This window comes from Paraperlucidibaca wandonensis, from assembly GCF_042677145.1.
Lineage (GTDB): Bacteria > Pseudomonadota > Gammaproteobacteria > Pseudomonadales > Moraxellaceae > Perlucidibaca > Perlucidibaca wandonensis.
Genome location: NZ_JBHTIT010000001.1, coordinates 749270 through 804403, shown reverse-complemented (window position 1 = coordinate 804403; position 55134 = coordinate 749270). Strand labels below are relative to the sequence as shown.

Annotated in this window: 65 protein-coding genes (2 of these 65 only partly in view); 23 read left to right on the top strand and 42 right to left on the bottom strand. The window is 52.2% G+C overall.

The window, feature by feature from the left end; genetic code table 11:
* From aspS to ACFQ0F_RS03675, 16 genes are all read left to right on the top strand, one after another.
* Window positions 1-1454, top strand: partial view of an aspartate--tRNA ligase gene (aspS, locus tag ACFQ0F_RS03750; RefSeq protein ID WP_379069289.1) — the 3' portion only. It extends 376 nt beyond the left edge of the window; only the last 1454 of its 1830 coding nucleotides appear in the window; the start codon falls outside the window, past its left edge; its stop codon occupies window positions 1452-1454.
* 10 nt (window positions 1455-1464) lie between these two features.
* The gene (locus ACFQ0F_RS03745; RefSeq protein WP_340674627.1) at window positions 1465-2214 is read left to right on the top strand and encodes a YebC/PmpR family DNA-binding transcriptional regulator; all 750 of its coding nucleotides are present in this window, start codon (window positions 1465-1467) and stop codon (window positions 2212-2214) included.
* Window positions 2215-2221: 7 nt separating this feature from the next.
* Complete coding sequence (ruvC, locus tag ACFQ0F_RS03740) at window positions 2222-2740, top strand: crossover junction endodeoxyribonuclease RuvC (RefSeq protein ID WP_340674626.1); 519 nt, start codon at window positions 2222-2224, stop codon at window positions 2738-2740.
* A 73-nt stretch (window positions 2741-2813) separates the two neighbouring features.
* Window positions 2814-3434, top strand: coding sequence for a Holliday junction branch migration protein RuvA (gene ruvA / locus ACFQ0F_RS03735; RefSeq protein ID WP_379069285.1), 621 nt, complete (start codon window positions 2814-2816; stop codon window positions 3432-3434).
* On the top strand, window positions 3431-4450 hold the full coding sequence (gene ruvB / locus ACFQ0F_RS03730; RefSeq protein ID WP_379069282.1) for a Holliday junction branch migration DNA helicase RuvB: 1020 nt from the start codon (window positions 3431-3433) through the stop codon (window positions 4448-4450). The genes ruvA and ruvB overlap by 4 nt, the downstream gene beginning before the upstream one ends.
* Window positions 4443-4856 carry a tol-pal system-associated acyl-CoA thioesterase gene (gene ybgC / locus ACFQ0F_RS03725; protein WP_340674623.1) on the top strand — a complete coding sequence of 138 codons (414 nt, stop codon included), beginning with the start codon at window positions 4443-4445 and terminating at the stop codon, window positions 4854-4856. Before ruvB ends, ybgC begins: the two co-directional genes overlap by 8 nt.
* Window positions 4853-5551: a protein TolQ gene (tolQ, locus tag ACFQ0F_RS03720; protein ID WP_449304924.1), complete on the top strand. Its 699-nt coding sequence runs from the start codon at window positions 4853-4855 to the stop codon at window positions 5549-5551. Before ybgC ends, tolQ begins: the two co-directional genes overlap by 4 nt.
* Window positions 5552-5553: 2 nt before the next feature.
* Window positions 5554-5997 carry a protein TolR gene (tolR, locus tag ACFQ0F_RS03715; protein ID WP_340674622.1) on the top strand — a complete coding sequence of 148 codons (444 nt, stop codon included), beginning with the start codon at window positions 5554-5556 and terminating at the stop codon, window positions 5995-5997.
* Window positions 5998-6085: 88 nt separating this feature from the next.
* Window positions 6086-6985, top strand: a complete 900-nt coding sequence (gene tolA / locus ACFQ0F_RS03710; protein WP_379069278.1) for a cell envelope integrity protein TolA — start codon at window positions 6086-6088, stop codon at window positions 6983-6985.
* Window positions 6986-6988: 3 nt separating this feature from the next.
* Entirely contained in the window at window positions 6989-8275 is a 1287-nt protein-coding gene (tolB, locus tag ACFQ0F_RS03705) for a Tol-Pal system beta propeller repeat protein TolB (protein WP_340674620.1), read from the top strand.
* A 139-nt stretch (window positions 8276-8414) separates the two neighbouring features.
* Window positions 8415-9050 carry a peptidoglycan-associated lipoprotein Pal gene (gene pal, locus ACFQ0F_RS03700; RefSeq protein WP_340674619.1) on the top strand — a complete coding sequence of 212 codons (636 nt, stop codon included), beginning with the start codon at window positions 8415-8417 and terminating at the stop codon, window positions 9048-9050.
* A 188-nt stretch (window positions 9051-9238) separates the two neighbouring features.
* Complete coding sequence (locus ACFQ0F_RS03695; protein ID WP_340674618.1) at window positions 9239-10012, top strand: YbgF trimerization domain-containing protein; 774 nt, start codon at window positions 9239-9241, stop codon at window positions 10010-10012.
* A 1-nt stretch (window position 10013) separates the two neighbouring features.
* Complete coding sequence (queE, locus tag ACFQ0F_RS03690; protein WP_340674617.1) at window positions 10014-10655, top strand: 7-carboxy-7-deazaguanine synthase QueE; 642 nt, start codon at window positions 10014-10016, stop codon at window positions 10653-10655.
* A 3-nt stretch (window positions 10656-10658) separates the two neighbouring features.
* Window positions 10659-11330 (top strand): 7-cyano-7-deazaguanine synthase QueC, encoded by a 672-nt coding sequence (gene queC, locus ACFQ0F_RS03685; RefSeq protein WP_340674616.1) that lies wholly within the window; start codon window positions 10659-10661, stop codon window positions 11328-11330.
* Window positions 11331-11355: 25 nt separating this feature from the next.
* The gene (locus ACFQ0F_RS03680; RefSeq protein ID WP_340674615.1) at window positions 11356-11898 is read left to right on the top strand and encodes a glycine cleavage system protein R; all 543 of its coding nucleotides are present in this window, start codon (window positions 11356-11358) and stop codon (window positions 11896-11898) included.
* A gap of 56 nt (window positions 11899-11954) precedes the next feature.
* Window positions 11955-12419, top strand: a complete 465-nt coding sequence (locus tag ACFQ0F_RS03675) for a peroxiredoxin (protein ID WP_340674614.1) — start codon at window positions 11955-11957, stop codon at window positions 12417-12419.
* On the opposite strand, the gene ACFQ0F_RS03670 is transcribed toward ACFQ0F_RS03675, so the two are convergent.
* Window positions 12420-12653 carry a sulfurtransferase TusA family protein gene (locus ACFQ0F_RS03670; RefSeq protein WP_340674613.1) on the bottom strand — a complete coding sequence of 78 codons (234 nt, stop codon included), beginning with the start codon at window positions 12651-12653 and terminating at the stop codon, window positions 12420-12422. It lies immediately after the preceding gene.
* A 78-nt stretch (window positions 12654-12731) separates the two neighbouring features.
* Here ACFQ0F_RS03670 and ACFQ0F_RS03665 point away from each other — a divergent pair, with 78 nt between their 5' ends.
* The gene (locus tag ACFQ0F_RS03665; protein ID WP_379069271.1) at window positions 12732-14222 is read left to right on the top strand and encodes a M48 family metalloprotease; all 1491 of its coding nucleotides are present in this window, start codon (window positions 12732-12734) and stop codon (window positions 14220-14222) included.
* 60 nt (window positions 14223-14282) lie between these two features.
* On the opposite strand, the gene nadA is transcribed toward ACFQ0F_RS03665, so the two are convergent.
* The 28 genes from nadA to flgB all read right to left on the bottom strand — a co-directional run bounded on the left by nadA (window position 14283) and on the right by flgB (window position 39422).
* Window positions 14283-15356, bottom strand: coding sequence for a quinolinate synthase NadA (gene nadA, locus ACFQ0F_RS03660; RefSeq protein ID WP_379069268.1), 1074 nt, complete (start codon window positions 15354-15356; stop codon window positions 14283-14285).
* 61 nt (window positions 15357-15417) lie between these two features.
* The gene (locus tag ACFQ0F_RS03655; protein ID WP_379069265.1) at window positions 15418-16344 is read right to left on the bottom strand and encodes a sterol desaturase family protein; all 927 of its coding nucleotides are present in this window, start codon (window positions 16342-16344) and stop codon (window positions 15418-15420) included.
* Between the two features lie 10 nt (window positions 16345-16354).
* Window positions 16355-17053, bottom strand: a complete 699-nt coding sequence (locus ACFQ0F_RS03650) for an NAD(P)H-dependent oxidoreductase (protein ID WP_340674609.1) — start codon at window positions 17051-17053, stop codon at window positions 16355-16357.
* Window positions 17054-17153: 100 nt separating this feature from the next.
* The gene (locus ACFQ0F_RS03645; RefSeq protein ID WP_379069261.1) at window positions 17154-18503 is read right to left on the bottom strand and encodes a flagellar hook-length control protein FliK; all 1350 of its coding nucleotides are present in this window, start codon (window positions 18501-18503) and stop codon (window positions 17154-17156) included.
* Window positions 18504-18524: 21 nt separating this feature from the next.
* Window positions 18525-18980: a flagellar export protein FliJ gene (gene fliJ / locus ACFQ0F_RS03640; protein ID WP_340674607.1), complete on the bottom strand. Its 456-nt coding sequence runs from the start codon at window positions 18978-18980 to the stop codon at window positions 18525-18527.
* Complete coding sequence (gene fliI / locus ACFQ0F_RS03635; RefSeq protein ID WP_340674606.1) at window positions 18977-20332, bottom strand: flagellar protein export ATPase FliI; 1356 nt, start codon at window positions 20330-20332, stop codon at window positions 18977-18979. Before fliI ends, fliJ begins: the two co-directional genes overlap by 4 nt.
* Window positions 20329-20958, bottom strand: a complete 630-nt coding sequence (locus ACFQ0F_RS03630; RefSeq protein ID WP_379069257.1) for a FliH/SctL family protein — start codon at window positions 20956-20958, stop codon at window positions 20329-20331. Before ACFQ0F_RS03630 ends, fliI begins: the two co-directional genes overlap by 4 nt.
* Window positions 20948-21943: a flagellar motor switch protein FliG gene (gene fliG, locus ACFQ0F_RS03625; RefSeq protein WP_340674604.1), complete on the bottom strand. Its 996-nt coding sequence runs from the start codon at window positions 21941-21943 to the stop codon at window positions 20948-20950. Before fliG ends, ACFQ0F_RS03630 begins: the two co-directional genes overlap by 11 nt.
* A gap of 17 nt (window positions 21944-21960) precedes the next feature.
* Entirely contained in the window at window positions 21961-23589 is a 1629-nt protein-coding gene (gene fliF / locus ACFQ0F_RS03620) for a flagellar basal-body MS-ring/collar protein FliF (protein WP_340674603.1), read from the bottom strand.
* Window positions 23586-23939: a flagellar hook-basal body complex protein FliE gene (fliE, locus tag ACFQ0F_RS03615; RefSeq protein WP_340674602.1), complete on the bottom strand. Its 354-nt coding sequence runs from the start codon at window positions 23937-23939 to the stop codon at window positions 23586-23588. The genes fliF and fliE overlap by 4 nt, the downstream gene beginning before the upstream one ends.
* Before the next feature lie 82 nt (window positions 23940-24021).
* Window positions 24022-25215 carry a sigma-54 interaction domain-containing protein gene (locus ACFQ0F_RS03610; protein WP_379069252.1) on the bottom strand — a complete coding sequence of 398 codons (1194 nt, stop codon included), beginning with the start codon at window positions 25213-25215 and terminating at the stop codon, window positions 24022-24024.
* A gap of 113 nt (window positions 25216-25328) precedes the next feature.
* On the bottom strand, window positions 25329-25886 hold the full coding sequence (locus tag ACFQ0F_RS03605) for a PilZ domain-containing protein (protein ID WP_379069248.1): 558 nt from the start codon (window positions 25884-25886) through the stop codon (window positions 25329-25331).
* Window positions 25887-25900: 14 nt separating this feature from the next.
* Window positions 25901-26248 (bottom strand): flagellar protein FliT, encoded by a 348-nt coding sequence (locus ACFQ0F_RS03600; RefSeq protein ID WP_340674599.1) that lies wholly within the window; start codon window positions 26246-26248, stop codon window positions 25901-25903.
* 2 nt (window positions 26249-26250) lie between these two features.
* Window positions 26251-26700 (bottom strand): flagellar export chaperone FliS, encoded by a 450-nt coding sequence (gene fliS, locus ACFQ0F_RS03595; protein WP_379069245.1) that lies wholly within the window; start codon window positions 26698-26700, stop codon window positions 26251-26253.
* A 92-nt stretch (window positions 26701-26792) separates the two neighbouring features.
* Window positions 26793-28211, bottom strand: a complete 1419-nt coding sequence (gene fliD / locus ACFQ0F_RS03590; RefSeq protein ID WP_379069242.1) for a flagellar filament capping protein FliD — start codon at window positions 28209-28211, stop codon at window positions 26793-26795.
* 110 nt (window positions 28212-28321) lie between these two features.
* Entirely contained in the window at window positions 28322-28681 is a 360-nt protein-coding gene (locus tag ACFQ0F_RS03585; RefSeq protein ID WP_379069239.1) for a flagellar protein FlaG, read from the bottom strand.
* Window positions 28682-28798: 117 nt separating this feature from the next.
* The gene (locus tag ACFQ0F_RS03580; protein ID WP_379069236.1) at window positions 28799-29947 is read right to left on the bottom strand and encodes a flagellin; all 1149 of its coding nucleotides are present in this window, start codon (window positions 29945-29947) and stop codon (window positions 28799-28801) included.
* A gap of 137 nt (window positions 29948-30084) precedes the next feature.
* Window positions 30085-31104 carry a flagellar hook-associated protein FlgL gene (gene flgL / locus ACFQ0F_RS03575; protein ID WP_379069233.1) on the bottom strand — a complete coding sequence of 340 codons (1020 nt, stop codon included), beginning with the start codon at window positions 31102-31104 and terminating at the stop codon, window positions 30085-30087.
* A 22-nt stretch (window positions 31105-31126) separates the two neighbouring features.
* Complete coding sequence (gene flgK, locus ACFQ0F_RS03570; protein WP_379069230.1) at window positions 31127-32761, bottom strand: flagellar hook-associated protein FlgK; 1635 nt, start codon at window positions 32759-32761, stop codon at window positions 31127-31129.
* Window positions 32758-33129 carry a rod-binding protein gene (locus tag ACFQ0F_RS03565; protein ID WP_340674592.1) on the bottom strand — a complete coding sequence of 124 codons (372 nt, stop codon included), beginning with the start codon at window positions 33127-33129 and terminating at the stop codon, window positions 32758-32760. The genes flgK and ACFQ0F_RS03565 overlap by 4 nt, the downstream gene beginning before the upstream one ends.
* A gap of 27 nt (window positions 33130-33156) precedes the next feature.
* Window positions 33157-34260: a flagellar basal body P-ring protein FlgI gene (locus ACFQ0F_RS03560; protein WP_340674591.1), complete on the bottom strand. Its 1104-nt coding sequence runs from the start codon at window positions 34258-34260 to the stop codon at window positions 33157-33159.
* 10 nt (window positions 34261-34270) lie between these two features.
* Window positions 34271-34954, bottom strand: a complete 684-nt coding sequence (gene flgH / locus ACFQ0F_RS03555) for a flagellar basal body L-ring protein FlgH (RefSeq protein ID WP_379069225.1) — start codon at window positions 34952-34954, stop codon at window positions 34271-34273.
* A 20-nt stretch (window positions 34955-34974) separates the two neighbouring features.
* Window positions 34975-35760 carry a flagellar basal-body rod protein FlgG gene (gene flgG, locus ACFQ0F_RS03550; RefSeq protein ID WP_340674589.1) on the bottom strand — a complete coding sequence of 262 codons (786 nt, stop codon included), beginning with the start codon at window positions 35758-35760 and terminating at the stop codon, window positions 34975-34977.
* 25 nt (window positions 35761-35785) lie between these two features.
* Window positions 35786-36529, bottom strand: coding sequence for a flagellar basal body rod protein FlgF (locus ACFQ0F_RS03545; RefSeq protein WP_379069222.1), 744 nt, complete (start codon window positions 36527-36529; stop codon window positions 35786-35788).
* 25 nt (window positions 36530-36554) lie between these two features.
* A complete protein-coding gene (gene flgE / locus ACFQ0F_RS03540; RefSeq protein WP_379069221.1) occupies window positions 36555-37784 on the bottom strand; it encodes a flagellar hook protein FlgE in 1230 nt (409 codons plus the stop codon).
* A 29-nt stretch (window positions 37785-37813) separates the two neighbouring features.
* Window positions 37814-38497: a flagellar hook assembly protein FlgD gene (locus ACFQ0F_RS03535; protein WP_379069219.1), complete on the bottom strand. Its 684-nt coding sequence runs from the start codon at window positions 38495-38497 to the stop codon at window positions 37814-37816.
* 14 nt (window positions 38498-38511) lie between these two features.
* Entirely contained in the window at window positions 38512-38940 is a 429-nt protein-coding gene (flgC, locus tag ACFQ0F_RS03530) for a flagellar basal body rod protein FlgC (protein WP_379069216.1), read from the bottom strand.
* Window positions 38941-38942: 2 nt separating this feature from the next.
* Window positions 38943-39422, bottom strand: a complete 480-nt coding sequence (gene flgB / locus ACFQ0F_RS03525) for a flagellar basal body rod protein FlgB (protein ID WP_340674584.1) — start codon at window positions 39420-39422, stop codon at window positions 38943-38945.
* 166 nt (window positions 39423-39588) lie between these two features.
* Between flgB and ACFQ0F_RS03520 the strand changes: the two genes are divergently transcribed.
* From ACFQ0F_RS03520 to ACFQ0F_RS03495, 6 genes are all read left to right on the top strand, one after another.
* Window positions 39589-40323, top strand: a complete 735-nt coding sequence (locus tag ACFQ0F_RS03520) for a sulfite exporter TauE/SafE family protein (RefSeq protein ID WP_379069213.1) — start codon at window positions 39589-39591, stop codon at window positions 40321-40323.
* A gap of 116 nt (window positions 40324-40439) precedes the next feature.
* On the top strand, window positions 40440-41162 hold the full coding sequence (gene flgA / locus ACFQ0F_RS03515) for a flagellar basal body P-ring formation chaperone FlgA (RefSeq protein WP_379069210.1): 723 nt from the start codon (window positions 40440-40442) through the stop codon (window positions 41160-41162).
* Between the two features lie 85 nt (window positions 41163-41247).
* Window positions 41248-41592, top strand: a complete 345-nt coding sequence (flgM, locus tag ACFQ0F_RS03510) for a flagellar biosynthesis anti-sigma factor FlgM (RefSeq protein WP_340674581.1) — start codon at window positions 41248-41250, stop codon at window positions 41590-41592.
* Between the two features lie 26 nt (window positions 41593-41618).
* Window positions 41619-42092, top strand: a complete 474-nt coding sequence (locus ACFQ0F_RS03505; RefSeq protein WP_340674580.1) for a flagella synthesis protein FlgN — start codon at window positions 41619-41621, stop codon at window positions 42090-42092.
* A 23-nt stretch (window positions 42093-42115) separates the two neighbouring features.
* Complete coding sequence (fliK, locus tag ACFQ0F_RS03500) at window positions 42116-43267, top strand: flagellar hook-length control protein FliK (protein WP_379069205.1); 1152 nt, start codon at window positions 42116-42118, stop codon at window positions 43265-43267.
* Entirely contained in the window at window positions 43264-43578 is a 315-nt protein-coding gene (locus ACFQ0F_RS03495; protein ID WP_379069202.1) for an EscU/YscU/HrcU family type III secretion system export apparatus switch protein, read from the top strand. The genes fliK and ACFQ0F_RS03495 overlap by 4 nt, the downstream gene beginning before the upstream one ends.
* A 7-nt stretch (window positions 43579-43585) precedes the next feature.
* Here ACFQ0F_RS03495 and motD read toward each other — a convergent pair whose 3' ends face one another.
* The 13 genes from motD to ACFQ0F_RS03430 form a co-directional block, all read right to left on the bottom strand.
* Window positions 43586-44440 carry a flagellar motor protein MotD gene (gene motD, locus ACFQ0F_RS03490; RefSeq protein ID WP_379069200.1) on the bottom strand — a complete coding sequence of 285 codons (855 nt, stop codon included), beginning with the start codon at window positions 44438-44440 and terminating at the stop codon, window positions 43586-43588.
* A complete protein-coding gene (locus ACFQ0F_RS03485; RefSeq protein ID WP_340674576.1) occupies window positions 44424-45209 on the bottom strand; it encodes a flagellar motor protein in 786 nt (261 codons plus the stop codon). Before ACFQ0F_RS03485 ends, motD begins: the two co-directional genes overlap by 17 nt.
* 27 nt (window positions 45210-45236) lie before the next feature.
* Window positions 45237-45968, bottom strand: coding sequence for an RNA polymerase sigma factor FliA (locus ACFQ0F_RS03480; protein WP_340674575.1), 732 nt, complete (start codon window positions 45966-45968; stop codon window positions 45237-45239).
* Complete coding sequence (locus tag ACFQ0F_RS03475; protein WP_340674574.1) at window positions 45968-46792, bottom strand: MinD/ParA family protein; 825 nt, start codon at window positions 46790-46792, stop codon at window positions 45968-45970. The genes ACFQ0F_RS03480 and ACFQ0F_RS03475 overlap by 1 nt, the downstream gene beginning before the upstream one ends.
* A gap of 64 nt (window positions 46793-46856) precedes the next feature.
* Window positions 46857-48383: a flagellar biosynthesis protein FlhF gene (locus ACFQ0F_RS03470; protein ID WP_340674573.1), complete on the bottom strand. Its 1527-nt coding sequence runs from the start codon at window positions 48381-48383 to the stop codon at window positions 46857-46859.
* 67 nt (window positions 48384-48450) lie between these two features.
* Complete coding sequence (flhA, locus tag ACFQ0F_RS03465; RefSeq protein WP_379069195.1) at window positions 48451-50556, bottom strand: flagellar biosynthesis protein FlhA; 2106 nt, start codon at window positions 50554-50556, stop codon at window positions 48451-48453.
* Entirely contained in the window at window positions 50519-51679 is a 1161-nt protein-coding gene (flhB, locus tag ACFQ0F_RS03460; protein WP_340674571.1) for a flagellar biosynthesis protein FlhB, read from the bottom strand. Before flhB ends, flhA begins: the two co-directional genes overlap by 38 nt.
* Window positions 51669-52475, bottom strand: coding sequence for a flagellar biosynthetic protein FliR (fliR, locus tag ACFQ0F_RS03455; protein ID WP_340674570.1), 807 nt, complete (start codon window positions 52473-52475; stop codon window positions 51669-51671). Before fliR ends, flhB begins: the two co-directional genes overlap by 11 nt.
* Before the next feature lie 4 nt (window positions 52476-52479).
* Window positions 52480-52749: a flagellar biosynthesis protein FliQ gene (gene fliQ / locus ACFQ0F_RS03450; RefSeq protein WP_340674569.1), complete on the bottom strand. Its 270-nt coding sequence runs from the start codon at window positions 52747-52749 to the stop codon at window positions 52480-52482.
* Window positions 52746-53525, bottom strand: coding sequence for a flagellar type III secretion system pore protein FliP (fliP, locus tag ACFQ0F_RS03445; protein ID WP_340674568.1), 780 nt, complete (start codon window positions 53523-53525; stop codon window positions 52746-52748). Before fliP ends, fliQ begins: the two co-directional genes overlap by 4 nt.
* A complete protein-coding gene (fliO, locus tag ACFQ0F_RS03440) occupies window positions 53522-53989 on the bottom strand; it encodes a flagellar biosynthetic protein FliO (protein WP_379069190.1) in 468 nt (155 codons plus the stop codon). The genes fliP and fliO overlap by 4 nt, the downstream gene beginning before the upstream one ends.
* A 20-nt stretch (window positions 53990-54009) precedes the next feature.
* Entirely contained in the window at window positions 54010-54363 is a 354-nt protein-coding gene (gene fliN / locus ACFQ0F_RS03435) for a flagellar motor switch protein FliN (protein ID WP_340674566.1), read from the bottom strand.
* A gap of 25 nt (window positions 54364-54388) precedes the next feature.
* Window positions 54389-55134, bottom strand: the 3' portion of a protein-coding gene (locus tag ACFQ0F_RS03430) for a flagellar motor switch protein FliM (protein WP_379069187.1). It continues 229 nt past the right edge of the window; 746 of the gene's 975 nt are visible here — the last part of the coding sequence; its start codon lies beyond the right edge, outside the window; its stop codon occupies window positions 54389-54391.

Genomic DNA, 55134 nt, shown 5'->3' with positions numbered 1-55134 from the left:
AATTCCGTTTTCTCGATATGCGTCGACCAGAAATGCTCGAGCGCATGCGTTTTCGCTCAAAGGTCACTACGCTAATTCGCAATTATTTAGATCGCCACGGCTTCTTAGATGTGGAGACGCCCATCCTGACTCGTGCCACACCAGAAGGCGCGCGTGATTACTTGGTGCCGTCACGGACACAGCCCGGTAGTTTTTTTGCGCTGCCGCAGTCACCACAGCTGTTTAAGCAGTTATTGATGGTTTCCGGCTTCGATCGCTATTACCAAATCGCTAAATGCTTCCGTGACGAAGATTTGCGCGCCGATCGTCAGCCAGAATTCACACAGATCGACATCGAAACCTCGTTCATGAACGACGAGCAAATCATGCAGATCACTGAGGATATGGCCGTTGAGCTGTTTGATCAGCTGCTCGGTGTGAAATTTGACGCCTTCCCGCGCATGACTTATGCCGATGCCATGCGCCGCTTTGGTTCAGACAAGCCCGACCTACGTAACCCTTTAGAGTTGGTCGATGTCGCTGATTTGATGGACAAGGTTGAGTTCAAAGTTTTCGCCGGCCCAGCGAAAGATCCTAAAGGCCGTATCGCCGCCCTGCGCGTACCTGGCGGCGCTGCTATGCCACGCAGCCAGATCGACGAATACACCAAATTTGTCGGCATTTATGGCGCCAAAGGTTTGGCATACATCAAGGTCAACGATGTCAGCAATATCCATAATGGCGAAGGCAGTGGCTTGCAATCGCCCATCGTTAAGTTCCTGCCCGATGACGCGTTAAAAGCCATCATCGAGCGTACTGGCGCTGGCAATGGCGACTTGATCTTCTTCGGCGCCGATAAAGCCCGTGTGGTCAATGACGCTCTCGGTGCATTACGCGTGAAAGTTGGCAACGATCAAAAATTGCTAACTTGCGAATGGGCACCGCTATGGGTCGTCGACTTCCCGATGTTTGAAGAAATCAGCGATGGCCAGTGGACTTCAGTGCACCATCCTTTCACTTTGCCAAAATGCGACGTTGAGACACTGAGAACTAATCCAGGCGAAGCCATTTCGGTCGCCTATGACATGGTGCTCAACGGCACCGAACTCGGCGGCGGCTCACTGCGTATTTACAATCTCGACATGCAAAAGGCCGTGTTTAAAGCCCTGGGCATTAGCGATGAAGAAGCCAATGAGAAGTTCGAATTCCTGCTCGACGCACTGAAATACGGTGCACCGCCCCACGGCGGCTTGGCATTTGGCCTCGATCGCTTAGTCATGCTGATGACTGGCGCGACCTCCATTCGTGACGTGATTGCTTTCCCGAAAACGAAAACTGCCGAATGCTTAATGACGCATGCGCCAGCGCCGGTTGAAGCTAAGCAGTTACGTGAACTGGGTATTCGTCTGCGTGAAGAGGCGAAAGTGGCCGCGCCAGCAACCACACCGACAACTACGCCCGTAACTGGCGCCTAAGGAGTAAGCCATGGCTGGACATTCCAAATGGGCAAACATCAAGCATAAAAAAGCGCGTACCGATGCCTCGCGCGGCAAAGTTTTCACCAAGTTTATTCGTGAAATTACCGTTGCTGCGCGCTTAGGCGGCCCCAATGAAGCCGACAACCCGCGTTTGCGTGCCATTGTCTACAAGGCCTTGGGTGCGAATATGACGCGCGATGTCGTCAACCGTGCCATCTTGCGTGGTGCTGGTGGCGACGACGATAAGAAGCTCGATGAACTCACCTATGAAGGCTATGGCGTTGGCGGTGTTGCAGTGTTGGTCGAAACCATGACCGACAACATCAACCGCACAGTCTCGGAAGTGCGCCATGGCTTTAGCCGAAATGGTGGCAACTTGGGCACCAGCGGCTCAGTGGCTTACTTGTTTGCTAAGCGTGGCGAAATCGTTTTCAGCGCCGACACCAATGAAGACCGCCTGCTCGAAGTTGCTTTAGAGGCCGGTGCTGAAGATGTCGAAAGCGATGAAGATGGCTTCACTGTTGTTACCACGCCAGAAGCATTTGGTGCCGTCGCTGATGCCTTAGAGGCTGCTGGCCTTAAGTCTGAGCAAGCTGAAGTGACCATGAAAGCCAGCACCGAGGCCGACATCACTGAACTTGAGCAGGCCGAGAAAATCCTCAAGCTAATCGATATGTTAGAAGATCTTGATGATGTGCAAAACGTCTACACCAACGCCAATTTCAGCGAGGCAGTGATGGCCGCGCTGAACGCGTAAGCCACGCTTGAGCATCATCCTCGGCGTTGATCCCGGCTCGCGCATTACCGGCTACGGGATCATTGCCGCCGAGGGTCGTGGTTGGCGCTATGTCGACAGCGGCTGCATCCGTATGAAAACTGAAGAGACGCTGCCTGAGCGGGTGCTGACGATATTCCAAGGCTTAAGCCAAGTCATCGCGCAATGGCAGCCAACTCAGGCCAGTGTCGAGCAAGTATTTTTATCGAATAATGCCGACTCAGCACTCAAACTAGGCCAAGCTCGCGGAGCCGCGCTAGTTGCTATCGGCCATGCCGGCATAAGTGTTGCCGAGTACAGCGCCAGACAAATTAAGCAGTCTGTAGTTGGCACCGGTGCAGCCGATAAGGTACAAGTTCAGCACATGGTCATGCGCCTGTTACAGCTACAAACGTGCCCACAAGCCGATGCTGCCGATGCCTTAGCGGCTGCCTTGTGCCATGCTCATGCCAACGCAAATATGCTAAAAATGACGATTACTGGCTTGCGTCGAGGCCGTGGCCGTTAATGCCTCACGGCAGGCTCGTACACAATGTGCCAATTCGGTCCAGAGCAGCCTCATATAACAAGGATAACGTGGCATGATTTCGCGCTTAAGCGGCATTTTGATCGATAAAGAAAGCGCACATATTGTGCTCGATGTTCAGGGCGTGGGTTACGCCGTAGATGTGCCGTTGACCACGTATTATCAGCTACCAAGCACGAACGAGCCGCTGACCTTGTGGACGCATATGGCTGTGCGAGAGGATGCGCATCAACTTTTTGGCTTTCATGAGCGCGAGCAACGCAGCGTGTTTTTGCTACTGATAAAAGTCAGTGGCGTTGGGCCAAAACTGGCTTTAACTATACTCTCCGGCATGGAAGTCAGCGCCTTACGCAACTGCTTGCAGCGCGAAGATATCGCCACCCTCACCCGCATCCCTGGCATTGGTAAAAAAACCGCTGAACGCTTAGTGATAGAACTGCGCGATAAACTTGATAAGTTCTCCGTGTCATTGCCCGGCGAGCAAAAAGCCGCCAATGTTTCGCTGGTGCCAGAGGCAACCGCCAGTGAAGAGGCGATGAGCGCGCTTGTGGCCTTGGGCTATAAGCCAGTAGAGGCGCAGCGGGCGGTTAATGCCGCGCTAAAAGACAGTGCCTTAAACAGCGATGACACCGCCAGTGTCGTCCGCGCCGCGCTAAAAGGCCTATTGAAATCATGAGTGTCGAATCCGATCGCCTCATCACCGGTGAGCGCAAACCTTTAGAGCAAGCCATTGATCGCGCCATTCGCCCAACGCGCCTTGAAGACTATATCGGTCAGCCGCAAGTGCGTGAGCAAATGGCCATCTTCATTGAGGCCGCGCGCAGCCGTGAAGAAGCGCTAGACCACACCTTAATCTTCGGTCCACCAGGCTTAGGCAAGACCACTCTGGCTAATATCATTGCCCGAGAAATGGGCGGCGAATTGCGCTCAACCTCCGGCCCTGTGCTTGAGCGCGCTGGTGATTTAGCCGCACTCCTGACCAACCTAGAAGCCGGTGATGTCTTATTTATCGACGAAATTCACCGCTTATCGCCGGTAGTGGAAGAAATTCTTTATCCAGCAATGGAAGATTATCAGCTCGATATTGTCATTGGCGAAGGCCCTGCCGCGCGTTCGATTAAGCTCGACCTGCCGCCATTCACACTGATTGGCGCCACCACGCGCGCTGGCCTGCTCACTTCGCCATTGCGCGACAGATTCGGCATCGTGCAACGCTTACAGTTTTATAACGTCGCCGACTTAACGCATATCGTCACCCGCTCTGCAGATTTATTGAATTTGCGAATCGAGCCTGCAGGCGCGGTTGAGATCGCTCGCCGAGCTCGTGGCACACCGCGTATCGCCAATCGACTGCTACGACGCGTGCGTGACTTTGCTGAGGTCAAAGGCAATGGCGTCATTTCGCAAGCCATCGCTCAAGATGCATTGACTCTGCTCGATGTTGATCCACAAGGACTCGATGGCCTCGATCGGCGCTTCTTATTGCTATTAATAGAAAAATTTAGCGGCGGTCCAGTTGGCGTTGAGTCATTGGCGGCGGCACTTTCTGAAGATGCTGGCACGCTTGAAGATGTCATCGAGCCCTATTTGATTCAGCAAGGCTTACTAATACGTACGGCTCGCGGGCGCATGGCCAGCCAACAAGCGTGGTTGCAACTCGGCCTAAAGCCGCCGGAGCAGCGTAATGACTGAGTTTAGCTGGCCTGTGCGCGTCTATATTGAAGACACCGACGCCGGCGGCATTGTCTATTACGTCAACTACTTAAAGTTTTTCGAGCGCGCTCGCACCGAATGCTTGCGTAGCCTCGGCTTTGACCATTATTTAACGAGCCCAGACCCCGTGTTATTCGTTGTCCGTCACGCCAGCGTTGACTATAAACAACCCGCTCGCCTAGATGACCATCTCATGGTCAGCGCAGCCATAAGTAAAATTGGCCGTGCATCGCTACATTTTCGTCAACGCATTACGCGCGCCGGCGTCTTCATAGCCGATGCTCATATTGAAGTTGCCTGTGTTGACCAACAGCACTTGAAACCACGGCCGCTGCCCACTACCTTGTCCGACTTACTTGCACCCTTGCTAGGAAATACCCCATGACCGCTGCTCCCGAGATGACCATCACTTCCTTAATCCTCGGTGCCAGCCCAGTTGTTCAGGCTGTCATGCTTATTCTTGTCATCGCCTCTGTGATGTCTTGGGGCATTATCATGCAGCGCCGCGCTGTCTATAGCCGCGCAAAAACACTGGCATCAAAATTCGAAGAACGCTTTTGGTCCGGTGCTGATATGCGTCAACTCAGCGAACAAGTAGCGCAATCACCTAGCACCGATTCTGGCTGCGAGAATCTATTCCGTGCCGGCTTCCAAGAGTTTCTCCGTCTGCGTGAAAAAAATGCCGACCCAGATGCCACCATGCAAGGCGTGGCACGTGCTTTACGCATTGCGCTGAGCGTTGAGCAAACTCGCTTAGAAACACAACTACCCTTCTTGGCCAGCGTTGGCTCTACCAGCCCATACATCGGCCTATTTGGCACAGTCTGGGGCATCATGTCGTCGTTTATTGGCTTGGCAAAAGTGCAGCAAGCCACGCTCGCAGTGGTCGCCCCCGGCATTGCAGAAGCCTTGATTGCTACTGCCATCGGCCTGTTTGCTGCTATTCCAGCAGTGCTTGCTTACAACCGTTTTGCGGCAGAAAGTGATGGTTTATTGTCGCGCTACGAAATCTTCGCCGAAGAACTAAGCAGCATTTTGCATCGCGAAGCACACTCTGCTCGCTCGAGCACAGGCCACTAAGCATGAGCTTACAGTCTTCGTTTCGGCGCCCACGCAAAAAGCCCATGTCGGAAATGAACGTGGTGCCTTATATCGACGTCATGTTGGTGCTTCTAGTAATTTTCATGATCACAGCGCCAATGCTCACGCAGGGTATTGAGGTCGACTTGCCTGAAGCTGAGGCCGATGCATTATCAATTAATGACCAACAGCCGCTCATCGTCACCATTAAAGCCAATGGCAGCTTCTGGCTGCAATCTGACCCGACCACGCGAAATGAAGTGAGCATGCAAAACCTACCGAATGAGATTCGGGCGCTACGTCAATCACGCGGTGAAAAGCTGCCAGTCTTGGTTAATGGCGATCAGCGCGTCAGCTACGGCCGTGTCATTGAGCTGATGTCATCTCTGCAACAAGCTGGCGTCACGCAAGTAGGCCTGCTGACTGAGTTACCCAACACGCCATGAGAGCGCCCAGCCGTTTAGTCTGCTTACTAAATAGCTCACCCGCGATGTTGAGCGGTGCAAACTCGTCTTGCTGCAGGATTAACGCTCGATGAAGCTGAGCTGGCCTGCCACCACGCTATCGCTTATTGGTCACGCCGTATTGGTGTTGATCTTGGTGCTATTTGCTCGACCACATACATTGCCGGACGTTCCTAGAGCTATGCAAGCAATGTTGGTAGCACCTCCAACCACGGTAAAGGCGGCACCTAAGTCATCGGCACCAGCAGTTGAACCTGCGCCCGAACCATTGCCGGCTCCTGACCCAGAGCCGAAAATTGAGCCAAAGCCAGAGCCCAAAGTAGAGCCCAAAGTAGAGCCCAAAGTAGAGCCCAAAGTAGAGCCTAAAAAAGAGCCTAAAAAAGAGCCTGTGCCTGAGCCAAAGACTGAAACTAAACCTGCACAGAAGCCAGACGCAAAGCCAAAAGCTAAACCTGATCCAGAGCCTAAGCCCGCGCCTGATAAAAAGCTTGAGAAAAGTCCAGACCCCGCCGCTGAAACAAAACGCGTCATGGATGAGGCCAAACGAATTGCCGATGCCGCGCAAGCCAAGCAAGAGGCAGACATACGTCGTAAGCAGCAGGAAGTGCTTGCCCAGCAAATGCAGTCCGAAATTGATGACCTAGCCAACTCAGCGACCAATGCCGCCCTAGCTAAACAACAAGCGGCGCAGTTGCGAGAGTTCACACTAGCCATCAACCGTAAAATTAAAAGTCAGTGGCGCCGCCCACCGCAAGTAAGCGGACAGCTCAGCACACTGATGCGCATCACGCTAATTCCGGGCGGCGAAGTCACGTCGGTTATCGTCACCAAAAGCAGCGGCAATGAAGCCTTCGACGCCAGCGTTAAAGATGCTGTTTTACGCGCCAGCCCGCTACCGGTTCCTGCCGATGCAGCTGTGTTTCGTGATAACTTCCGTATATTCTCGCTGAACTATACTACTGAGGAGTAACTTATGGTGTTGCGTCACACTTGGCTCGGCCTATGCTTGCTGCTGGTCTCAAGCTTAGTCCAAGCGGCTCTGACCATTGAAATCACTCAGCGCTTAGATGACGCATTGCCCATCGCCGTCGTACCTTTTGGCGGCATATCCGCAGGCGATAACACCGGAAACATCATTCGAGCCGACTTAGATCGTAGCGGTCGTTTTCGCTCGCTCGACACAGCGGCCCTGCCCGGTCGGCCCAGTAGCAGCGCCGAAATGCTACCTGGCGTTTGGCAAAATGTGGCAGCCGACTTAGTTGTTATTGGTCAAGCCAGTAAAACCGCCGATGGCCGCTACTCATTCCGCTATGAGCTATTGAAAAAAGGTGGCCTTGAGCGCGTTTTAGGCGAAACCTTTACTGTTGATGCCAGCCGCTGGCGTGATGCCGCGCACTACATTAGCGATCGCATTTATAAGCAAGTTACCGGTGAGCCGGGCGTATTTTCGACAAAAATTCTTTATGTGAACCAATACAAGCGTGACGGCAAGCGCCGCTATCGTCTTGAGCTTTCTGATATCGACGGCGAGCGTCAAATCACCTTGCTCGACTCTGTTGAGCCGATTTTGTCGCCAACATGGTCGCCAAGCGCTCGCCAAGTTGCCTATGTCTCTTTCGAAAGCCGTAAGCCGGCCATTTTTGTGCAAAACCTAGCCACTCGTCAGCGCACTAAGCTCACCGACTTTGCTGGCCTTAATGGCGCCCCAGCATGGTCGCCCGATGGTAAATCGATGGCACTGACATTATCTCGTGATGGCAATCCAGAAATTTACCTAATGGATCTCACCACCAACGCACTGAAGCGCTTAACGAATAACCCCGCCATCGACACTGAGCCACGCTGGAGCAATGACGGAAAATCACTCATTTTCACTTCTGATCGCAGTGGCGGCCCACAAATTTATCGTCTCAATATCGCCAATGGTGAAACCAAACGCCTCACCTTTAGCGGCAACTTTAATGCCCGCGGTGATATCAGCCCTAATGGCCGCTACCTGTCCGTCGTCCACCAAACTGGCGGCAGCACTTACGCTATCGGCATTCAAGATCTTAATAACGGCGTATTCAGCATCCTCACCGATACACCTTTGGATGAGTCACCAAGTTTCTCACCCAATAGTCAGATGGTCGTTTATGCGACCCGAAAAGGCAGTTTAGGCGTGCTTGGCATTATGTCTTTGGATGGCCGTTTTAAGATGCGATTACCCGCGGTCGATGGCGAAGTTCGTGAACCTGTATGGTCTCCCTATTTACGCTAATGCCGATGTAAGTTAATGTTGCGCCATGTATACAGCAGCCTGAATATTTTTTGAGCTACTGCGACTCGTGGATGACAACGAATACGTTAAAACCATGAAAAAAAAATCGTTGTTCATTTTTGAAACTAAGGAGCACATCTTGAAACTTGCCAAGTCCGTTAAGCTGGCCACCGTTGGTGCAATCATCGTAAGTCTTTCGGCTTGCTCGATTTTCCAAGGCCCTCGCCCTATCGACCCCAATGACGATTCGCAGTTTGAGAATTTACCACCGGCGCCAGCCATTGAAGCAGTCACACCGATTGCCGAAAACATTGACTCAATGCCTGAGACTGGCTCTGCTAACCTCGGTAACCCCATCGAAGGCAATGTGATTGCCGATAGCTCGTCTCAAGTTATCTCTACCGATAGCTTGTCTAGCTCTACCGACCTGTTGCGCATTCGTGTGTACTACTTCGGCACCAACGTTAGCGATATCACCGCGATTGCTTATGGTGGTCTCAATGCTCACGCGCAATACTTAATCAACCATTCCAGCGCACGCCTGCAGCTCTCGGGTCATACCGATGAACGCGGCACACGTGAATACAACTTGGCTCTTGGCGAGCGCCGTGCCAACGCTGTGGCTCGTTACTTAGTCAGCGCCGGTGTCAACGCGAACCAACTGACCGTCGTCTCTTACGGCAAAGAAAAGCCTGTTGCTGATGGCAGCTATGAAGATGCATGGTCTAAAAACCGCCGTGTTGAGCTAGATTACGTGTCGGGTAGCCCCAACTAATCACACAATCGATACGCAATAATAAACGGGCTACGGCCCGTTTATTATTTACACTACCGCTGCTTGCTACACTTTACTGGTCACCTTGAGGAAACATCGCTATGTCACGGTTTGCTATCTGTCCGTCTGCAAGACTCGCCACTGTCGTTTTTGTTGTGAGCTCACTGTCATTAACAGGCTGTCAATCCGTGTCAGCTGAGCAGCGCAGTAACGGCTTACGCACCATGGCGCCAGTAGAGAATATTGATCAACGTAAAGCCCCTGCTGCCGCATCAGCCACTCCTAAAGCGAACCCTGCAGCGGCTGTAGCAGCGACACCCGCCGTCGCCAACCCTGCTTGGGATATGTTTCAGCAGCTTGAAGGTTTGCGCACAACAGTAGCTAGCTTACAAGGCCGTGTTGAAGAACAGCAGCAAGTTATTGATCGTTTAAAGGAAGATAGTCGTGCTCGCTACACCGACCTCGATCAGCGCATTGGGCTGCTAGAACAAAGCATGGGACCTGCGCCGATCAATCCTGGCGCAGCAGCAGCCACACCCGCTGCCGCAGCAACATTGGCCGATATTGAAACGCAGAAGCAAGCCTATTTAGCCGCGTACCAAAGCTTTCGTAGCGATGGTCCAGCAGCTGCTATTGGCTCAATGAATGCATTTATTTCGCAATATCCCGATAGCGTGTTTGTCGCTAACGCTTACTACTGGCTCGGTGAATTCCATTTAGCCGAAACACCCGCTAATTTAGATGCCGCGAGCGCGCAATTTAATCGCGTCATTAAAGAATACGAAGGCAGCCCAAAAGTGGCATCGTCTTACTACAAGCTAGGCACCATTGCTGACTTACGCAATCAGCGCAACGAGGCTCGCCAGCTCATGCAAACCGTGGTCAATCGCTTCTCAGATAGTGCCGAGGCCGGTCTTGCTAAAAGCTATCTCGATCAGAACCCGGCTGAAGTGACACGCTAAAGTGAGCCTTCGCATCACGGAAATTTTTTACTCGCTGCAAGGCGAAGCACGAACCGTTGGGAGACCAACGGTTTTTGTGCGTTTAACTGGCTGCCCGCTGCGCTGCACCTGGTGTGACAGCGCCTATGCCTTTCAAGGCGGCACTATTTGGTCTGAAGATAAGGTCTTAGCCGAAGTTGCAAGCTTTGGGCCTCAGTACGTCACTGTGACCGGTGGCGAGCCTTTGGCGCAGCCTGAGTGCATCAGCCTATTAGAAAAACTCTGCGATGCTGGCTATGAAGTGTCTTTAGAAACTAGCGGCGCTCTGGCAATAGATGCTGTCGATGCGCGCGTGGTCAAAGTTATGGACTTAAAAGCACCTGGCTCAGGCGAAGTGCATCGCAACCGTGTTGAGAATATCGCCTGCCTAAGCCCAAATGACCAAGTTAAATTCGTCCTAAGCACTCGTGAAGACTATGACTGGGCAAAAATGCAATGCGACCTACATGGCCTCTATGAGCGCGTTAGCGATGTGTTGTTTTCGCCCACACATGAGCTGCTTGAGCCACGCACATTAGCCGAATGGATACTCGCTGACCGCCTGCCGGTACGCCTGCAATTACAACTTCATAAATACCTTTGGAACAACGCCCCAGGACACTGAGTTATGCCGCATGCCGTGGTCTTACTTTCAGGCGGACTCGATTCGGTCACCTGCCTCGCCCTCGCCCAATCACAAGGTTTTAGCGTTACTGCGCTGAGCTTCGACTATGGCCAACGCCATAATGCCGAGCTCACTGCCGCCCGAAATATCGCTAAGCATTACGGTGTCACAGACCATCGCGTCGCGCATATCGACCTCGGTGCTATGGGTGGTTCAGCACTCACTGATGCTGCCTTAGCCGTGCCAGAAACTGAAAGTGAAGGCATCCCCATCACTTATGTACCTGCTCGCAACACGGTATTTCTCGCCTTCGCCTTGGGTGTCGCTGAAGTCACGCAAGCAGAGGCTATTTATATCGGCGTTAATGCCGTGGATTACTCGGGCTATCCTGATTGCCGGCCGGCGTTTATCGAGGCTTTTCAGACACTCGCAAACCTAGCCACGAAAGTCGGCGTTGAAGGTGCTAGTGTGCGCATTGAAACGCCGCTAATCGCCATGCCCAAGTCTGAGATTATTCACACTGGGCTTAAGCTTGGCGTAGATTACGGCTTAACCGTGTCATGCTACCAAGCTGATGCTCAAGGCCATGCCTGCGGGCGCTGCGATGCCTGTCGCCTACGCCGTGATGGCTTTTTGGCTGCAGGTGTAAGCGACCCCACGCGCTATCAAGCCTAAATTTTATTTTAACGAAGGAAACGTTATGCGCCCTGATGCCGAACATTATTTAGTTATTTCCGCCATGGGCACCGATCGCACTGGCATCGTTGAAGCACTAGCACGCGCCGCTAGCGAATGTCGCTGCAATATCGCCGACTCGCGTATGGCCGTCATGGGTCGCGAATTCACCATTATTTGGATGGTGTCTGGCACGTGGGATGCCATCGCCAAACTCGAAGCGCAGCTGCCAGCGGTCGCCAAACGTTTATCGCTAGAGATGATTTGCAAGCGCACCGAGCTTCGCATGCAAGCGGTGCCAGCCATGCCCTATACCGTGCATGTAATTTCGCTGGATAACCCCGGCATTGTCTCCGATATTGCTAATTTCTTTGCCAGCCAAGACATCAATATCGAGGCTATGGAAACCAATACCTACGCAGCGCCACACACCGGCTCGCCGATGTTTGCGCTGGCGATGACGGTGAACATTCCCGGCCAAATCCACATCGCTTTATTGCGTGAAAACTTCATGGTGTTTTGTGATGACCGCAACCTCGACGCGATTATCGAACCGTATAAGCCTTAACGGCATATTTCGCTGAAACGCACTTCTCGTCTCATCGTTCACATAGGAGCCACTCCATGACTGTCAGTATTGGTCAAGCCGTCGCCGAATTTTCGCTAGCCGCTACCGCCGACAAAACGATTAGCCTGTCATCGCTGCAAGGCAAACGCGTTGTACTGTATTTTTATCCGAAAGATGCCACACCGGGCTGCACACTAGAAAGTCAGCAGTTTCGTGATCTGCACGCTGAGTTCGTGGCTGCTAACACAGTCATCTTAGGTGTCTCTCGCGATAGCGTGAAGTCGCACGACAAATTTCAAGCCGCGCAAGAACTACCCTTTGATTTGCTCAGCGATGCCGATGAAGCCTTATGCACTAGCTTCGATGTCATCAAGCTAAAAAACATGTATGGCAAACAAGTGCGTGGCATCGAACGCAGCACTTTTTTAATCGATGAGACCGGCGTGCTGCGTCAGGAATGGCGCAAGCTGAAGGCAGATGGCCATGCCAGTGCTGTTTTAGAGGCTGTGAAAGCGCTGTAATTAGCCTTGAGCATCAATAACAAACTGCGCCGAACCATCAGGGCTTGTGTCTAATGACACCAGCTGATGGCTGGTGTGACGTAAAAATGCCGGAATGTCACGTTGCGCTCCGCTATCAGTCGTGAGCACAATCAAACGCCTGCCCGCCTCGGTCTTATGCAGAGCTTGTTTCAGCTTTAGTAATGGCATCGGGCAGCGTAGGCCACGTAAATCAAGTGTGGTTGCGTCGGTCATTGCAGTCATCGGCTAGCGTAGTATCGGCGTTCATTCTACCATGAGCCTCCGGCACTACTGCCGGCCCAGGAGTATGGTGTGTCCTCTTGTTATCGTCTGCAATCTTTCTCACGACATCTGCGTTGCGGCGTTTTGGCACTCATGCCTCTTGTGTCCTTAAGCACCTTCACCAGCAATGCCGCTCATGCTGGTATATTTGATGACCCCAATGCCCTGCCCACACTTGGCCAACCAGCCGATCTCATTGCCGATGGCCCAACTGAGCAGCGCCTAGGCCAAGCTTGGCTGCGGCAACTACGCGGCAGCGCGCCTTTATGGCCAGATCCATTAGTCCGCGACTATATTGAAAGCCTGCTCTATAAGCTGTCACTGCACACCCCGCTGCAACAACCTGACTTTTCGGTCGTCGTTGTCGATGACACTCAGGTCAACGCCTTCGCTGTGCCTGGTGGCGTAGTCGGGGTCAATACCGGACTGATTTTAAGCTCCGATAGCGAAGATGAATTGGCCAGCGTGCTTTCTCATGAGCTCGGCCATTTAAGCCAACGCCATTTCGCGCGCTCGCAAGAAGCCAATCAGTACAATCAATGGCTAGCCCTAGCAGGGCTATTAGCGAGCATTGCTGGCGCGGCAGCGGGTGCAGGTGGCGACTTAGGCGTGGCGGTAGGTGCTTCGGCACAGGCACTCGCGGTGCAAAACCAGCTTCGCTACAGCCGTGCTTACGAACAGGAAGCTGATCGCCTAGGCCTGCAAACCTTAACCGAGGCTGGTTATGACCCGCATGCCATGCCAGCGTTCTTTCTAAAGCTCGATCGTAATACTCGTAGACTGGGCTATATGCCGGAGTTTTTGCTGACTCACCCCTTATCGACCACGCGCTTATCGGATCTTGCTCGCCGCGTCGCTGATACCCCGCGTGTGCCATTAGCCAATCATCCTGAATTTCGCTTTGTGCAGATGCGCTTGCAAGTGGCCTACAGCACACAGCTCGACGACCTTATTGGCGCCCTCTCAAACTCGCTTAATGGCAGTAGCAATTCAGAGGCCAGCCGTTTTGGCCTGAGTTTGGCGCAGTTTCGCAAAGGTGATGTAGATGCCGCACGCGAAACGCTGGCACCGCTACTGAAGAGCGACCCAAATCGCTTGGACTTTCGCATCAGCGACATAGATTTGGATTTAGCGGCAAGAAACTACGCTAGCGCTTATGAAAAATCTCGACGCAGCCTAAGTCTTTTTCCAAATCAACCGAGCTTGCTGCTACGCCTAACTCAGGCTGCCCTGCCTTTGGGCAAAGCCGATAGTATTCGCGCGGACTTAGACAGAGCTGTGGCCATCCGCCCAAATGATAATGGCCTATGGCGCTTGATCGCTGACTGCGCCCTCAAGCAGCAAGACACCTTGGGCGTATTTCGTGCCAGAGCAGAGTATTTATTTCTAGAAGGCCGTTTGAAGGCCGCAGAAGATCAATTGAGCAATGCGCTGCGCGTGGCTGGTGAAAACTATTCATTGAGTGCGCAAATTCAGCGACGACTTGCGGTAATGCGTAAGCTTGATCAAGAGTTTCGCTAAGGCTTTTGGCTGACTGATCGCATAGATTACTAGGCGATCAGTCTTGCCTCATTCGGCGTCTTAGCCACCACGGCTAAGCTTAAGCTCGGCGGAAAAATCCAACATGCGCTGCAAAGGTTGCATTGCCAGCACACGCGTAGGCTCATCGACAAAAATCTCCTGATCACCATTACGCAGCACCTGCGCTAGGTTCTCTAATGCGTTCATTGCCATCCATGGGCAATGTGCGCAAGAGCGACAGGTCGCGCCAGTGCCAGCAGTTGGTGCTGCCATAAAGGTTTTATTGGGAGCTGCCTGCTGCATTTTGTAGAAAATGCCACGGTCGGTCGCAACAATAAATTGCTGATGCGGCAGATCTCTAGCTGCTGCAATGAGCTGCGATGTCGAGCCCACGGCATCAGCCACGGCCACCACAGACTCAGGTGACTCGGGATGCACCAATACGCCAGCATCAGGATATTGCAGCTTCAAGTCTAAGATGCCGCGCGCCTTAAACTCTTCATGCACGATGCAGGAGCCATCCCAGAGCAGCATGTCGGCGCCGGTGGTTTTTTGCACATAGGCGCCAAGGTATTTATCCGGCGCCCATAAAACTTTTTCACCAAGTCCGGCAAGATGATCAACTACATCAACGGCAATGCTAGAAGTCACCACCCAGTCGGCGCGGGCTTTGACCGCTGCCGAGGTATTGGCGTAAACCACAACGGTATGGTCTGGATGCGCATCGCAAAAAGCACTGAACTCATCGATTGGACAGCCAAGATCCAAGGAGCACGTTGCCTCGAGCGTAGGCATCAATACGCGCTTTTCAGGATTGAGAATCTTCGCCGTCTCGCCCATAAACTTAACGCCGGCGACGACCAGTGTTGTCGCAGAGTGGGCATTGCCAAATCTCGCCATTTCTAGTGAGTCGGAGACGCAACCACCGGTTTCTTCGGCTAGCGACTGGAGCTCGGGGTCGGTGTAGTAATGCGCAACGAGCACGGCATCCTTGGCCTTTAGCAGCGCTTTAATTTCTTCGCGCAAGACGAGGCGTTGATCAGGGCTGAGGTTGTCAGTATCGCTAGGTGGCAGATGTAAGCCATCAAGGTGATGTTGTACGAGGCGCTGAGCCGCCGTTTCAGAAGAGGTCATGGCAAAGTCAAAATCAAATAAAGAGGGATATTAGCGCAGCCAAGGCCACGCGGGTACAGGCTCAGGGCTCGATCGGCTGCTTTCTAGGCTCACGCTCCCATTCAGGAGGCGCCCAAATATGCTTTAAGCGCTGGGCTATTGGCCCAGGCTTGGCAATATCTCGCAGCATGTCGATGAACTCATGAAGGTTCAGCGTGAGAATATTATTGCTGTGGACTTGGCGCACAATGCCGTACTCCACTTTCTCCTCTTCCGCCTCAAACGTACCAAAGATGCGATCGAAAATAATCAACATACCACCGTAGTTTTTATCGATGTATTGCTCATTACGGCCGTGATGAACACGGTGATGTGATGGCGTCACGAAAATATATTCGTACCAAGCCGGCAGTTTCCGCACTGATTCGGTATGCACAAAATATTGATACGCCAGATCGACGGCATACATGGCTAAGGTGATTTCTGGTGAAACCCCAAGGAGCATTAAGGGCGTGAAAAATAGCCAATAACCCGTTAATGAATACAGCATGCTTTGGCGCATAGCTGTGCTCAGATTCATGTGCTCACCGCTGTGATGCACAACATGGGCACACCAAAACCAGCGAATGCGGTGACTGCTACGATGGAAAACGTAGTAGCAAAACTCAAGCAAAATAAACAGCGGCACGATGGTCCAAATATTCACCGGCACATTGAAAAAACGTTGGTCATAAACCCAATGCATTGCTGCCATGAAAAATAGAGCATGCACGATCAACTCAAACACTTGGTAAATGCCGCCCAAGTTTAAGTTGGTCAATATGTCTTTGCCGACAAACTGTGTGGCTTGACCACGGCGGCGCATCACCCACCATTCGATAAGAAATGTGCCGATAAATATCGGAGCCAAACCGATCAAAATAATCTGCTTCCAATCGACCGGCCCACCGAGCCAGCCCTCAAGTGTGGGTATGGCTTCTTGGAATATTGTTTGCGCAGTATCTAACATGATCGTGGTCTCAGAGCGGTTTCATTTCGGCATCAAAATTAGCCAACGATGGCATCACTAAAGTCTCTCGCTTCTCAATGTCGCGAAGCTGAGTGCGGAAATCATCGAGCACGGCCTCACGAGCTTCTTGGCTAATATACGGCACGTGATAGCCATAAAACGGCGCCAAAACGGTCATGCCGGCATAGCCCAATGTGCCTTGTAATACTGGCTTTAGCGTCTCGGTTAAGTCGCCATGAATACCACCGGCACTGAGCATATGATCGCGCCCGCCTGTGGTGGCAATGACCATTGCGCGCTTACCTGATAAGCCACCTTGATCGTAAATGCGACGGCCGCCATAGACGATGCCAGAGACGAAAACACGGTCTATCCAACCCTTTAAGATGGCTGGCATGGAAAACCAATAGAGTGGAAAGCTCAACAATACTAAGTCGGCAGCTTTAATTTTTGCCAATTCAGCCGCGATGTCTGGCGCAAGGCTATTGGCCTTAACGTTATGGCGCTGTTCTAGTGCGTAGTTCAGGTAATCCTCGCTACCGCGCGAGCCGAAATCGGCCGCACTGGCGACGGGATTAAAGTTCATTGCGTACAGATCAGATACCACTACCTCGTGGCCGGCAGCTGTTAATTCAGCAACAGCTGCGTCCTTTAATGCATTAGTAAACGACTGCGGCTCAGGATGGGCGTGGACGATCAATACATTCATAACAAACTCATGTTGGCTTTTTACAGATGCCGAAGCATAGCCGCTTGAACAGCTCGCGACTAGCGGCTAGCTCAGCAGCTAAAAGCTAACACTGCGTACATCAGGCATAGGCATCTAACTGGCTATTGCTCGAGCTTGTTGTTACCGCAGTCGGTTCAGCGGATGAGCCGGATACGCCTCCAACAACAACATCCAACACATTTGCTGAGCCGGCGCGTTGCTCGGATGATCCAGAGCCAGCTTGAGCTTGTTGCTGAGCAGCAGCCTCATGGCCACCTTGCTGATCATTGAAATCCATTTGCGCTGCCTGTGAAGCGCCGGATTGCACACGAACATCATCGAGTCGTATGCCCTGAGCTTCAAACGCCGCCGTAAGTTTTGGCAACATGCGCTCGATCAAACCTTGGGTATCGTGATGATCCGCGCTAAAAGAAACTTTAGCGCCGTCTTCACCCATTTGAATGCGAACATGAATCGGCCCAAGGTCATCTGGAGTGATGTGCAAAGAGGCGCTAGTCATGCCATTTTGGCCGAGCCAGGTGAGACGATCAGCCATTGCCGATGACCATGCGCTGTTATCCAACAAGGCGTGGCCTGGCACCGTCCATTGACTGGCAGTAGGTGCGGCAGTTGCTGTCGTACTTGCGGCCAATACATTCGCTGATGGCGCACTTTGACCTTGAGCCGACAAGTTAATTAATTGGTCAGCTTGATCGCCGCTAACTCCGGCTTGCTGCATGGCTTCTTTCATCACGCTAAGCGCGGGTGAAATAGGAGCGCTGTCTTTGGCGGCGGCGAGCGTGTCTGCTGTGCTATTGAGCGTGACTGCAAAGTTTGTGCTTGATGTTGGCTTGGCCAGCGACTCAGCGACATCATCAGGTGTAGTAGTTAAGGCGCTATCGCTTGCTGCGTTATTGCTACGGGCGGACATACCACCTGCCGCAACGAGCACGGCATCATCGGCAGTGCTTGCTGTGCTGCTAACACCAGCTATCACGCCAAGATCTTGACGCAAGACCATAGGAGCTTGCAGAGGCGTCAATAATTGGTCGCCAGCGACGGTGCCGGCCAGTAATGCATCATCAGCACTGAGTTCGCTATCTACGGTTTCACTGGTAGGCGCTTTAGTACCGGTTAGCGATGACTTTAGCTGACCTAAGGCCTGCGCAACATCCGCTAAGGCGGCGGCGATATCATCCGGTAGATCCGCCAAAGCATCGCCCGAAAGCAGATCAACACTAGAGGTTGTGACATAGCTAACCGAGCCATCTGCAGTTACAGGCAGCGCAACAGCAGCGTTAGCGCCTCCATTAGGCCCCATAAGACCACTGAGCAGAGCCACAAAGGGGTTCGATGAAGCATTGGCCGCGTTAGCGCTCGCGTTCGATGACGCGCTAGCAGTTGCCGCTGTAGCGGAGCTGGTATCACTAAAAATGCTGACTATACTCATAATCATTCTCTGCTTTAAGGCTTAGCCAACTTGAGCGCTCAAGCGCCATGCCATGCGCTGCCCAGCCATTTCATCCTGCTGCTTTTGCTCGCGCTTATCGCTCATTTGACGCTCTTGCGCCTGATAGCCCAGCACTAAGTCATTAATACTTTTTTGGTGGCGTTTCGCGCCTAGCCATAGGCCTCGAGCTTGATTCACCAGGCCATCGATACGACGAATTTCAGCCTCTTGCATGCCAATCGCCTCGCTCAAGCGCTGCAAAAACGCGCGGGCACCTTGCAGACGCGCTAAGTCGATTGGACGACCAGGCGCTTGCTCGGCCATGGCGGCGTAATCCAGACGGTAAAGCACCAACTGTTGCAGCTTCTCTTGCGCTAATTGATGCTGCCGCAATTGAGCGGTGTAAGCCTGCGCTAGCTGCGACTCTTCGCGCTCAGCTAAATCTATTACCGGTTTTAAACGCTTCGATCTGGTCATACGACCTCCTCGCCTGCCATTACTTGCCTTAAGCGCTGCCCTGCTTGCACATAGCTCACCGCCTCATGCGTATCCTGTTGCAAGAACTTTGCCATGCTTGGCTGCAGGCGGATGGCCTCATCAATTCGGGCATCTGAGCCACGCTGATACGCACCAATAGCGATCAAGTCTTTATTTTGCTGATAGGTCGACCACACCTGCCGAAAGCGGCGAATGTCTTGCTTATGCTCAGGAGTGATGATGTCGTTCATCGCGCGACTGACCGAATGCTCAATGTCGATAGCGGGAAAATGCCCAGCCTCGGCAAGTTGCCGAGACAACACAATGTGGCCATCGAGAATGGCCCGCGCGGAGTCAACAATCGGGTCTTGCTGATCATCGCCTTCAGCTAGCACGGTGTAGAACGCGGTAATCGAACCGCCGCCCTCATCACCATTACCAGCGCGCTCGACCAATGCTGGCAGACGCGCAAACACCGTGGGTGGATAACCTTTGGTGGCGGGCGGCTCGCCAACGGCGAGTGAGATTTCACGCTGTGCTTGAGCAAATCGCGTCAATGAGTCCATCAGCAATAAAACGTGTTTACCTTGGTCGCGAAAATACTCAGCTATTGCGGTTGCCTGCCACGCTGCACGCAGACGCATCAATGGCGAATGGTCGGCTGGTGTGGCAACGACTACGGCACGGCGCATATCTTCAGGGCCGAGAATATGATCAACGAACTCTTTGACCTCACGGCCACGCTCACCAATGAGCGCAACGACAATCACTTCGGCTTCGGTGTGGCGAGTCATCATGCCCAAGAGCACGGACTTGCCAACACCACTGCCAGCAAAAAGACCAATACGCTGGCCACGGCCGACGCTGAGTAAGCTATTGATCGCACCAATACCAACATCGAGTGGCTCGCGAATAGGTTTGCGTAGTAAGGGATTGATGGGTGCTGATTGCAGCGAGCGTGTGCTGCTACAGTTCAATGAGCCCTTGCCATCGAGTGGGTTGCCAGCGGCGTCAATAACGCGTCCAAGCAGGCCATTTCCAACTGGCACATTGGCGCTACGCGTTTGCGGAATCACTCGTGCATCGGGCATAACACCGCGCATATCGCCGGTAGGCATTAATAAAATACGATCGCCAGAGAAGCCGACGACTTCGGTTTCCAGCCAATCGTGATCAGCGGTTTGCACCATGCAATAACCGCCGATGGGCACTTGGCAGCCAACGGCTTCAAGCATTAAACCAACCACACGCTTGAGCTTGCCCTCAACGACTGGCGTCGCAGGCTCATCGCCTAGTTGGCGGCGGCGCTCACTCAGCCATTGCGCCCAGCGCTCGCTGGATGAGCTGCTCATGTCGCTGACTCACTGTGGTGATCTTCGTGAGCTTGGCCAATAAGGCGCTCAAACGTGCGCGCTAAGCGAGTTTCAAAACGCTCATCGATGTGAGTATTTTCAGTACTAACTTCAACGCCGCCACGGCGCATACTCGGGCTTTCTAGCAACTGCCACTGCGCCTCATCAGAAGTCAGCTGGCCTTGCACAAAGCGCAGATCATCAGGATGTAAATGCACACGAACACGACCGCTAGCGGAAGGTAATAAATCAATCGCCTCACGAACAACCGTTAAGACGTGGTCTGGGTGTAGCGAAATTTCATGCTGTGCAAGCTGGGCGGCGAGCGCCATGCTTAGATCGAGCAGCTGTGTTTGCACGCTGGTATCAACCGCTGCTAGCGGCTCAGCAAGCTGGTCAAGCAAACCCTGCCAGCGTTGCATTTGAGCATCTAGCTCTTGCTTAGCGGCGGCACGGCCTTCGTTTAAGCCCTGCTCCCAACCTTCGCGGCGGGCAACATCGTGCAGCTCGGCTAATTTGACCTCAGACATCATCGAGGGCTCTTCGGTAAGCTCCGCGCTAGCCGCCAAGTGATCCACCACAGGCATCTCCCAGCGAGCCCAAGCGGCGCTATCTTTACTGGACATAATCATCGCCGTTGCTGCCAAGCGAAATCGCGCCTTCTTCAGCCATACGACGCGCAATTATAAGAATCTCTTTCTGTGCAGTTTCAACTTCGCTGAGTTTTACCGGGCCGCGCGCCTCCATGTCCTCAAGCAGCATTTCACCGGCGCGTTTGGACATATTTTTGAAGATTTTATCGCGGACTTTTTCATCCGCGCCTTTCAAGGCAATCGTGAGTAAATCAGTCGAGACCTCACGCAGTAATAACTGCATGCCTTTGTCGGAGACCTGCACCAAATTTGCAAAAACAAACATCAGGTCTTTGAGTCGTTCTGTTAATTTTTCATCTGTTTTTTCTAGAGAGCTAATGATGCGCTTGCCGGCATCGCCACCAAGGCTATTGATGATGCCAGCAGCAGTGCTAGCGCCATCGATGGCTTTAGATTTGAAATTGCCTGAAAGCTGAAGCTTGTTTTGCAGAATATCTTGCAGCTCGCGCATAGCGGCTTGAGGCACTTTCTCTAGGGTGGCGATGCGCAGCACAACATCGTCTTGTAAGGCCGATGGAAGCTGCTTAATGATGTACGCGGCTTGATCTTGTGGCATATGCGCCAAAGTAATGGCTACTATTTGCGGATGTTCATCGCGAAGCATGTGCACGATGGTGTCGCGGTCCATCCAGCGCAGAGAGTCAATCTCCATGGCCTCGTCTTCGCCTAAAACACGGTCGGCCAAGGTTTTGCCGCGATCCTCTCCAAGTGAGGACACCAGCATTTGCCGAACATAGCCGGAAACCCCAACACCAAAAGACGTTTGCGCTTCCATGGTTTCTTGGAAGCGACTCACCACAGCATTGGCTTGCTCGTGATTAACCTCATTAATCGACGCCATCGCCATACCGATCTTTTCTACTGAATCGGGATCGATGTGGCGTAGCACTTCGGCGGCTTGCTCCTCGCCCATCATCAGCAGAAGCATGGCAGCTTGATGACTATTATTAGGACTCATGGCAGCTGGACTCGGCATTAGTTATTCACCCAATTTTTCACAACCTGTGCAACCCGCTTTGGATCTTCAGCGGTGACGGTGCGAACGAAACTAACTTTTTTATCGAAATCATGACCTAATTGCAGCGGCGCACTGGAGTGACTAAGAGACGCTACGCTGGATTGATGCTGGCCAATGTACTCACCATTAACGCCGCTTATACCTTCTTCATTATTGCCAGCCTGACCAGTAACGTTATTGCTCACTAGTAGATTTTTGATGGCGGGACGTAACACTAAGAGCACTAGCAGCAGCACTCCCAAACCGGTTAAACCTTGGCGCATAAGCTGAGCAAACCATGCTTCTTGCCAGAACCCTGGCGCATCGGCCTCATCTGCCACTAAATCGGGAATAAAGTCGGCGCTTAGCACGGTGACTTTGTCGCCACGCTCAGCCTCATAGCCCACTGCGTTTTGTACCAGCATAGTCAGGCGCTCAAGCTCAGCGGCATTAGGTGCGGCTTTAACGATTTTGCCTTCAGCATTTTTTTGCGGACGGCCATCTACAACTACGGCAACCGATAAGCGTTTAATGGTGCCAGCAGGCGTGTCGCTATGATTTAGCGTGCGCTCGATTTCATAGTTACGTGTAATCGACTTACTACCCTCAGTAGTGCCCGCTGCATCTGCGCCTTCTGCTTCGCCTGTGTTGTTAGATACCGGTTGGTTCGATAGCGCGCCTGGAATGCCTGCGGCTTTCGCATTTGCGTTGCCACCACGGCTATCACTATTAATCTGCTCGCTGCGCACAACTTGGCTTTCAGGATTCCAGCTTTCGCGGCTGACTTGCGAGCTAGCAAAATCAATATCTGCTGCAACCTGCACACGCACTTTACCCGAGGCCACGATGGGCGAAATCAGTTGCTCAATGCGCGACTCGTAGGTTTTCTCAACGCGCTGGCGATAATCAAACTGGCGTGAACCCTGTGCCAAAGCATCGTTTTCCTTGTCGGATAGTAGGTTGCCCTGCTGATCAACCACGGTGACTTGGTCGGCGGTGAGATCAGGAATGCTCGATGCCACTAAATTGACAATGGCTTTAACGTTTTGCTTCTCAAGCACACTGCCGGGAAACACATCGAGGAAGATTGATGCTGTGGCAGTTTTACGCTCACGGACAAATACGCTTTGCTTAGGAATCGCTAAATGCACGCGTGCTCGGCGAACTTGATGCAGGCTTTCAATGGTGCGAGATAGCTCGGTCTCAATAGCGTGCTGATATTTCTTGGTTTCCATGAATTCGCTAACGCCGAAGCCTTTTTCATCTTTCATCATTTCCAAGCCGCTGCCATCGCCAGTCGCCAAGCCACTGCCGGCAAGCTTTAGGCGCGCGTCATGAAGGCGATCATTAGGGACTAAAATAGAGCCAGTCGCATTTTCAATTTTGTAAGGAATATTGAGAGTATTAAGTGTGTCGACCACTGCCGATGCGCGATCTGGCGCTAAGCTACCGTAAAGCACTTTATAGTCTGGGCCTTGCGACCACATCACCGAGCCAATGCCTACTGCGACACTAGCCGCGATGCCAACCAAAATCAGTAGCTGGCGCAGCCATGGTGCCTGCGCAAGGGTTGATAAGTTTGCATTCATGGCATTGAACTGGCTCATACCGACATCCGCATAACTTCGTGATAGGCATCAATCATTTTATTGCGCACCTCAACGGCGGCCTTAAATGAAACATCTGATTTTTGCAGCGACACCATGACTTGAGTCAGGCTCATTTCGCTGTCGCCGCGCTCGTAGGATGCGGTATTGCTTGCAGAGGTTTGTTGAAGATTATTAACGCTCTCAATGCCCTGCTTGAGCATGTCGCCAAACCCGGCGGGCTGAACGCCGCCTTGGCTGGGATTAACACTGCCAACACCTGGTGCCGGCACTGAACCAATGCCGGGCGTATTTTGGCGCATGGCTCGAATTTGGCTGAGTATGTTGTCGACTCCGCTGACACTGGTCATGCCCATACCCCTTACTTATTAGCTATGTGAGTTAAAACAATTACTCACTTGCCTAGATACAAAGCAAACACTGTGCCAATTTTCAGCTAAACGCTTGCAGGCCTAGCTTTTTCATTTTCTCGACTAATGTTGTGCGTTGTAGGCAGAGCAAACGGGCAGCGCGCGAAACCACACCATCGACACGGGCCAAAGCCTCTGTGATGTAGTGAATCTCTAGGTCTTGCAAGGTTTGCTTTAGATCTAAGCCGGCCTCTGGAAGGTCAAGCACCGCAGTGCTCGCACTGTCATTTGGCTGCGATTGCATATCAAATAGCATCGCTTGCTCAGCTTCGCGCTGGGCTGGCGAATCAATACTGGCAGCCATAGGTGGCATTTTATTGACGCTTGGAGTGGCCTGTAGCTGAGTTGCTTGCTGCTCTGCCAGTAATTGACGAGCTGCTTTCCGAGCGGCCTCAAGCTCCATTTCTGTTTCTAATAAATCCAATGGGTAATAACGTGCGGGTAAATCTGTCGTGCGTAAGGTTTTACCCGCATGCGTAATCGACAAGCGCTCAACTAAGTTTTCAAGTTCACGAATATTGCCCGGCCAGCCATAAGTCGATAACGCTTCTATTATTTCTTGATTAAACACCGGTGGAGTTGTATCGCGCTCGATTTGGCGATTGCAGAAATGACGAAGCAACATCGGCAAGTCATCAAGGCGTTCGCGCAAAGCTGGCACCATGATTGGAAACACGTTTAGACGGAAATACAGATCTTGGCGAAAGCTGCCTAGGTCGACCATGGTTTCAAGGTCACGGTGCGTAGCAGCTATGATGCGAACATTGGACTTAATGGTTTGGTTACTGCCCACGCGCTCAAAACAACGCTCCTGCAGTACGCGCAATAGCTTCACTTGCATCGGCAGGCTCATATCGCCGATTTCATCTAAAAATAGCGTGCCGCCTTCAGCCATTTCGAAGCGGCCTTTACGCGTGCTGATTGCACCAGTAAAAGCGCCCTTTTCATGACCAAAAAGCTCACTCTCAAGCAAGTCCGCAGGTATGGCACCGCAGTTAACTGGCACAAACGGTTTATTTTGGCGCGAGGAGGCATCATGCAAGGCCCGTGCAACAACCTCTTTACCACTACCAGACTCCCCTTGAATCAACACCACCGTAGCGTGCGGTGCTACTTGCCTGATGAGTTCGCGCACAGTCTCAATAGCCGAAGATCGACCTAATGGGCTACGTGTGCGAATAGGAGTGCTTGTATCTAGTGCGATAGAGGTTGCCATGGCCGAATATCCGCGTCAGAACTTTGATGTCCTATTAGTCGGTTATTTGACGCTTGGCTTCAGTCCGCTTTTGTAGCGAGAAGTGTTGTAAGTCTGTGACTTGTGTAACTCAATTAGGCGTCGCTGCGAGCCTGGCGACTCACAGCAATAGCGCGCCGATGCTGGCGAAAGAGGAATTTGTCCAATGCATTTTGTGTTAACGATGACAACCCATAGAGCTCACCGCGTTCTGAATTTGTAACACGCAGTGGCAGCCTAAGTGGCATCGCTACTGCATTGTGTACATGTAACTCGACCACGAGGTAGTCACCAGCTGACGCTTTAATGGCACCACTCTGCCAATTTAACGCCATCGCGCTCAAGCTCACTGTGCTTGGCTGTGGTAGCTCATTTTGCTGGCTCAATAATTGGTTCATCAGGCTCAATAATAAGTCGACCTTTGCTTCAAGCCGCAATAGCTCAACTTGCACACCATCATCAGAGTCAGCATCTGAGATATAACGTTGAACCTCAGCTACCTCAATCGCGTTGAGCAGCATTAAATTGCGCTCATTGAGGTTGAGTAACTCAGCTTCGCTTAAGGCCTGAGAATACGTGCTGTAGCTCAACGGCAACTGGCCACTTAAGCTAATGGCTTCGTGCAGCGCTTCGTCATTCATGGTGTCGGTCATTATTGTCTCGCGAGTTAGCTTGAATAACTCAAGTAGGCACCGGCAGCATTATGCTGTTGGCGGACACTGCGAGCCTCACTCATCAGTGTTTGCCGGCTGTGCTGAAGATGACCTGTAAGCTCAGTATCAAACTGCAAAATGGCTCGGATCGTGGTGGCAATATCTAATTTTGACAACGTTGGTGGCAGGTCAGCAAAGAACAGCTCTAAGGCATCTCTGCGCTGCAATTGTAGATTTAACGCACCATCCCAATCACCAAGCTTAGCTAGCGCCAACATGTCATGCGTCATATCCAGCAAGGACTGCAACGTCGGGCGACGCTGAACAGGCACTGGAAATGGCAACACATTGGACATTGCCATGATTACGCTCCCATCAATTGCGCTTGTTGTGTGCCGTCGAGTACCTCTGGCGCACCACGATGAAAGTCGCTTGGAATGCTATCCCATGCAACTTTTAACTCACTCAGCAAATCACCAACCTCGTCTAATAGCGCAGTGTCATTGGTGCTGCTGGCTAGTAATAAGCGACGGCCCATATATTCGTATAGGTTTTCTAAATTATCCGCTAAAGGATGGCCGTGGCGCTTATCAAGGCTGGCTCGCAGGCTATCGATGATATCGATAGCACGGCTTAAGCACTGCCCTTTTTCGGCGTAATCTTTACGCTGCATATGGCCGCGTGCGCGCGAGATACGATCAATCGCACCGGCGTACAGCAGCTGAATTAAACGGTGCGGGCTGGCTGCCTCAACACTGGTTTGAGCACCAATATTGGCGTAAGCCTTTGATGCACGAGCCATGGCATAAGTCATTATCGTCTCCTAAAAACGGCGCGAGAGAACTGCGCTAGCTACGATTATTAACGACCAATTTGGCCAAATCTTTAGGCTTTAACACTCTAAAATTACAGCAAACTAGACAATTGAGCCGATAAAAATGAGCTCGTACCATTTAGTGATGTGAGCAAGGTGTCGAGCGCGTTAAATTGCTTGGAATAGCGCGCCTCAATGCCTTCCATACGGAAATCTAAGGCATCTCTCTGCACTGATAAGCCCTTCAATTGCGTCCGCAAACCCTCACTACGTGCTGCCAGCAAACCGTCTTTATCGGCAAATCCTTTTAACGCCGTATCAACACGTGCAGCAAAGCCATCATCACCGCTAAAAAATTTCGCCATTGCGTCAGGCTGGCTCACTAGCAAAGCATCTAAACGCTCGTTATCGATGCTTAATGCACCAGTTTTGGCATCAGTGGTAATACCTAATTCCGAGAGCGTATCGGCATTCTCACTCGCGCCGCCAACTGCTGTGTTGAGCTCATTCCTAATCACTGATGCCAAGCGTAATGTAGTGGCATCGCCCTGTAATTGGCCTGCTTGCTTACTGGTAGCGTTATAGCTGGTCAGTGAACGAAGTGAGTTTTGCAGCGTGTTGTAGGCGGCAACAAAGCTTTCAACCAGTTTTTTACCACTGCTCGAGTCTTCAGTCACACTGACCGTAAAAGGATTGCCAGCATCGGCTTTTATTGCTGTAAAACTGACGCCTTCAACGATATCAGTGAAGCTATTAGTGCTGGAGCTACGTGAAAAGCCATCGACAATAATTTGAGCGTCTTGAGCTGCCTGCTTTTCAGTCGCGCCATTAGTGCTGCTGCCAGCGCTAAAACTAAAAGATGCAAGTGTTGCAGGATCTCCAGGTAGTAACCCGCCAATAGGTAGCGCTGGTAAAGGATTGCCGCTAGCATCCGAAGCAGTAACACTCAATTCGCCCGCAACACCACTTTGCAAGCTTGTCATGACTAAGTGATCGCCATCGTCAGCACGAACAATTGATGCACGTACAGTGGTATTACCTGATGCTGAATTGATCGCATCGCGCAGGCCTGCCAGTGTGTTATTGCTACTATCGATGGTGACGGCAAAGCTCGCATTATCATTACTAAAGGTTAGCTTTCCCTCTCCGACAGCAGCGCCAGTACCAGCAAATCCAGCACTAGCAACCTGATGGGTTTGCGCCAAGCTTTCTACTGAAACACGATAGCTGCCTGCGGCTGCTTTTGTTGATGCTGTTACCGCGACTTGATCAGGCTTACCTACACTAGTGCTACGTGCATTAAGCGTTTCATTGTTATTCAACTTGTCCAATGCTTGGCGAAACGTGTCGACACTCGACTGTAGCGAACCAAAAGCAGAGAGCTTGGTCTGAGCCTTCGACTCATTACTTGAAATTCGAGCCGCCGGCGCAGCGCGCTCAGCTGCAACCAACTGTGATACCAAGCTATTTACATCTATTCCGTTGGCACCGCTACTGGTAATGGTTGGCATGGCTTACTCCTTCTCAAATTCGCTGCATCTAGTGTTGGCACTTAACCAAAGCTTAATAAAGAACAGTTACGCAAGCCTCTGTAAGGCAAAGCAAATGTCATGCCAGAAACTTAAGCTTCTTCGGCAAATAAGCCGCCTTTACCGCTCTTCGCTACACTAGATAGCTTCAAAACTTCCTCACTGGGAAACTGCCGAATCACATCGCCAGAGTCACTATCAATGACCTTTACAACATTGCGGCCACTATCTTCATCAATAGAGAACTCTAGTTTTCTCTGAGTCAGCAGCTGGTCTTGCCATTCTTTTAACTGCTCAGGCTGTATCAGCTCAGAGTTGGATCTCACTGCTGGCTCTACAACCACTGAGTTATTCACCGCATCAGCAACAATTTGACTTTCATCAGTTACGACTCGAGCAATAGTTGAATCAACGGCTCGGGTATACGCATTTGCTACACTAGAAATTGTCATGGCACGTCTCCATGTCGACGCTAGTTAAACGACAAAGAGGCAGCCGACCACATGGCCAGCTGCCTTATTGCTTGGTCAATCTGCCAAACCGTCAAGGCTCGGCAGTGACGCTCAACCTTAACGAAGCAGGCTGAGAACAGTTTGTGGCAGCTGGTTAGCTTGTGACAGCATGGCCACACCGGCTTGTTGCAGAATCTGACCTTTCGACAGATTGGCTGTTTCGGCAGCGAAGTCTGTGTCTTGGATGCGGCCGCGTGATGCCGACAGGTTTTCAGATGTGGTTTGCAAGTTGGCAATGGTTGAGCTGAAGCGGTTTTGCACAGCACCCAAGTCGCCACGTGATGTGTTCACAGATGCAATGGCTTGGTCTAAGTGAGCCAATGACTGTTGTGAGTTGGTGAAGCTCGACAGACTCAATGAAGCAATACCCGTTGTAGTTGTTGCTGCACCGACGGCGCCAGCTGCAAAACCAGCAATTGGTACTGTGCCACTTGCGCCAGCAATGGTGATTGCAGATGCGCTAGTCAAGGTTAAATCACCAGTGGTTTGATCGTACGATGCGCCAACTCCAGTTTGTGACGATACGCGGTTGATCGCTTCGGCCATTTGAGCGGCACGTTCTTGAGCATTGCCCGCAGCAGCAACAGCGCCAATATCGGTGCCATTAACAGTGAAGCCACCAGCAGGAATTGCTGTAGCAAAGCTTGTTAAAGAGGTTGCGTTAACATTTGCCGATGTGCGAGTTAACGAACCACCAAGTGCTGCAGTTTGAACGTTAGCAATGGAATTAATGCCGATTGTTTCACCCGCATTAGCGCCAACCTGGAACTGAACACCAGCGAATGAACCATCTAGCAATTTGGTGCCGTTGAAGCTAGTTTGCTCGCCTACACGCTGGATTTCATCTTTCAGCTGATTGAACTCAGCATTCAACGCATCACGGTCAACTTGTGAGTTAGTACCGTTAGATGACTGCACAGCCAATTCACGCATACGCTGTAAGTTGTTGCCAACTTCACTCAATGCGCCTTCAGCAGTTTGAGCTAGCGAAATGCCATCGTTGGCGTTACGCACAGCAACGTTCAAACCACGGATTTGCGAAGTCATACGCTCGGAGATGGCCAGGCCAGCTGAGTCATCTTTAGCGCTATTGATACGCATACCGGTGGATAATTTCTGCAGCGATTCAGACATTTTGGATTGTGAAGTGCTCAGGTTACGTTGAGCGTTCAGGGATGCCACGTTGGTGTTAATGGACAAGGCCATGATGATTCTCCGTTTTACCGTTGGTAACTAAGCGACCTCTGCCTAAATGGCTTTGTATCGCGGACACACTAGATATCGAACTGTTTGCTGGAGACTTGAGGGCTTTTTACACTTCCACCACAAATGCCAGCATAGACTTACAAATAGTTGAACAGCGAAAGCCCTTGAACTTGCACATAAGCTTTCTGTGCAGCCTGTAAGCCACTGAGTTGCAAAGATAATTTGCTATAGGCTTCGGCAATATCTATATCTTCGTTATCAGACTTCAGAGCTGTTAGCTGCAAGCTGCTACTGGCGTTAGTTTCAGTTTGCTGCTCGATTTGATTCAGTCGCACACCTATTCCAGTGCGGACATCACTCAAATGACCAAGGCCACGATCTAAGACCACTAAAGCTTTAGATAGCACGCCGTTCAAGCCATCCACTGTGGTGGTGCTATCGCTCAAGTCATATGGGGCTGTGGGGTCAGCAGGCACAACAGGTGGTAAAATCGGTTCTTGACCTCCAGTACGCGGAGTCTCCAAAGCGGCAGCAATCTGACTCAGCGCCTTGAATAAATCGATATTGCCGGCGGCAGGGTCTGTGGCACTAGCCGGTACCTGCTGAAAAACAGCCGCGCCGGTGTCACCATCGGCAACTTGGCGGCCTGGACCAATCGTTACTAAACGCTGGCCAGCATGAGTATTGGTTTGCACTTGCTGCGTGGCTGCATCAAAGCTATAAGGCACTTTATCGTCTTGATAACCACCGAATAGGTAGTGGCCATTACCATCTTGGCTATTGGCCAGTTGCATCAAAGACTTTACTTGCTCGCGAATTTCAGCGGCCGTGGCGGCACGACTTTCGTTGCTTTGCGTGCCGTTATTGGCAGCAACAACTAGCTCTCGTACACGTTGCAATATGTCTACGCTGCTAGTCACCGCGTTTTCTTCTTCACGCAAACGGCCATCGACCAATACCGCCTGTTTGTCGAATTGCGCTAAGCGATCGAGGCTACGCTGCATAGTCAGACTTTGCTGAGCAGCGATTGGGTCTTCCGACGCCGTTTGAAAACGTTTGCCCGTAGAAACCTGCTGCTGAGTTTTTGTAAGTTCTAGCTGCTGATTCATCATGCCGCTAATGGACTGACGGTAAATTTGCTGAGTTGAAATACGCATCTTAAGCCTCCACGCTCACGCCTTAGCGAAAGGCATTAATCATGGTTTGAAATAGTGAGTTAGCTACGCTGGCGACTTGTGCTGATGCTTGGTAGGCCTGTTGAAAACGCAGCAAGTTGGCGGCCTCCTCATCTAAGTTGACGCCGCTGACTTCATCACGCCTTGCCGTAGCTTGTGCTAGCAGTGTTCCTTGCGACGCAGCACCAACTTGAGCACTACGAGTAGTAGCAGCCACCTTACCCAGCATGGCCTGCACACCATCGCTGAGTGTTGCACTGCCATTAGTGAGTATTTTTCTACTTTCTAAACCAGCCATGGCAAGCATATTGCGGTTGTCACCTGGGCCTGCGCTGGCGTCATTGCCGGCAGCAGCAATTTTTGCCGGATCGGTAATGGCGACAGCAACAGATCTCGCTGACAGACCAGTTGGTGTAATAAGAAACTCATCATTCGTAGCAGCATTGCCACTCACCACCATAGAGAAGCCTTGCGCACTCAGTGGATTAGCGGCGCTACCATCACCCGTCAAACTAATGACTTGGTTATTGACGTCGTTGCGAAGTTGCCAGCCGGTGTCAGTTTGGCGCAAGACATAGGCATCGCCTGTTAAAGCAAAAGAGTCCGACACGGTGACTGCTAGCGTGGCATTACCCGTGTTGTTACGTGATACCTGCGGCTCAATAGCGGCAATACTGAAAAAGTCACCACCAACATCACCACGTAAGTCAGTGCCTTGGGCATGCTGCTCATTAAAAGCAGACGCCATTTGATTGGCGAGTAAGCCAAGCTGATTGCGTGCCGGCGTCAGAACATCGTCACGAAAGGCCATGGCACCACCGAGCGAACCACCCTCTATGGAGCCACTGATCTCACCTTGACCAGCGAAACTGATTTCTGCTCGTGTAGGGTCAAAGCGATTAGTAGTGACTTGCAGTGTATTTGGCTTTGAGCCGAGCACTAAGGGTTGGCCATTGCCAACAAAGACACTCATCGAGCCGTCTTTTTGCTCCAATGTGCTCACACGCACGATTTGATTAAGCTCTAGCAGTGCAGCGTCACGCTGATCGAGTAAGTCATTGGGTTGGCCACCCTGTCCTACCGTGCGGCTAATGGTCATGTTTAAGTCAGCGATGCGCTTGCTGAGACCATTCACTTCATTGACCGATGCCGAAATACGATTGTTGATTTCTTCATTGATGCCGGCAAATTCGTTATCTATGCCTTGGAACCTTGCGGCTAAGGTTGAACCATTCGCCAGTAGTTCACGGCGCGCCGCTAGTGATGATGGATCGGTACTAGCCGCTTGAATACTGTCATAAAACTTCGATAGCGCTGGCGACAAACCTTGCTCGCTATCGGAGAGTAAATTGTCCATACGGCTCGATAACGCATGCAGTGTTTGCTGCTGGTTATAGCTGGCCGTTGTAGAGCGCTGCTGCGTCACTGCATATTGATCATAGGCGCGCTGCACACTAGAGAGCTGTACGCCTGAGCCTAATGTGAGTGAGCCGAGCTGCTCTGGCGTGCGCGACGACAGCGACACCGTTTGCCGGCTATAGCCATCCGTATTCGCGTTAGCAATATTGTGGCTGGTGGTAGACAAGGCGCGTTGATAGGCTGTTAAGCCTGATAGCGCACTACCTAGCATGTCGGTCATGATTCATCCCTTGGAGCCTTTACGGCTGCCGCTGCTTGCGCGGACTGGCTATGGAGGCGGCCTTGTAAGGCGCTGCCCTCTGGTGCCAGCTGCTTCGCAATAGAATCTGCAAGACCTATGCCACCCTGTTGCGAAAGACTTAAGGCGAGCTGGTTATCGAACATGCCCTGATAGGTTTTCATGCTTTCGTTATCGAATAGGCCACCTTCGCCCACGGTTTCGCGCATGCTTTTCAACATCATTTGTAAAAACACAGATTCAAACTGGCGCGCCACCGGCATGATGGCGTCTTGTGGTGACTCGGCCGCTTCTTTTTTCAGAGCGGCAAGGTCGCTGTAACCGTGGTAGTTGCTAACTGGTCCCGTCATGACGTATCTCCGGCTCGTTGCCCGCCGTTAGATAACAATGAGCTCGGCGCGCAAGGCACCGGCTTGGCTCAAGGCTTCTAAAATGGCTACCAGATCGGCGGGCGATGCACCAACCGCATTGATCGACTTAACGATGTCATCGAGCGTGACACCAAGATCCAAAGCAAACATACGCGGTTTGTTTTGATCAACGGCAATGCCGGAGTTAGGCGTTACCACTGTCTGGCCTTGCGAGAATGGTGCTGGCTGGCTGACTTGCGGCTTCTCATTAATCGTCACCGTTAAAGAGCCATGAGTTACCGCTGCGGGCAAGGCACGAACATTGCCACCGATGACAATGGTGCCTGTGCGAGAGTTAATCACCACACGAGCCGATGGCGCGCCCGGTGTGACTTCAAGATTTTCCAGCAAGGAGATAAAGCTGACTTGTTGGTTACTTTCCATCGGGCCAACAATCTGCACACTCACCGAATCCAATGCGCGCGCGGTATCGGCGCCAAATTGGCCATTAATTGTTTCAGCAACATGCTTGGCTGTGGTGAAGTCTGGGCTACGTAAATTGAGCTGAATGATGCCGTTATTCGCAAAGCTACTAGGTGCAGCACGCTCCACTGTCGCGCCATTAGGGATACGGCCTACGCTAGGTACGTTAATGGTGACTTTTGAGCCATCGGCACCGGACACGCCTAAGCCACCGACCAGTAAGCTACCTTGTGCCATGGCATAGACTTGGTTGTCGGCACCGAGCAATGGCGTCATTAATAAGCTGCCACCGCGCAAGCTGCCGGCATTACCAATCGATGACACGGTGATGTCTAGAGTTTGGCCAGGCTTTGAAAATGCTGGCAAGCTGGCATGTACCGTTACCGCCGCCACGTTTTTCAGCTGCGGATTAACACTATCAGGCACCTGAATACCGAAGCGGCTGAGCATATTGCGAATGCTTTGCACGGTGAATGGTGTTTGACTGGTTTGATCACCAGTGCCATTTAAGCCAACGACTAAGCCATAACCCACGAGCTGGTTTTCACGCACACCGGCAACTGATGCCAAATCTTTGACACGATCAGCCTGAGCAACTAGCGGCAGTGTCAGTAATGTGGCGATAAAAGCGGCTTTTAGCAGGTTCATGGCAAATTCCTCACAGGGGTGACAGTACTGATTGGAATAATCGTGCCAACCAGCCCATCGAGTTAGCTTCATCAATCACGCCAGTGCCGCTATAGGTAATGCGAGCATCGGCAAGTTTGTAGGAAGGTACTGAGTTATCTGGTGCTAAATCGACTGGGCGAATGGTGCCGGAGACGCGAATAAATTCTTGGCCCTGGTTCAGCGTTAGCCATTTCTCGCCACGAACGCGTAAGTTGCCATTGGCCAACACTTCGTAGACGGTGACTGTGATATTGCCGCTGAGGCGGTTGCTTTGGCTGCTTTTGCCCTGCCCTGCGAAATCAGAACTGGCACTGATATCAGTAGAAAGAATTTGGCGTCCATTAATCGTGACTGGGCCACCGAGAATGCTCGGCGGCAACATCTCAATATTGGTACTGCGATCGGTATCTGTACTGGCTTGTTTACTCGCCTCAGTACGCTCAACGAGAGCAATAGTCAGCGTGTCGCCGACTTGGCGAGCACGATGATCAAGGAATAGATTTAAGTTGTGGTTGGCTTGGAAAATCGCACCGGCAGTTGCCGCAGCTGGCTGTGCCGGCGTTGGACTTGCTGGCGCCCACTCGGTTTCGCCGGGCTTAGCCAAAAAGTTTTGGCTACAGCCCGTGCTAACAACGGCCATTAGCAACGCGCTTACAGCGATTAAGATTTTCACAAGCACACTCCTACGCCAACTTAGACGTTGTTGTTCAGGTACTGCATCATCTGATCGCTGGCGGAAATGGCTTTTGAGTTCATTTCATAGCCGCGCTGGGTTTCGATCATATTCACCAGCTCTTCGACGACGTTGACGTTAGAGCCCTCGAGCGCACCCTGCTCTAGCGTGCCTAAGCCACTAAGGCCTGCCGTGCCGGTTTGTGGCGAACCACTGGCGGCAGATTCGACATAAAGGTTTTCACCACGAGGCTGCAGGCCAGATGGATTGATAAAGTCTGTCAGCTGCAAAGTGCCTAATTGCTGTGGCGTGGTTTCGCCGGCAACTAAAGCCGAAACGGTGCCATCGCTACCGATAGTCACGGATTGCGCACTGTTAGGCACAGTAATGCCAGGCGAAATGATGTTGCCTGACGATGTCACCAGCTGGCTTTGCTCGTTGAGCTTGAATGAGCCATCGCGGGTATAGCCAACCGAGCCATCGGGCAGTTGCACCTGGAAAAAGCCACGGCCACTAATGGCAACGTCTAGCTGATTGCTGGTTTGGTTAATGCCACCTTGCGAGTGCAGTTTTTCCGTAGCCACAACACGCACACCCGTACCAACATGCATGCCAGTTGGCGCTCGTGTTTGCTGGGAAGTCTGACCACCAACTTGGCGAATGTTTTGATAGAGCAAGTCTTCAAACACCGCACGGTCTTTTTTGAAGCCGGTGGTATTGGCGTTGGCCAAGTTGTTACTGACCACCTGCATGCGAGTTTGCTGTGCATCTAGGCCAGTTTTGGCCACCCATAATGAACCATTCATCATCGTCTCCTGAGGCGCTTAGGCCTTATTCCATGCGGATGAGGCGGGTACCGCTGTCAGACATGTCTTTGGCGGTTTGCATCATGCGCACTTGCATTTCGTATTGGCGCGATAGGTCAATCATCGCCACCAAGGATTCCACAGCACTTACGTTGGATGACTCCAAGTTGCCCGACTGCAAGCGTGAAGCTGTGGTCGGTTCACCTGGAGCGCCGTTTTTCTGACGCATCAAACCATCTTCACTTTTCACTACTTGCGACTCATCAAGCGTTACTAACTTGATGCGCCCCAGAGTGACCGTTGTTTCAGGCCCTGAGCCCAATGGCACAATAGAAATCGTGCCATCGTTGGCTAGGCTTAAGCTCTGGTATGGCGGCAGCGTAATCGGGCCACCATCACCCATAATTGGCTGCCCAGCGCCATTAGTCAGTAGACCTTCAGCACTGATTTGCAAGTCGCCGCGGCGGCTATAACCTTCTTCGCCGCTGGCGCCCTGCACTGCCAACCAGCCATCGCCATTAATCGCGACGTCTAGCTCTCTACCTGTAGCAACCATCGTGCCATGTGCCATGGAACTGGCTCTATCAGCGCCCATACTGTTGACGCGGGAGTTGAACTGGCCACCACCTTCAATTTCCTTGCTAAGCAGAGTCTGAAAGTCGCCACGAAAACCGGGCGTATTGGCGTTAGCCAAATTGTTGACAGTCACGGTCTGCGCCATTTGCGTGTGTTTCGCGCCGGTCATCCCGATATAAAGCATTCTGTCCATTTCAGACTCCTAGCATTTCAGCTACTTAGCGCATGTTTATGATGGTTTGCGTTACCTGATCAGAGGTCGAAATCATCTGTGCGTTGGCTTGGAAGTTACGTTGCGCGGTGATCATTTCCACTAACTGAGCGGTCAAATCAACATTGGAGCTCTCTAACGCACCGGCCTGTAGTAAACCGAAGTTTGATGTGCCGGCCTCACCCAAGCGCGGACCGCCTGAGGTGTAGGTTTCAGCCCATGAGGTATCGCCTAATTGCTGCAAACCATTGGGGTTGTTGAAGATAGCCACAGCAATTTTGCCGAGCTGTTGCAGCTGCCCGTTGGTGAAACGTGCTGACACAACGCCTTTGGCATCGACATCAATGCCGGTCATACGGCCGGTGGTGTAGCCATCGTTATATAAATTGTTCACACCGAACTCATTGCCGTATTGCGTACTGGCGATAAAGTTCAAATCGAGACTGATAGGCGTGCTACCAGTGCCAGCATCAAAATCATCGTAGGAAACATTCGCGGTTAGTGGATCTAAAATCCCGTTACCGTTGAATGAAAGTGTCGAAAACGCATCACCGCCATTTACCGTAACTGGCTGATTATCGACATAAAGTCGTTGCTCCCATTGATTGGGCGTTGCCGTGCGAGAAAAGTACATCGTTGCCTGATGTGGCGTGCCCAGTGAGTCATAGACCGTCATTGAGGTTGCATGGTTATAGCTATCAGGCTGATCTGAATTAAAAGGCGTTACCGCAGGTGGAGACACATTTGCTGGCAAGTTAACGCCAATATCGCCTTTTTCGCTGGCTTTTGGCGGGCTCTCAGTGGTTTGCAGCTTTAGATCAGATAGCGAACCAGTCGCGAAATTACCGCCAGCAGTAACCGGGAAGACTTGCAGCTTCTGCAAGTCACCATTGACCACGTTGCCTTCACGATCGACGCTGAATGCGCCAGCGCGTGAATACACCAAACCTTCGCGGCCTGACATGACGAAGAAGCCTTCGCCACTAACAGCCATATCTAGGTTGTTATTGGTGAAGTCGATATTGCCCTGCGAGAACTGCTGAGAAATGCTCGCAGTGCGAACACCAGCACCACTCGCCGTTGCAGAAAGATCATTACTTGAGGTCGCAAAAACATCACTGAACAGCGCACGCGATGACTTGAAGCCAGCGGTATTGACGTTGGCAATGTTATGCGCGGTGACATCTAAGTGGGTTGAGGCAGCGTTGAGGCCGCTAAGTGCAATTCGAAAGCTCATGAGATAACTCCAGGGTCTTTGGTGTCGGCTTAGCCGACGGCTTTAACATCGGAAAGTTTGACGCTGCCCATCGGGCCTAAATCGAGTTGCGTGCCACCATTAGCTGGCAGGCTCACGCTTTGCACAGTGGCTTGCACTGCTGGTGCCAATGCCTCACTGGTGCTGCCACGTGTGGCCGTGACTTGAATGGTGTAATTGCCGTTGGGAGCAGCGACGTTGTCGTTACTCTTGCCATCCCACTGAAAATTGACGCTACCGGCGGCTTGTGGACCGAGGTTTATCTGACGCACTAACGCGCCTTTATCCGTCAAAATATCGACGCGAACGTTCTGCGCTGAAGCCTCTAAGTCGACTTGTCCATTAATTGGCGTACCTTGGTTTAAACCCACGGTATCGCCTGGCACGAGCACGGTTTTACCGATCAAACCCGAGGCATTAAGCCACTGTGTTGAGGACATGGAGTTGGCTAGGTCACTAATCGACGTCTTCATATCGTTAATGCCAGCAACACTGGAGAGCTGCGCCATCTGCGCTAAAAACGCCGTATTATCGGTGGGCTTTAGCGGATCTTGGCTTTGCATCTGCGCCAACATCAGCTTCATAAAATCGGCTTGATCGAGATCGCTCAAGGTTTTACGGCTATCGCCAACGGCCGCAGTACCACTAGCAGCGCTACCTTTGTTGACCAAGCTATTAACTTGACTGAAGTCCATGACTTACTCCGTGCTTACTGTTGGCCGAGCTGCAAAGTGCGCAGCATCAGGGTTTTGGCGGTGGCAAAAATCTCGGCATTGCTTTGGTAAGCACGCGAGGCAGAAATCATATTGGCCATCTCTTCGACGGCATTAACGTTGCTGCCGAAGATGTAGCCGTCTTTATCGGCCATGGGGTGGCCGGGTAAATAGCGTTTGGGCACTTCAGCCTGACTGGTCTCAATGCCATCGACTTGAACGCCAACTTGAGTGGCGTTATTGATGCCGGTACCGGCACTGGCGTTGGCGTTGGCCATCATCGCGGCGAACACAGGTTGGCGGGCGCGATACGCACCTTCGGCCGTGGTACTAACGGTGTCGACGTTGGCCATATTGCTGGCGGTGGTGTTGAGCCGCAGCATTTGCGCATTCATGCCTGAACTGGCGATATCAAAAATGCTCATGATTAACGACCTCCGGTGATGGCGGTTTTCATTGATGAAAATTTGCCGCCGAGAAATTGCAGCGTGGCTTGATAGCGCACGGTGTTGTCGGCGAAGGCGGCTTGCTCACGCTCGGCTTCGACGGTGTTGCCGTCGATAGACGATTGCAGTGGGATGCGGTATTTCAGGCTCTCGGCCGATGAACTAGAGCTAGCGCTAACGTTAGCGCCAGCTTGATTGATGCTGGTGCCGGAGCTAGAGACGCTAAGGCCTAGGTTATTAGTGTTTTGGCTGACGTTGCCTACGCTCATGCGTGAGTTATTGGCGTTGGCTGCGCTTTCGCCCATGGCGCCAGCTAGCGCTGCTTTAAAATCAAAGTCGCGAGCTTGATAGCCTGGTGTGTCGGCATTCGCGATGTTGGAGGCGAGCACTTCGCTACGCATCGCGCGCAAATGCAGTGCCTTCTCATGCACGCCCAATACCGAATCAAAACTAATGCCCATCTTCCACCTCCGAACGCAATTCACGTCTGCTCAGAGATGAATTAGCAAACGCCGTGCCAATGTCTATTTAGATTTATTTTTCATGGACTTAGATACATTGGCTAATGGCCTTAGCACGATCAGCAAGCTACCATAGGCAACATAGTCAGCATCTTGGCACTCATCCATGAACGAATATTTACTGCTCAGCCTCGCGGCATTTTTCGCTGGCACATTGAATGCGGTCGCTGGCGGCGGCAGCTTTTTGACCTTGCCGGCGTTGATCTATTGCGGCGTGCCACCGGTCATCGCCAATGCAACCGGCACGGTGGCGCTACTGCCAGGCTATGCCGCCAGCACGTGGGGCTTTCGCCAAGAACTCAAGCAACTGCAAGGCCTACACCTGCCACGCCTGCTAATGCTGAGCTTGTTCGGCGGCAGTCTCGGTGCCGGACTCTTACTGATCACCGATAACAACACCTTTAATCAGCTCATTCCGTGGCTGCTATTAGTCGCCACCCTGCTCTTTGCTTTCGCACCCAACCTCATGGCTGGTCGCGCGCAAGCCTCACCTCTTGTCGCCCTGTCGGCACTTTTTCTGGTGGCGATATACGGTGGCTACTTCAACGGCGGCTTGGGCATTTTGCTGTTGGCAGCACTTAGCCTGCTTGGGCATAGCAATCTCAATGCCATGAATGGCGTCAAAAATTTGGTGTCGACCGTGCTCACGGCGATTGCTGTGATGATTTACGCCGCCGGAGATGTTGTCGCTTGGCCGCAAGCCTTAGTCATGATGCTCGCTGCAACCGCCGGCGGTTATTGGGGCGCCAAAATTGCCAAACGCTTGCCGGCGCTAGCCTTACGCCGCGGCATCATTGTTATTGGCGCAGTCATGACGGTGCTATTTTTCATTACGCTTTAAAGCCACTCGCCTCAACTGGCACGCATTTTGTAAGCCCATACAGTAGAAGGATGCTAATCAGGCATCTAAGTGGCTGCAGCTTCCCTGCACCACCTGCTGTATTGAGGCTAAAGCCAATGAAGCTACTTCCTATATTTTCGCTAAGCAGCCAGATACCCATTGCGCTAGCTTTGGTGATGCTACTGCTGCCCATCAACTCAGTGGCAGCACCCGCTCAGCGCCTAGAGGCTATTGGTGAGGCCGCAGTCGACTTTGTCCGCAGCAATCATCCTTGGCAGGGTTTAAACGTTAGCTTTGAACAACCAACGCTAGATGAGCGTTTGAGCTTGAGCCCCTGCGAGGCGCCATTACAAGCCAGCATGCCCATTGGTGGCCGCATCGCTAAGCGCACCAGTATTGCCGTGAAGTGCCCAACTGCCGCGGGTTGGACCATCCATGTATCCGTGATAGCCAACGCCGAAGCCTCAGTTTTAGTGGCACGTCGCGCCATTAGCCGACACGAACAGATTCATGCTAATGACGTCATGGAAGCCAGTCGCGACATTACCAGCCTGCCCTATGGCTACTTAAGCGAGCTACCGATTGGTGATGCTCTGCAGGCTAAAACCGGGATTGCCCAAGGCGCAGTTATCACGCCAGGCATGACTCAAGCCGCGGATGTCATCAAGCGCGGAGATATCGTTGCCATCGAACTAAGTGATACGCGCATGGCTATCAGTATGCGAGGTGTAGCACTGGCTGATGCCGCTGCTGGTGAATTAGTCGCGGTGAAAAACTCACAATCTGGGCGAACCGTTCAGGGTCAAGCCATGGCCAGCGGCAGAGTCAGAATCCAATAATCAGAAACAGATGAAATAGTTGTTAAAGTTTTACGGCGGGCAGTCGATATGAAGGCAGACCACCAATTTTGGAGGATCTGCCATCATGGTAGACAAAATTAATTCAGCACCGGCACACCGGCCTGATCTCGTCCGCAACGACGCGAACAAACGTACTGAAGCTGCGAGCGAAAGCCGTGCCACATCAGGCACTTCCGCCGCTCAAGCAAATGCTGAGGCAGCGCCAACAGTAAAGGCTACAGGGAGCCAAAGTACCTCTGTTACCTCACTGATTGAACGCGCCAAAGCAGCCGCTGAGCATGTGCCAGAGGTGGATCGTCAAAAGGTTGACGACATCAAACAGGCTATTGCACGCGGTGAGTTTCAAGTAAACCCGAAAGCGGTGGCACAAGCCTTCGTCTCGATGACGTTGAACGCCACACGCATGTGACTTAACTAACGCATGAGGAAATCGCCATGTCTATCCGAGAACCAGCACTGTGGCTCAATGAGCTAAGCGAACTATCGGGTCGCTTCAAAGAGCTTTTGGAGCGTGAACTGGCGCATTTATCAAGCTGGCCAGTGCTTAACTTGCCAGACTTTGCTCAGGCGAAAATACAGCTCAGCCGCAAGCTCGAACAGCTTGAAAGCGAACGCGTGCAATGGCTATCTAGCCAAGGCCAGCATGAGCGCGGGCGCTTAGCCATGCGCGAAGCGCTACACAAGCAGCCCAATGGCAGCCAGCTTCTCAAGCTTTGGGAACATGCCATGGGCATCTTGCAAGCCTGCCAACCGCTAAATCAGCAAGCCGGCCTAAGCATTAACTTGCTCGGTCAGCAAACACGCCGCAGCCTCGACATCCTCACCGGCAATGCTGCCCTTCCTGCCACCTATGGCAAACAAGGTCAGCAATCGGGTGGTTATTTACGAGGCAGCCTCGGGCAGGCCTAAGCCCGCTTGAGGCCTAGCTCTGCGTGCGCATTGCGCCGAACCAAGCAGCTGTCGTTCTGCCTCCAGCCGCGCAGGCATCCGTTGTCACACCCGCTCAAGCCATTGGCGCGGTGCTTCGCGTTGAGGTTTTAGCGCAACTCGATTTGCTACGTTATAAATTAAGAACGCCAACCGGCGAGCGCATTGCGGAAAGCCGCACGCCATTGAATGTGGGCGACAAACTGGCTCTGCAAATTATCGGCGGCGATGATAAGCGCTTGCTCGTCGACAAAATGCCGACGCCCGCTCAGCAAGCTAATACACAATTAAAAACCTTTTTACCGAAACAGCTCGACGCCAGTCGATTGATGGCTTTGCTGCCAGCACTAGCCGCAAAATCTGAAGCGCCTGAGGGCGTGGCTAAGCTGCTTGAGCACTTGCCGAAACCCAGTCAGCTCATGCAGGCAGACACTCTGCAGCAGGCCATTAAAAATAGCGGTTTGTTTTATGAGCGCGGTTTAGCGCAAGGCATTTTGCCGCCGCCTGAAGACTTAAAACGCCAGATCCTTCAACTTCGCGATGAACTCAAACAAAAGCTTGGCCTCGATGCTAGCAACCAAACTACGACCGCTGGCGCTTCACATGCTGCCGGTAAAGTTGAGGCGCTTCAGCGCGCCACACTGCCCAATGCCCTACTAGAGATTTTGGCGCAGTCGTTGCCAAGCTCGATGCTTCTATTGCTCGGCCAAGAGCTCGATGGTGTCTTGGCGCGTATGGTCAGCCATCAATTACTCCATGCTAGCGATGAGAAAAAGCAGCATCAGCAATGGCTTATGGAACTTCCTGTACAGGATCGTGACGGCATCGATTTGCTACAGATTCATATCAGTAAAGATCAGCGTCAGGCTTCGCAACAACAGCCAGGCTTCGCTTTATGGAAAGTGTCCTTGAGTTTGTCATTACCAGATAAAGGCGCAGTGATTGCCACGCTATCTCAGCAAGATGAACGTGTGCATGTGCAGTTTCATGCCGAACAAGCCGACACGCATGCGTGGATAAATCAGCACTGCCCTGCGCTACGCCAACGCCTAATCGATTGCGGCCTTCAAGTCGGCCATGTGCAGGCACAACGTGGCCTGCCGCACGACGATACATTGCCCAAAGGTGCTAGCGGCTTATTGCAGGAGCGCGCATGAACAAGAAGCCAGCACAGGCCATCGCCCTGCATTACGATGGCCAGCGTGCGCCTCGCGTTACCGCTAAAGGTGAGGCTGAGGTTGCCGAGCGTATTGTCGCCCTGGCACGAGAACATGATGTGCCTATCCACGAGGACATCGAGCTTACCTCGCTACTTGCACGCGTGGATTTAGATGATGAAATACCGCTATCACTATTTGTCGCAATTGCCGAAGTTTTGGCGTTTACCTATCGCCTAAAAGGCAAAACGCCAGCCACTCAACGTAGTGTGAGTAGCCGGCGTATTTTCGAACAAAATAACGATGAATAATTGACGCCTATTTTGGTGTAGGCACGTCGTCTATAGTTGGTGTAGATAAAGAGGCATTCGCCGCATCATTTGCCGCTTTCGAATCTGTTCGCAAAGATGGAATCACGATGACTACGCGGCGATTACGATTTCGCCCCGCTTCGGTGGCGTTATCAGCCACAGGACGATACTCACCAACACCGATAACCGCTAAGCGAGTTGGCTCTATGCCCTTCTCCATCAACAAATGCACAACACTGGCTGAGCGCGCTGCTGACAGCTCCCAATTCGATGGAAACACCGTGGTGTGAATCGGCATATTGTCGGTATGGCCTTCTACACGCACAGGGTTAGGGAAATTTGTCAGCACAACCGCTAGGCGCTGCATGATGTGAATGGCCTGAGGCGAAAGCACTGCGGTACCGCTAGCAAAGAGAATATCGGTTTGAATTTCAACCTCAATGCCCTGCGGCGTAGTGCGCACCACAATGACATTTTTATCAATCAAATCGGCCATTGCGGCTTTCACGGCGGAGGCCATCTCTTCGACCTGCTTCGCTGTCGAGTTCAGTCCAGCACCTTGGCCACCATCGAGCAATGATCCACCAGGCCCCATGGCTTGCGGCTTACTAAGTGATGGCGCCGTGGTCAATAATTTGGCCATGGCCGCAACTTCACCCACTTGCACAGGCGCTAAAGATTTAGGTGGGCCATTAAAGGCCTCTGCCATTGAGGCAGCAGCAACTCGATACTTACCTTCATTGACCGATGAAATCGCGTACATAACCACAAAAAACGCGAGCAATAAGATGATCAAGTCACCAAATGGAATGGCCCAGGCTTCATGGTTTACGTGATCTTCGTGCTTATGTTTTCTTGCCATCGTCTTTGCCTTTGCCTTTGGGTGCGCCGTGAACGACATAGCCTTGCAGACGGCTTTCGATATGACGTGGGTTTTCGCCCTGAGCAATCGAAGATAGGCCTTCGATAAACATCATGCGCATCTTCGCCTGCTCTTTGACGTGGTATTTGAGCTTATTGCCGAAGGGTAAGAAAAATAAGTTGGCTGATGCGATACCGTAAATGGTCGCAGTGAATGCGGCGGCGATGCCTGTGCCAAGCTTGCTGGGATCGGCCAAGTTGCCCATCACTGCCATCAGACCCAAAACCGCACCAACGATGCCTAGGGTCGGGGCGTAAATGCCCATCGATTCCCAGACTTTAGCGGCGGCGGTATCGAATTCTTCGCTGGACTCGAGTTCAACTTCTAAAATGCCGCGAATGCTTTCTGGCTCACCGCCATCGACCAGCAACTGCAAACCTTTGCGGATGAACTCATCGGTTTCGCCATCGACTTGCGATTCCAACCCCATTAAACCGTCTTTGCGGGCAATGCGACTCCACTCGACAATTTTGACAATAAGAGCTTCTAAATCAGTCGCTGGTGGCTTAAACAACCAACCAAATATCTTCATGCCACGCTTAAATACTGGCGCTGGAGTTTGGATCATGACGGCGGCCATGGTGCCGACCAATACGATCATCGCCGCGGCGCCACCGAGCAAGCCTTTAAGTCCAGCGCCTTTCAAAATAGCGCCAACAAGCAAGGCAGTAAACGCCATGACAATGCCAACTAGGGTCATGATATCCATGAATGTGCTTCCTCTTCTGCTGCGCCCTTAGGCCGCGACTTCAGTCCATTCGCCTAAGCGACTGCGCAGACGCAACACCGCCTGGCTGTGAATTTGACTGACACGAGACTCGCTAACCTCGAGCACCTCGCCAATCTCTTTTAAGTTCAAACCACGCTCGTAATACAGCGCTAAAACCATTTTTTCACGCTCAGGAAGACTGTCTATTTGCGTTGCCAAGGCCTCTGTAAAGCCGGCTTCTAGCAAAGCGCCCAATGGCTTATCGGTGCTGTCATCGGACTCTGGTGCATCGAAGCCATCTTCGCTGAGCTGATCTAAGCTAAACACTTTCAAGCTGCCGGCATCGCGCAATAACTCGTGATACTCAACAAGGCCAATGCCCATCTCGCTCGCCACTTCAGCACCACTGGCCTCGCGGCCTTTGCGATGCTCAACACGGCGCATGGCCTGACTCATGTCGCGCACGCGTTTAGTGAGCGTGCGTGGTGCCCAACCTTCGCGGCGGACTTGATCGAGCATGGCACCGCGTATGCGAATGCTGGCAAAGGTCTCAAAACTCGCGCCTTTGTCATTCTCAAAATGGCTTGCGGCCTCAAGCAGGCCCATCATGCCGGCTTGAATTAAGTCATCTGCCTCAACGCTGGCTGGCATGCGCCCCGCCATGTGATAGGCGATTTTTTTGACCAGGCCAGCGTGACGCATCACTAGCTCATCACGACTGCCCATGGCCACCGATTGATAGGTGACATGCGCATTCATTAGGCAACTCCTGCTAGATTCGGTACCCCAAGCAAGCGCTCAACAAAAAACTCGATATGCCCACGAGCCGTGGTTGGTGGCGCCCATTGATCAACAACTGCTGCCAAGCGTTTGAACGCCGCTGTGGCATCGGTGGCAGGATAAAGTTCACTAACGGCTTTTTGACGACTAACGGCTTTCTTCAAGAATTCGTCGCGTGGCACTGCACCGGCATAACGTAGATTTACGTCGAGGAAGCGCTGAGCGACTTCATTGAGGCGGTTAAATACAGCGCGACCAGAGCGATCGCCGCTAACCATATTGCTCAAGACATTAAAATTGCTGATACCGGCATCGCGCTTTAAGACTTTGATCAAGCCGTAGGCATCGGCCAGTGAGGTAGGCTCTTCGGTTAGCACCACCAAAACATGCGTGCTGGCACGGGTAAAGGTAACCACAGAGTCTGAAACGCCGGCAGCAGTATCGACAATCATCACGTCAAAATCGTCGCCTAGGTCGGCAAATCCCTGCACGATGCGCGCATGTTCGCTAGGTTGCATCTCTGCCATGCGCTTAATGCCGGAGGCTGCTGGCACAATGCGAATGCCGCAAGGGCCTTCAATCAAGATGTCGCGCAAATGCACACGGCCGGCAATGACATCTGCCAAGGTTTTTGTTGGCCGCAGACCAAGCAAAATATCAATATTACCCAAGCCTAAGTCGGCATCCATGAGTAAAACGCGGCGACCGAGTTTGGCGAGCTGGCAGGCTAAATTAACGGACACATTTGATTTGCCCACTCCGCCTTTTCCGCTCGTAACTGCAATGACGTTTACCGGTTTCATAGCCTACTTCCTTTTGTCATGTTCTTTTGATGCTAGGCATCGTGTTCGTATAAATGCTGGCTTATTAGGCCGATTGCGCTTGCTTAGGCGCCGTGCCAGCGCTGTGATTAATAAGCTCATCGGCTTGCACCATGGCTGCAGCCAGCAGCACTTCTATATCTTTGTTTGCAGTTTCTATGCCATCTGTCATGCGAGGGCTCTGATTAATCGCCGATAGCGTTAAGCCATAATCACTGAGTAGTGACAGCACGGGCGCCAAGGCATAGCTCATGTCGACGCGGGTTAGCGCCACAGAAGCAAGCGGTAGGCCAGCGCAACGGCTCATCAGGGCACGCAAGCTGCGAGGATCAGCGTCACTTGGTAGCGCTAAAATCACCTCAGCATGTGGTGCGCAGGCGAGCTGCATCATTAGGGCTTTCAGCGAAGCATCGTTACGCGCTTGCAAGCCCGCGGTATCAATAATCACCAAGCGCTCTTGGCTTAAACGCGCCAAGGTATCGCGCAGGTCATCCGGTGTGAATGCGCTGTGCACAGGCACGTCAAGCACTCGGCCGGCGGCACGCAGCTGCTCTTGCGCGCCTAGGCGATTGCCATCGGTGGTGACTAGTGTCAAACCACCGTGACCATGGCGACGGATATCTGACATGACCAATTTATTGACCAATGTGGTTTTACCGGCGCCTGCAGGGCCGATGATGAACACCACGCCGCGCTCTGGTAGCGCACTGGCATGAACGCCCTGCGCCAATGATTTGGCGATTGCCTCAGGTGCTGGCATGCCAGCTTTGACGGCATCCAATAATGCTGGCTTGGCCAGTAACCATTGATTACCTAAACCTAGGGCATCGGCCCATTGCGTCAATTCGTCTGGCAAATCGGCGTGGCTGGAAACACTGGCTTGGCGTAAATGATTTTCTAGCCAATGACGAATCGAGCCCAACTCTTGCTTGAGCGCCAAAATATCGGCTTGGGCCTTGTCGGAGTCTTCCGCTGGCACGATAGGTTTTTTGACTAGCGTTGGTTTGGCTACAGCTGGCTTGGCGGCGGGCTTAGCAATGTTAGCGGTAGGTGTAGCCGCTGCTGGCGCTGGAGATACTGCTTTCACGCGATTGCCTGCCAAGGCATTGGCGGCCTTTTTACTGGCCTCAATGGCATGATTTGACGCTTCTTTGACAGAGGCGACAAATGAGGATGTGGTTGCTGATGCTGTTTGGCGGGTATTACGCATTAAAACATCGGCGCTGCTGCCTGCGCTGGAAATAGTAGCCGAGACGCCATCGCCAGCAATTCGCTGACCTGAGCCTGCGCCGCCGTCAACAGCCATGCCTAAATGACGAAGGTTTTCTTGGCGGCGGGCAATTTGATCAGCAGGCGTGATGGCCGAGGCAATTTCGGCGGCGCGATTAGCGCTGGCATCGATTGGCTGGCCTTTCGAGTTAACGATGGCACTTAGGTCATCGGCCGTGGCAATTAGCTCAACGCCACCGGCAACTTCGTAGCACGCCAAAATGCTGGCATCGTCGCCCAAAGCATCACGAATCATGCGCATACCAAGGTGGCTATTTGCGGCTTTGAATTTACGAATTTTCATCTCTTGCCCCTGTGCTAACTCGATGCGCTGTCAAAAACGTCGCGCTATATACCGGTTAATGCACAACTCATGCCAACCCAACGCGGCCGTTATGACCCATGGTCGACACTAGGCGTACTTCCTTGCTATCAGGCACTTCGTTATAGGACAAGACATTGAGGCCAGGCACGCTGCGACGAATAAATCGCGACAACCAAGAGCGAATCGCCGGTGACACAAGCAGCACCGCAGGACGCCCAGAAAGCTCTTGCGACTGGGTAAAATCGGCCAAGCCGTTTTGCAGTTTCTCCGCCAAGCTTGGCTCAATGCCAACACCGCCATTGCCACCCTTCAGTGTGTTTAGCAGCAGTTGCTCTAAGTCAGCATCTAGCGCCATTACTGGCAGTTCAGTCTCTAAGCCATTGATTTCTTGCACGATCATTCGACCCAAGGCCATGCGCACACCTTCGAGTAAGTCATCGGGGTTTTTCGTGCGCGGCGCTTGCTCGGCCAGCGACTCAGCGATCAAACGCAGGCTGCGAATAGACACACCCTCTTTCAATAAGTTCTGCAGTACACGCACCACCACGCTCAATGGCAGCTGCTTAGGCACCAAGCTTTCCACCAATTTCGAATCGCTTTTCGCCAAGCCATCGAGCAGTTGCTGAACCTCTTCGTGACCAAGTAATTCGTGTGCGTGTTGTTTAATAATTTGGCTTAAATGCGTGGCCATCACCGTGCCGTTATCGACCACGGTATAGCCCAAGGTCTGTGCTTGATCGCGTAAAAGTGGGTCGATCCATACCGCTTCCATGCCGAAAGCTGGGTCACGGGTGGCGGTGCCGCGAATCTGGCCATGAACTTGGCCGGAGTTAATCGCTAACTCACAACCCATGATGATTTCGCCTTGAGCCACGGTGTCGCCGAGCAAAGTAATGCGGTAAGCACCAGGTGCCAAATCAAGGTTGTCGCGGATGTGTACGGACTGCACCAAAAAGCCCAACTCCTTAGATAGCTTTTTACGCACGCCAGTAATGCGACCAATAAGCTCACCGCCCTGCGCACGATCGACCAATGGAATCAGGCGATAACCCACTTCTAGGCCAATGACATCGGTATTGGTGACATCTTCCCATTGCAGCTCAGTCGGCTCGATAGGCTTCACTGTGCCTGGAGCACCGGCATTGGCCATGCTGCCGCCTTCCACCACCTCAGGCTCTAGCGCTTTTTTCTGCATTAACCAGCCGCCGCCGGCACAGGTTGCTGCTAAGAGTAAAAACACCAAGTTTGGCATGCCGGGGATAATGCCAATCACACCCATAACCGTAGCGGCTAAATACAGCACGCGCGGGCTGGCCAGCACTTGTTTAACAACTTGCGTGCTCATGTCTTGGCTGCTGGAGATGCGCGTGACGATAACCGCCACGCCAATCGACAACAGCAGAGCTGGAATCTGTGCCACTAGACCATCGCCAATGGCGAGTAGAACGTAGTTATTAGCAGCCTGATCGAATGACAAACCGTGCTGCAACATGCCGATGGCCAGACCACCGATGATATTGATGAATAGAATCAAGATGCCGGCGATGGCATCGCCACGAACGAATTTACTGGCACCGTCCATCGAACCGTAAAAGTCGGCCTCGGTGCGTACATCTTCACGGCGTTGGCGAGCTTGGTCCTGTGTCAAAACTCCGGCGTTTAAATCGGCATCAATAGCCATCTGCTTACCGGGCAATGAATCCAAGGTGAAACGCGCGGTGACTTCCGAGACGCGGCCTGCACCTTTGGTCACAACCATAAAGTTGATGATCACCAGAATGGCAAAGACCACGATACCGACAGCAAAATCACCACCAATAACGAAAGCACCAAATGACTCAATAACGTGACCTGCAGCGCCAGGGCCGTTATGCCCATCCATCAGCACAACGCGTGTGGAAGCGACGTTGAGACCTAGGCGCATCAAGGTGGCGAGTAGCAAAATGGTGGGGAAAGAGTTGAAGTCCATCGGCCGTTTTACATAGATCACGGCAAAGATGATGATCAGCGACAGCGCGATATTGAAGGTGAAAAATAAGTCCAACAAGATCGGTGGAATGGGCACAACCAGCATCGCCAGCAGCGCCAGGATCAGCAATAAGATGCCAAGGCCGTTACGGGTTAGGGTCTGAAAAGTCTCGCTGAGGTTCATCGTTAAATCCTGTCAGATAGCTGTCGTCGACCACTGGAGCAGGGGCTTCTGGGTATTCGCCACCCAAATCTTCCCACTGCCTAAGCTGGTATACGTAAGTCAGTATCTGAGCTACTGCAAGATAGAGGCCAGATGGGATCTCTTTATCTAAATCAGTGCTAGCGAACAGGGCTCGAGCTAGTCGAGGTGATGCCACTAAAGGCACTTGATTGGCTTTTCCTAAGGCACGAATGCGCGCTGCGACTTCATCCGCGCCTTTTGCTACGACTATTGGGGCGCCGCCGCCAGACTCGCGATAGCTCAAGGCAACGGCAAAGTGCGTGGGGTTGGTGATGATGACATCGGCCTTAGGCACATGATCCATCATCCGTCGTCGCGCCGCTGCCTGCTGCATTTCGCGGATTTTCCCCTTCACTTCTGGGCGCCCGTTTGCCTCTTTATTCTCATCAGTAATTTCTTGATGAGACATCTTTAACTGCTTGTTAAAGCTGAATATTTGCCACGGCACATCGATCAGCGCAATAACTAATAATGGCAGGCTCACGATGAGAAAAAACCAGAGCAGCATGCCGCCACTTTGGCGCATAGCCTGCTCTGGCGAGTGTCGGCTAAGATCTAAAATAGAGGGTGTGAGATAGCTCAATAAGCCATACGCAGCAGCGCCGATAAACACGACCTTGAGCATGGATTTGCCCAGCTCCACTAGGCTTTTAGCGGAAAAAACCTTACCTAAGCCAGTAATGGGATTGAGCTGATCGAGCTTGAGACTGAGCTTAAAAGTCCAGCCTCCAAGAGCAACAGAGGATACTAAGGCGGCAGCAAAACATAGCGCCATCAGCGGCCACATCAGCAATAGCCCTTCCACAAGCAGGCCATAGAATAAACTGGGCATGAGTTCGGGGTCAGGGTTAGCTAAAACCGCCGGAGAAAGCGCTACCGTCAATAAATTGGCAAGGTCGCGACCGATTTGCGGCCCCCAAGCAAATAGACCAACTGCAGCGGCGATCGTGACCATGGCCGTTGATAGTTCTTTAGAACGCGGAACCTGACCTTTCTTTCGGGAGTCTTCGCGCTTTTTCGGGGTCGCCTCTTCGGTCTTTTCCTGGCCGTCATCACCGGACATTGGCGGCCTCCATTAATACGCCACCCTGTGCCAGAGCGGCGTTTAAAAGGCCTTCAAGCGCTGGCGCTATCGAAGGTAAAACCTGCCAAACGACAATAAAGCCGACCATCATGGTGAGCGGAAAACCGACGGCAAATAAGTTCATCGAAGGTGATGAGCGACTGATCACACCCATGGCGATTTGCACGACGAGCAGGGCCAACACGGCCGGCATGGCAATACGCATGGCCGCGCCGAACATGCTGCTAATGCCTTTTAACAATTGCTGAGCTGCATCTGGCGTGATTGATAATGTGCCCGGAGGCCAGCTAATAAAGCTTTTCATCAAGAGCTCAAGAAAGGCCAAATGGCCATCTAATGCCATAAACAGCAGCAGCGTAATCAGCATCAAAAACTGCCCCAACACCGGCACTGGCGTGCCTTGCTGCTGATCGATCAATGTTGCGAAACCTAGACCCATGCCGGTAGCAATTAAAGAGCCGGCGAGCATGACGGCCTCAAAGGTGAGCTGAACTAAAAAACCGAGGCAAATGCCAATTAGCAGCTCATTGGCAGCCATTAATATGCCGCTAGCAGAGAAGGGATTAAAGTCGTTTACGGGAGTGCCCGCCTGCGTCAACACCATGGGAGCGATCAGCGCGCTTAAAACAACGGCAATGAAGATGCGAAACTGTCCAGGCACGCCTTTTCCGCTGAATAGCGGTGCCGACAAAATAGCGCCACTGATGCGGCAAAAAGGCAGCCAAAAGGCTGCCAGCCAGCTCAGAAGTTGCGCTTCATTGACGGCGAAATTCATCACCCTAGCCCACTAAGTCAGGGATCATTTGAATCAATTCGCGCGTGTAATCAACCAGCGTTCGTAGCATCCAAGGCCCAGTAAGGCCAAGCACCACAATCAAGACAATGAGCTTGGGAATAAAGCTTAGCGTCATGTCCTGAATCTGCGTTGCGGCCTGAAACATACCGATAATCAAACCTGCTGCCAGCGCAGCCAACAGTAATGGAGCTGCCAACAACACCGTCACCATAATGGCTTGTCGGCCGATCTCAATGACGGTATCTGGCGTCATGGCGTGGCTCCCATATGGAAGCTTGCCGCCAGCGAGCCCATGATCAGACTCCAGCCATCGACCAGTACAAACAGCATAATTTTGAATGGCAGCGAAATCATCATCGGCGACAACATCATCATGCCCATAGACATCAAGACGCTGGCAACCACAAGGTCAATAACCACGAAGGGAATGAATAATAGAAAGCCAATTTGAAACGCCGTTTTCAACTCGCTGGTGAGAAACGAGGCCATGAGAATGGTAAATGGCACATCATCAGGACTTGCCATCGGGCCAACACCGGCGATTTCAGCGAACATCGCGATGTCATCTTCGCGAGTCTGCTTCAGCATAAAACTGCGAAATGGCACAAAGCCCTTTTCGACCGCTGGCACAAAGGTCAGCTCATCATTCATATAGGGCACAACCGCTTCGGTATACGCCTGATTCAGTACTGGGCTCATGATAAACAGCGTCAAAAACAAAGCTGCGCTAAGCAGCACTTGGTTTGATGGCGCCTGCCCCGTGCCCAAGGCTTGGCGCAAAATACCGAGAACAATGATGATGCGTGTGAACGCGGTCATGCCCAGCAAAATAGCCGGCAGCAACGTTAGCGCAGTCATGATCGCTAGTAGTTGTAGCGACACCGAATAATCGCCAGCGCTTGATGTGCTAACGCCTGGAATGCCAGTCGGCGCGGCCATCGCAAGCGAAGGCAGTAGCATCAATAGCGCTGTGAAAATTTGGTTTTTCTTAGTCAGCACCGAAGGCGACAAAAAGCGCCGCAAGCTCATGACGATGCTCCAGGACGGCGCAGGCCTTGAGTAGCCAAAACGCTGCGTAAATGCGTCATAAAGTCAGGAGATGTTGGCAGCGATGAGTCGCCCTCACTACCCTGCACTGGGCTCGGCCCCTGCCATGTGTGTAGCGGGCGGATGCTACCTGGCGTGCAACCAATCAGCACGTTTTCATCGCCGACTCTGAGTAAAATCACACGCTCTTTTAAGCCTAATGATAGTTGCGCCGTGACCTGCAAAGCACCTTCGCGCGGGGCTTGGATTTTTTGAAAACGACGGATCATCCATGCCGCGCCTAATAGCAGCGCCACCACAAAGGTTAGGCCCAGAAATACCGACAGCAGATTGCCCGTCGATAAAGGATCTTTCGGCAAATTAGCCGCTGGAGCCGCTTGCGCCACCAAGGGTAAGGCAAGCCATGCACCAATGAGCGAATAAAAAAGCGAGTGGCGCACTATCATAGAAAATCCTTATTAAACGCTTAGTGAAGGCGGCGTATGCGCTCTTCTGGGCTCACGACTTCAGTCAGCATGATGCCGAACTTGTCTTTTACAACGACAATTTCACCACGCGCAACTAGCGTGCCATTAACTAATACATCGAGCGGCTCGCCTGCCATGCGGTCAAGCTCAATAATCGCGCCTTGGCTGAGCTTGAGCAGATCACTAATGCTCATGCGAGCGCGACCGACCTCAATCGACACTGTCACACTGACATCTAAAATCATGTCTAAATTAACGTTGGGCGCACTGCTGGCAGCAGCTGCAGGCTGGCTTTGTAGCTCACCAAAGGCGGCGGCTTGAATATCGTCTGCTTGGAAATCGTTGTCACTCATGGCTATAGCTCCACTGGTTAAAGGCTTAATCGCGGCGGCGTATGGCCGGATAAATATGTTTAATTTTGGCCGACAGCTGGCCGTGATGCGTACCAAAGCTTGCCGTCATCAAAGGCTGTCCTTCGAGTTGAATCGTGACTTGCGAAGGATTATCGATAGGCAAAATATCGCCAACCTGTAAGTTACAAACGCGCTTCAAGCTCACTTTGCTATCACCGAGTTTGGCGACTAAAGACAGCTGGCTTTCAACTAAGCCAGACATCAAACGCGTGCGCCATTGCTCGTCATGCTCCTGCCTAGTGGTTCGAACAACACCGCCTAAACTATCGCGAATTGGGTCAATGGCGGCCCATGGCACCACCGACAATAACTCTGCTTCATGCGAGCCAATTTGCACGGTGAAGCGCGTCACCATTAATGTGTCGGACTGCTGTAGTTCATCGACAAAACGAAAATCGTGGTAGTGCTCATCAATGACTGGATTGATGTCGACAGCGGTATGCCAAGCAGCTGTTATCGCAGGAATCAAGCTTTCGGTTAGTCGCTCCATAAAGCGCGATTCTGATGGCGAAAAATCCTGGGCACGCACATGTTGCGAACGGCCGCGACCACCATAAAAATGATCAACTAGCGTGAACACCAGCTCAGCTTCAAAGGCTAGGTAAATCGGCGAGCCTAATGGCTCAGCACGCATGCTAACGATATAAGCTGGAGCGGCTGTGCTGCGCATAACCTCCGCAAACTTCATTACGGCAATACGATCGGCGCGGA

What these genes read in the sequence shown, in the direction of transcription:
- ACFQ0F_RS03745 (WP_340674627.1), top strand. Translation starts at nt 1,465, where the DNA reads ATGGCTGGACATTCCAAATGGGCAAACATCAAGCATAAAAAAGCGCGT.
- ruvA (WP_379069285.1), top strand. Translation starts at nt 2,814, where the DNA reads ATGATTTCGCGCTTAAGCGGCATTTTGATCGATAAAGAAAGCGCACAT.
- ruvB (WP_379069282.1), top strand. Translation starts at nt 3,431, where the DNA reads ATGAGTGTCGAATCCGATCGCCTCATCACCGGTGAGCGCAAACCTTTA.
- ybgC (WP_340674623.1), top strand. Translation starts at nt 4,443, where the DNA reads ATGACTGAGTTTAGCTGGCCTGTGCGCGTCTATATTGAAGACACCGAC.
- tolQ (WP_449304924.1), top strand. Translation starts at nt 4,853, where the DNA reads ATGACCGCTGCTCCCGAGATGACCATCACTTCCTTAATCCTCGGTGCC.
- tolR (WP_340674622.1), top strand. Translation starts at nt 5,554, where the DNA reads ATGAGCTTACAGTCTTCGTTTCGGCGCCCACGCAAAAAGCCCATGTCG.
- tolA (WP_379069278.1), top strand. Translation starts at nt 6,086, where the DNA reads ATGAAGCTGAGCTGGCCTGCCACCACGCTATCGCTTATTGGTCACGCC.
- tolB (WP_340674620.1), top strand. Translation starts at nt 6,989, where the DNA reads ATGGTGTTGCGTCACACTTGGCTCGGCCTATGCTTGCTGCTGGTCTCA.
- queC (WP_340674616.1), top strand. Translation starts at nt 10,659, where the DNA reads ATGCCGCATGCCGTGGTCTTACTTTCAGGCGGACTCGATTCGGTCACC.
- ACFQ0F_RS03680 (WP_340674615.1), top strand. Translation starts at nt 11,356, where the DNA reads ATGCGCCCTGATGCCGAACATTATTTAGTTATTTCCGCCATGGGCACC.
- ACFQ0F_RS03675 (WP_340674614.1), top strand. Translation starts at nt 11,955, where the DNA reads ATGACTGTCAGTATTGGTCAAGCCGTCGCCGAATTTTCGCTAGCCGCT.
- ACFQ0F_RS03670 (WP_340674613.1), bottom strand. Translation starts at nt 12,653, where the DNA reads ATGACCGACGCAACCACACTTGATTTACGTGGCCTACGCTGCCCGATG.
- nadA (WP_379069268.1), bottom strand. Translation starts at nt 15,356, where the DNA reads ATGACCTCTTCTGAAACGGCGGCTCAGCGCCTCGTACAACATCACCTT.
- ACFQ0F_RS03655 (WP_379069265.1), bottom strand. Translation starts at nt 16,344, where the DNA reads ATGTTAGATACTGCGCAAACAATATTCCAAGAAGCCATACCCACACTT.
- ACFQ0F_RS03650 (WP_340674609.1), bottom strand. Translation starts at nt 17,053, where the DNA reads ATGAATGTATTGATCGTCCACGCCCATCCTGAGCCGCAGTCGTTTACT.
- ACFQ0F_RS03645 (WP_379069261.1), bottom strand. Translation starts at nt 18,503, where the DNA reads ATGAGTATAGTCAGCATTTTTAGTGATACCAGCTCCGCTACAGCGGCA.
- fliJ (WP_340674607.1), bottom strand. Translation starts at nt 18,980, where the DNA reads ATGACCAGATCGAAGCGTTTAAAACCGGTAATAGATTTAGCTGAGCGC.
- fliI (WP_340674606.1), bottom strand. Translation starts at nt 20,332, where the DNA reads ATGAGCAGCTCATCCAGCGAGCGCTGGGCGCAATGGCTGAGTGAGCGC.
- ACFQ0F_RS03630 (WP_379069257.1), bottom strand. Translation starts at nt 20,958, where the DNA reads ATGTCCAGTAAAGATAGCGCCGCTTGGGCTCGCTGGGAGATGCCTGTG.
- fliG (WP_340674604.1), bottom strand. Translation starts at nt 21,943, where the DNA reads ATGAGTCCTAATAATAGTCATCAAGCTGCCATGCTTCTGCTGATGATG.
- fliF (WP_340674603.1), bottom strand. Translation starts at nt 23,589, where the DNA reads ATGAGCCAGTTCAATGCCATGAATGCAAACTTATCAACCCTTGCGCAG.
- fliE (WP_340674602.1), bottom strand. Translation starts at nt 23,939, where the DNA reads ATGACCAGTGTCAGCGGAGTCGACAACATACTCAGCCAAATTCGAGCC.
- ACFQ0F_RS03610 (WP_379069252.1), bottom strand. Translation starts at nt 25,215, where the DNA reads ATGGCAACCTCTATCGCACTAGATACAAGCACTCCTATTCGCACACGT.
- ACFQ0F_RS03605 (WP_379069248.1), bottom strand. Translation starts at nt 25,886, where the DNA reads ATGACCGACACCATGAATGACGAAGCGCTGCACGAAGCCATTAGCTTA.
- ACFQ0F_RS03600 (WP_340674599.1), bottom strand. Translation starts at nt 26,248, where the DNA reads ATGGCAATGTCCAATGTGTTGCCATTTCCAGTGCCTGTTCAGCGTCGC.
- fliS (WP_379069245.1), bottom strand. Translation starts at nt 26,700, where the DNA reads ATGACTTATGCCATGGCTCGTGCATCAAAGGCTTACGCCAATATTGGT.
- fliD (WP_379069242.1), bottom strand. Translation starts at nt 28,211, where the DNA reads ATGCCAACCATTACCAGTAGCGGTGCCAACGGAATAGATGTAAATAGC.
- ACFQ0F_RS03585 (WP_379069239.1), bottom strand. Translation starts at nt 28,681, where the DNA reads ATGACAATTTCTAGTGTAGCAAATGCGTATACCCGAGCCGTTGATTCA.
- ACFQ0F_RS03580 (WP_379069236.1), bottom strand. Translation starts at nt 29,947, where the DNA reads ATGGCCTTGTCCATTAACACCAACGTGGCATCCCTGAACGCTCAACGT.
- flgL (WP_379069233.1), bottom strand. Translation starts at nt 31,104, where the DNA reads ATGCGTATTTCAACTCAGCAAATTTACCGTCAGTCCATTAGCGGCATG.
- flgK (WP_379069230.1), bottom strand. Translation starts at nt 32,761, where the DNA reads ATGACCGACATGCTAGGTAGTGCGCTATCAGGCTTAACAGCCTATCAA.
- ACFQ0F_RS03565 (WP_340674592.1), bottom strand. Translation starts at nt 33,129, where the DNA reads ATGACGGGACCAGTTAGCAACTACCACGGTTACAGCGACCTTGCCGCT.
- ACFQ0F_RS03560 (WP_340674591.1), bottom strand. Translation starts at nt 34,260, where the DNA reads ATGAACCTGCTAAAAGCCGCTTTTATCGCCACATTACTGACACTGCCG.
- flgG (WP_340674589.1), bottom strand. Translation starts at nt 35,760, where the DNA reads ATGAATGGTTCATTATGGGTGGCCAAAACTGGCCTAGATGCACAGCAA.
- ACFQ0F_RS03545 (WP_379069222.1), bottom strand. Translation starts at nt 36,529, where the DNA reads ATGGACAGAATGCTTTATATCGGGATGACCGGCGCGAAACACACGCAA.
- flgE (WP_379069221.1), bottom strand. Translation starts at nt 37,784, where the DNA reads ATGAGCTTTCGAATTGCACTTAGCGGCCTCAACGCTGCCTCAACCCAC.
- ACFQ0F_RS03535 (WP_379069219.1), bottom strand. Translation starts at nt 38,497, where the DNA reads ATGGACTTCAGTCAAGTTAATAGCTTGGTCAACAAAGGTAGCGCTGCT.
- flgC (WP_379069216.1), bottom strand. Translation starts at nt 38,940, where the DNA reads ATGAGCATTTTTGATATCGCCAGTTCAGGCATGAATGCGCAAATGCTG.
- flgB (WP_340674584.1), bottom strand. Translation starts at nt 39,422, where the DNA reads ATGGGCATTAGTTTTGATTCGGTATTGGGCGTGCATGAGAAGGCACTG.
- ACFQ0F_RS03520 (WP_379069213.1), top strand. Translation starts at nt 39,589, where the DNA reads ATGAACGAATATTTACTGCTCAGCCTCGCGGCATTTTTCGCTGGCACA.
- flgA (WP_379069210.1), top strand. Translation starts at nt 40,440, where the DNA reads ATGAAGCTACTTCCTATATTTTCGCTAAGCAGCCAGATACCCATTGCG.
- flgM (WP_340674581.1), top strand. Translation starts at nt 41,248, where the DNA reads ATGGTAGACAAAATTAATTCAGCACCGGCACACCGGCCTGATCTCGTC.
- ACFQ0F_RS03505 (WP_340674580.1), top strand. Translation starts at nt 41,619, where the DNA reads ATGTCTATCCGAGAACCAGCACTGTGGCTCAATGAGCTAAGCGAACTA.
- ACFQ0F_RS03495 (WP_379069202.1), top strand. Translation starts at nt 43,264, where the DNA reads ATGAACAAGAAGCCAGCACAGGCCATCGCCCTGCATTACGATGGCCAG.
- motD (WP_379069200.1), bottom strand. Translation starts at nt 44,440, where the DNA reads ATGGCAAGAAAACATAAGCACGAAGATCACGTAAACCATGAAGCCTGG.
- ACFQ0F_RS03485 (WP_340674576.1), bottom strand. Translation starts at nt 45,209, where the DNA reads ATGGATATCATGACCCTAGTTGGCATTGTCATGGCGTTTACTGCCTTG.
- ACFQ0F_RS03480 (WP_340674575.1), bottom strand. Translation starts at nt 45,968, where the DNA reads ATGAATGCGCATGTCACCTATCAATCGGTGGCCATGGGCAGTCGTGAT.
- ACFQ0F_RS03475 (WP_340674574.1), bottom strand. Translation starts at nt 46,792, where the DNA reads ATGAAACCGGTAAACGTCATTGCAGTTACGAGCGGAAAAGGCGGAGTG.
- ACFQ0F_RS03470 (WP_340674573.1), bottom strand. Translation starts at nt 48,383, where the DNA reads ATGAAAATTCGTAAATTCAAAGCCGCAAATAGCCACCTTGGTATGCGC.
- flhA (WP_379069195.1), bottom strand. Translation starts at nt 50,556, where the DNA reads ATGAACCTCAGCGAGACTTTTCAGACCCTAACCCGTAACGGCCTTGGC.
- flhB (WP_340674571.1), bottom strand. Translation starts at nt 51,679, where the DNA reads ATGTCCGGTGATGACGGCCAGGAAAAGACCGAAGAGGCGACCCCGAAA.
- fliR (WP_340674570.1), bottom strand. Translation starts at nt 52,475, where the DNA reads ATGAATTTCGCCGTCAATGAAGCGCAACTTCTGAGCTGGCTGGCAGCC.
- fliQ (WP_340674569.1), bottom strand. Translation starts at nt 52,749, where the DNA reads ATGACGCCAGATACCGTCATTGAGATCGGCCGACAAGCCATTATGGTG.
- fliP (WP_340674568.1), bottom strand. Translation starts at nt 53,525, where the DNA reads ATGAGCTTGCGGCGCTTTTTGTCGCCTTCGGTGCTGACTAAGAAAAAC.
- fliO (WP_379069190.1), bottom strand. Translation starts at nt 53,989, where the DNA reads ATGATAGTGCGCCACTCGCTTTTTTATTCGCTCATTGGTGCATGGCTT.
- fliN (WP_340674566.1), bottom strand. Translation starts at nt 54,363, where the DNA reads ATGAGTGACAACGATTTCCAAGCAGACGATATTCAAGCCGCCGCCTTT.